This is a genomic window from Streptomyces sp. NPDC021080 (genome assembly GCF_044333225.1).
Classification (GTDB): Bacteria; Actinomycetota; Actinomycetes; order Streptomycetales; family Streptomycetaceae; genus Streptomyces.
Genome location: NZ_JBIRQM010000026.1, coordinates 1 through 55,069, shown reverse-complemented (window position 1 = coordinate 55,069; position 55,069 = coordinate 1). Strand labels below are relative to the sequence as shown.

Annotated in this window: 57 protein-coding genes, 1 tRNA gene and 5 pseudogenes (1 of these 63 cut by a window edge); 38 read left to right on the top strand and 25 right to left on the bottom strand. The window is 68.6% G+C overall.

Annotated elements, in window-relative coordinates:
- The 14 genes from ACH4S8_RS40820 to ACH4S8_RS40755 form a co-directional block, all read left to right on the top strand.
- A protein-coding gene (locus tag ACH4S8_RS40820; RefSeq protein WP_398403620.1) for a zinc-binding alcohol dehydrogenase family protein crosses the window boundary here: on the top strand, positions 1–468 show its end. The gene continues 513 nt to the left of window position 1, outside the view; 468 of the gene's 981 nt are visible here — the last part of the coding sequence; its start codon lies off the left edge, out of view; it ends in the stop codon at positions 466–468.
- A 317-nt stretch (positions 469–785) separates the two neighbouring features.
- Positions 786–2,384, top strand: a complete 1,599-nt coding sequence (locus ACH4S8_RS40815) for an MDR family MFS transporter (protein WP_398403618.1) — start codon at positions 786–788, stop codon at positions 2,382–2,384.
- 69 nt (positions 2,385–2,453) lie between these two features.
- Complete coding sequence (locus ACH4S8_RS40810; RefSeq protein WP_398403616.1) at positions 2,454–3,302, top strand: SDR family oxidoreductase; 849 nt, start codon at positions 2,454–2,456, stop codon at positions 3,300–3,302.
- Between the two features lie 175 nt (positions 3,303–3,477).
- A complete protein-coding gene (locus tag ACH4S8_RS40805) occupies positions 3,478–4,476 on the top strand; it encodes an aldo/keto reductase (protein ID WP_398403614.1) in 999 nt (332 codons plus the stop codon).
- 26 nt (positions 4,477–4,502) lie between these two features.
- Entirely contained in the window at positions 4,503–5,279 is a 777-nt protein-coding gene (locus ACH4S8_RS40800; protein ID WP_398403612.1) for a class I SAM-dependent methyltransferase, read from the top strand.
- 25 nt (positions 5,280–5,304) lie between these two features.
- A complete protein-coding gene (locus ACH4S8_RS40795; RefSeq protein WP_398403610.1) occupies positions 5,305–6,684 on the top strand; it encodes an NDP-hexose 2,3-dehydratase family protein in 1,380 nt (459 codons plus the stop codon).
- Between the two features lie 19 nt (positions 6,685–6,703).
- On the top strand, positions 6,704–7,339 hold the full coding sequence (locus ACH4S8_RS40790) for a dTDP-4-dehydrorhamnose 3,5-epimerase family protein (protein WP_398403608.1): 636 nt from the start codon (positions 6,704–6,706) through the stop codon (positions 7,337–7,339).
- The gene (locus tag ACH4S8_RS40785) at positions 7,336–8,343 is read left to right on the top strand and encodes an NAD-dependent epimerase/dehydratase family protein (protein WP_398403606.1); all 1,008 of its coding nucleotides are present in this window, start codon (positions 7,336–7,338) and stop codon (positions 8,341–8,343) included. Before ACH4S8_RS40790 ends, ACH4S8_RS40785 begins: the two co-directional genes overlap by 4 nt.
- A 12-nt stretch (positions 8,344–8,355) precedes the next feature.
- On the top strand, positions 8,356–8,898 hold the full coding sequence (locus tag ACH4S8_RS40780) for an NUDIX hydrolase (RefSeq protein WP_398403604.1): 543 nt from the start codon (positions 8,356–8,358) through the stop codon (positions 8,896–8,898).
- A 3-nt stretch (positions 8,899–8,901) separates the two neighbouring features.
- The gene (locus ACH4S8_RS40775) at positions 8,902–10,179 is read left to right on the top strand and encodes an activator-dependent family glycosyltransferase (protein ID WP_398403602.1); all 1,278 of its coding nucleotides are present in this window, start codon (positions 8,902–8,904) and stop codon (positions 10,177–10,179) included.
- A gap of 97 nt (positions 10,180–10,276) precedes the next feature.
- Entirely contained in the window at positions 10,277–11,344 is a 1,068-nt protein-coding gene (locus tag ACH4S8_RS40770) for a glucose-1-phosphate thymidylyltransferase (RefSeq protein ID WP_398403600.1), read from the top strand.
- Entirely contained in the window at positions 11,341–12,327 is a 987-nt protein-coding gene (gene rfbB / locus ACH4S8_RS40765) for a dTDP-glucose 4,6-dehydratase (RefSeq protein WP_398403598.1), read from the top strand. The genes ACH4S8_RS40770 and rfbB overlap by 4 nt, the downstream gene beginning before the upstream one ends.
- Before the next feature lie 25 nt (positions 12,328–12,352).
- Positions 12,353–13,918, top strand: a complete 1,566-nt coding sequence (locus tag ACH4S8_RS40760) for a peptide MFS transporter (protein ID WP_398403596.1) — start codon at positions 12,353–12,355, stop codon at positions 13,916–13,918.
- Between the two features lie 552 nt (positions 13,919–14,470).
- A complete protein-coding gene (locus ACH4S8_RS40755) occupies positions 14,471–14,674 on the top strand; it encodes a DUF397 domain-containing protein (protein WP_398403594.1) in 204 nt (67 codons plus the stop codon).
- 67 nt (positions 14,675–14,741) lie between these two features.
- Here the strand turns inward: ACH4S8_RS40755 and ACH4S8_RS40750 are convergent, their stop codons facing one another.
- The 5 genes and pseudogenes from ACH4S8_RS40750 to ACH4S8_RS40730 form a co-directional block, all read right to left on the bottom strand.
- Positions 14,742–15,047 (bottom strand): hypothetical protein, encoded by a 306-nt coding sequence (locus tag ACH4S8_RS40750; protein WP_398403592.1) that lies wholly within the window; start codon positions 15,045–15,047, stop codon positions 14,742–14,744.
- Between the two features lie 506 nt (positions 15,048–15,553).
- A complete protein-coding gene (locus ACH4S8_RS40745) occupies positions 15,554–16,471 on the bottom strand; it encodes a helix-turn-helix domain-containing protein (protein WP_398403590.1) in 918 nt (305 codons plus the stop codon).
- 333 nt (positions 16,472–16,804) lie between these two features.
- A pseudogene (locus ACH4S8_RS40740) lies at positions 16,805–18,300 on the bottom strand (ISL3 family transposase).
- 548 nt (positions 18,301–18,848) lie between these two features.
- Positions 18,849–19,139: a hypothetical protein gene (locus ACH4S8_RS40735; protein ID WP_398403588.1), complete on the bottom strand. Its 291-nt coding sequence runs from the start codon at positions 19,137–19,139 to the stop codon at positions 18,849–18,851.
- Between the two features lie 406 nt (positions 19,140–19,545).
- Positions 19,546–19,619 (bottom strand) — tRNA-Met (locus ACH4S8_RS40730).
- Positions 19,620–20,178: 559 nt separating this feature from the next.
- Between ACH4S8_RS40730 and ACH4S8_RS40725 the strand changes: the two genes are divergently transcribed.
- Positions 20,179–20,364, top strand: coding sequence for a hypothetical protein (locus ACH4S8_RS40725; protein WP_398403586.1), 186 nt, complete (start codon positions 20,179–20,181; stop codon positions 20,362–20,364).
- Positions 20,365–20,620: 256 nt separating this feature from the next.
- On the top strand, positions 20,621–21,967 hold the full coding sequence (locus ACH4S8_RS40720) for an endonuclease domain-containing protein (RefSeq protein WP_398403584.1): 1,347 nt from the start codon (positions 20,621–20,623) through the stop codon (positions 21,965–21,967).
- A 17-nt stretch (positions 21,968–21,984) separates the two neighbouring features.
- Here ACH4S8_RS40720 and ACH4S8_RS40715 read toward each other — a convergent pair whose 3' ends face one another.
- Positions 21,985–23,256, bottom strand: coding sequence for an RNA-guided endonuclease InsQ/TnpB family protein (locus tag ACH4S8_RS40715; RefSeq protein ID WP_398403582.1), 1,272 nt, complete (start codon positions 23,254–23,256; stop codon positions 21,985–21,987).
- Between the two features lie 402 nt (positions 23,257–23,658).
- The gene (locus ACH4S8_RS40710) at positions 23,659–24,150 is read right to left on the bottom strand and encodes a DUF4265 domain-containing protein (protein WP_398403580.1); all 492 of its coding nucleotides are present in this window, start codon (positions 24,148–24,150) and stop codon (positions 23,659–23,661) included.
- Between the two features lie 41 nt (positions 24,151–24,191).
- Between ACH4S8_RS40710 and ACH4S8_RS40705 the strand changes: the two genes are divergently transcribed.
- The 3 genes from ACH4S8_RS40705 to ACH4S8_RS40695 all read left to right on the top strand — a co-directional run bounded on the left by ACH4S8_RS40705 (position 24,192) and on the right by ACH4S8_RS40695 (position 25,992).
- A protein-coding gene (locus ACH4S8_RS40705; RefSeq protein ID WP_398403578.1) for an IS5 family transposase occupies positions 24,192–25,069 on the top strand; the annotation gives its coding sequence in 2 pieces (ribosomal slippage) (positions 24,192–24,570 and positions 24,570–25,069; 879 coding nt in all).
- A 165-nt stretch (positions 25,070–25,234) separates the two neighbouring features.
- Complete coding sequence (locus ACH4S8_RS40700; RefSeq protein WP_398403577.1) at positions 25,235–25,549, top strand: ArsR/SmtB family transcription factor; 315 nt, start codon at positions 25,235–25,237, stop codon at positions 25,547–25,549.
- Positions 25,546–25,992, top strand: a complete 447-nt coding sequence (locus ACH4S8_RS40695) for an SRPBCC domain-containing protein (protein WP_398403575.1) — start codon at positions 25,546–25,548, stop codon at positions 25,990–25,992. The genes ACH4S8_RS40700 and ACH4S8_RS40695 overlap by 4 nt, the downstream gene beginning before the upstream one ends.
- Before the next feature lie 35 nt (positions 25,993–26,027).
- On the opposite strand, the gene ACH4S8_RS40690 is transcribed toward ACH4S8_RS40695, so the two are convergent.
- Positions 26,028–26,690, bottom strand: a complete 663-nt coding sequence (locus ACH4S8_RS40690) for a hypothetical protein (RefSeq protein WP_398403573.1) — start codon at positions 26,688–26,690, stop codon at positions 26,028–26,030.
- Between the two features lie 326 nt (positions 26,691–27,016).
- On the opposite strand from ACH4S8_RS40690, the gene ACH4S8_RS40685 reads away from it, so the two are divergent.
- From ACH4S8_RS40685 to ACH4S8_RS40675, 3 genes are all read left to right on the top strand, one after another.
- Positions 27,017–27,364 carry a PadR family transcriptional regulator gene (locus tag ACH4S8_RS40685; RefSeq protein WP_398403571.1) on the top strand — a complete coding sequence of 116 codons (348 nt, stop codon included), beginning with the start codon at positions 27,017–27,019 and terminating at the stop codon, positions 27,362–27,364.
- Between the two features lie 77 nt (positions 27,365–27,441).
- Complete coding sequence (locus ACH4S8_RS40680; RefSeq protein WP_398403569.1) at positions 27,442–28,185, top strand: HD domain-containing protein; 744 nt, start codon at positions 27,442–27,444, stop codon at positions 28,183–28,185.
- Positions 28,179–28,460 (top strand): hypothetical protein, encoded by a 282-nt coding sequence (locus tag ACH4S8_RS40675; RefSeq protein WP_398403567.1) that lies wholly within the window; start codon positions 28,179–28,181, stop codon positions 28,458–28,460. Before ACH4S8_RS40680 ends, ACH4S8_RS40675 begins: the two co-directional genes overlap by 7 nt.
- A gap of 194 nt (positions 28,461–28,654) precedes the next feature.
- Here the strand turns inward: ACH4S8_RS40675 and ACH4S8_RS40670 are convergent, their stop codons facing one another.
- A complete protein-coding gene (locus tag ACH4S8_RS40670) occupies positions 28,655–29,227 on the bottom strand; it encodes a dihydrofolate reductase family protein (protein ID WP_398403565.1) in 573 nt (190 codons plus the stop codon).
- 884 nt (positions 29,228–30,111) lie between these two features.
- Here ACH4S8_RS40670 and ACH4S8_RS40665 point away from each other — a divergent pair.
- The 3 genes from ACH4S8_RS40665 (at position 30,112) to ACH4S8_RS40655 (ending at position 32,331) form a co-directional block, all read left to right on the top strand.
- Positions 30,112–31,083, top strand: coding sequence for an SMP-30/gluconolactonase/LRE family protein (locus ACH4S8_RS40665; protein ID WP_398403563.1), 972 nt, complete (start codon positions 30,112–30,114; stop codon positions 31,081–31,083).
- 334 nt (positions 31,084–31,417) lie between these two features.
- Positions 31,418–31,669, top strand: a complete 252-nt coding sequence (locus tag ACH4S8_RS40660) for a hypothetical protein (protein WP_398403561.1) — start codon at positions 31,418–31,420, stop codon at positions 31,667–31,669.
- A 161-nt stretch (positions 31,670–31,830) separates the two neighbouring features.
- The gene (locus ACH4S8_RS40655) at positions 31,831–32,331 is read left to right on the top strand and encodes a hypothetical protein (protein WP_398403559.1); all 501 of its coding nucleotides are present in this window, start codon (positions 31,831–31,833) and stop codon (positions 32,329–32,331) included.
- 597 nt (positions 32,332–32,928) lie between these two features.
- On the opposite strand, the gene ACH4S8_RS40650 is transcribed toward ACH4S8_RS40655, so the two are convergent.
- The 4 genes and pseudogenes from ACH4S8_RS40650 to ACH4S8_RS40635 all read right to left on the bottom strand — a co-directional run bounded on the left by ACH4S8_RS40650 (position 32,929) and on the right by ACH4S8_RS40635 (position 36,415).
- Entirely contained in the window at positions 32,929–33,543 is a 615-nt protein-coding gene (locus tag ACH4S8_RS40650; protein WP_398403557.1) for a TetR/AcrR family transcriptional regulator, read from the bottom strand.
- Positions 33,544–33,786: 243 nt separating this feature from the next.
- Positions 33,787–34,107: a hypothetical protein gene (locus ACH4S8_RS40645; RefSeq protein WP_398403555.1), complete on the bottom strand. Its 321-nt coding sequence runs from the start codon at positions 34,105–34,107 to the stop codon at positions 33,787–33,789.
- Positions 34,065–34,376: pseudogene (locus ACH4S8_RS40640) on the bottom strand (DUF1524 domain-containing protein); the annotation flags it as partial. The pseudogene ACH4S8_RS40640 and the gene ACH4S8_RS40645, both read right to left, overlap by 43 nt.
- A gap of 353 nt (positions 34,377–34,729) precedes the next feature.
- A complete protein-coding gene (locus ACH4S8_RS40635) occupies positions 34,730–36,415 on the bottom strand; it encodes a ribonuclease J (RefSeq protein WP_398403553.1) in 1,686 nt (561 codons plus the stop codon).
- A gap of 60 nt (positions 36,416–36,475) precedes the next feature.
- Between ACH4S8_RS40635 and ACH4S8_RS40630 the strand changes: the two are divergent.
- Positions 36,476–36,857, top strand: a pseudogene (locus tag ACH4S8_RS40630) (hypothetical protein).
- Between the two features lie 248 nt (positions 36,858–37,105).
- Here the strand turns inward: ACH4S8_RS40630 and snpA are convergent.
- Positions 37,106–37,801, bottom strand: coding sequence for a snapalysin (snpA, locus tag ACH4S8_RS40625; RefSeq protein ID WP_398403551.1), 696 nt, complete (start codon positions 37,799–37,801; stop codon positions 37,106–37,108).
- 187 nt (positions 37,802–37,988) lie between these two features.
- On the opposite strand from snpA, the gene ACH4S8_RS40620 reads away from it, so the two are divergent.
- The 6 genes and pseudogenes from ACH4S8_RS40620 (at position 37,989) to ACH4S8_RS40595 (ending at position 42,368) form a co-directional block, all read left to right on the top strand.
- Positions 37,989–39,026 carry a LysR family transcriptional regulator gene (locus ACH4S8_RS40620; RefSeq protein ID WP_398403549.1) on the top strand — a complete coding sequence of 346 codons (1,038 nt, stop codon included), beginning with the start codon at positions 37,989–37,991 and terminating at the stop codon, positions 39,024–39,026.
- 102 nt (positions 39,027–39,128) lie between these two features.
- On the top strand, positions 39,129–39,677 hold the full coding sequence (locus ACH4S8_RS40615) for a hypothetical protein (RefSeq protein ID WP_398403547.1): 549 nt from the start codon (positions 39,129–39,131) through the stop codon (positions 39,675–39,677).
- A gap of 315 nt (positions 39,678–39,992) precedes the next feature.
- Positions 39,993–40,247: pseudogene (locus ACH4S8_RS40610) on the top strand (hypothetical protein); the annotation flags it as partial.
- 161 nt (positions 40,248–40,408) lie between these two features.
- Positions 40,409–41,401, top strand: coding sequence for a helix-turn-helix domain-containing protein (locus tag ACH4S8_RS40605; RefSeq protein WP_398403545.1), 993 nt, complete (start codon positions 40,409–40,411; stop codon positions 41,399–41,401).
- Between the two features lie 163 nt (positions 41,402–41,564).
- Positions 41,565–41,813: a hypothetical protein gene (locus tag ACH4S8_RS40600; RefSeq protein ID WP_398403543.1), complete on the top strand. Its 249-nt coding sequence runs from the start codon at positions 41,565–41,567 to the stop codon at positions 41,811–41,813.
- Positions 41,814–41,849: 36 nt separating this feature from the next.
- Positions 41,850–42,368 (top strand): RICIN domain-containing protein, encoded by a 519-nt coding sequence (locus tag ACH4S8_RS40595; RefSeq protein ID WP_398403541.1) that lies wholly within the window; start codon positions 41,850–41,852, stop codon positions 42,366–42,368.
- Positions 42,369–42,615: 247 nt separating this feature from the next.
- On the opposite strand, the gene ACH4S8_RS40590 is transcribed toward ACH4S8_RS40595, so the two are convergent.
- From ACH4S8_RS40590 to ACH4S8_RS40570, 5 genes are all read right to left on the bottom strand, one after another.
- Positions 42,616–43,143: a transposase gene (locus ACH4S8_RS40590; protein WP_398403539.1), complete on the bottom strand. Its 528-nt coding sequence runs from the start codon at positions 43,141–43,143 to the stop codon at positions 42,616–42,618.
- The gene (locus ACH4S8_RS40585) at positions 43,140–43,439 is read right to left on the bottom strand and encodes a winged helix-turn-helix domain-containing protein (RefSeq protein ID WP_398403537.1); all 300 of its coding nucleotides are present in this window, start codon (positions 43,437–43,439) and stop codon (positions 43,140–43,142) included. The genes ACH4S8_RS40590 and ACH4S8_RS40585 overlap by 4 nt, the downstream gene beginning before the upstream one ends.
- Before the next feature lie 299 nt (positions 43,440–43,738).
- Entirely contained in the window at positions 43,739–43,864 is a 126-nt protein-coding gene (locus ACH4S8_RS40580) for a hypothetical protein (protein WP_398403535.1), read from the bottom strand.
- Between the two features lie 33 nt (positions 43,865–43,897).
- Complete coding sequence (locus tag ACH4S8_RS40575) at positions 43,898–44,722, bottom strand: hypothetical protein (protein WP_398403692.1); 825 nt, start codon at positions 44,720–44,722, stop codon at positions 43,898–43,900.
- Positions 44,723–44,799: 77 nt separating this feature from the next.
- Positions 44,800–45,447 (bottom strand): RNA polymerase sigma factor, encoded by a 648-nt coding sequence (locus ACH4S8_RS40570; protein ID WP_398403533.1) that lies wholly within the window; start codon positions 45,445–45,447, stop codon positions 44,800–44,802.
- A 940-nt stretch (positions 45,448–46,387) separates the two neighbouring features.
- On the opposite strand from ACH4S8_RS40570, the gene ACH4S8_RS40565 reads away from it, so the two are divergent.
- Together ACH4S8_RS40565 and ACH4S8_RS40560 are read left to right on the top strand one after the other, a co-directional pair.
- Positions 46,388–47,419 carry an NlpC/P60 family protein gene (locus tag ACH4S8_RS40565; RefSeq protein WP_398403531.1) on the top strand — a complete coding sequence of 344 codons (1,032 nt, stop codon included), beginning with the start codon at positions 46,388–46,390 and terminating at the stop codon, positions 47,417–47,419.
- A 151-nt stretch (positions 47,420–47,570) separates the two neighbouring features.
- Positions 47,571–47,732 carry a transposase domain-containing protein gene (locus ACH4S8_RS40560; protein WP_398403529.1) on the top strand — a complete coding sequence of 54 codons (162 nt, stop codon included), beginning with the start codon at positions 47,571–47,573 and terminating at the stop codon, positions 47,730–47,732.
- Between the two features lie 34 nt (positions 47,733–47,766).
- On the opposite strand, the gene ACH4S8_RS40555 is transcribed toward ACH4S8_RS40560, so the two are convergent.
- Positions 47,767–48,435: a hypothetical protein gene (locus ACH4S8_RS40555; RefSeq protein WP_398403527.1), complete on the bottom strand. Its 669-nt coding sequence runs from the start codon at positions 48,433–48,435 to the stop codon at positions 47,767–47,769.
- Positions 48,436–48,566: 131 nt separating this feature from the next.
- Positions 48,567–48,788 (bottom strand): hypothetical protein, encoded by a 222-nt coding sequence (locus tag ACH4S8_RS40550; RefSeq protein WP_398403525.1) that lies wholly within the window; start codon positions 48,786–48,788, stop codon positions 48,567–48,569.
- 413 nt (positions 48,789–49,201) lie between these two features.
- On the opposite strand from ACH4S8_RS40550, the gene ACH4S8_RS40545 reads away from it, so the two are divergent.
- Positions 49,202–49,732, top strand: coding sequence for an RNA polymerase sigma factor (locus tag ACH4S8_RS40545; RefSeq protein WP_398403523.1), 531 nt, complete (start codon positions 49,202–49,204; stop codon positions 49,730–49,732).
- A gap of 236 nt (positions 49,733–49,968) precedes the next feature.
- On the top strand, positions 49,969–50,163 hold the full coding sequence (locus ACH4S8_RS40540) for a cold shock domain-containing protein (protein WP_398403690.1): 195 nt from the start codon (positions 49,969–49,971) through the stop codon (positions 50,161–50,163).
- Positions 50,164–50,395: 232 nt separating this feature from the next.
- On the opposite strand, the gene ACH4S8_RS40535 is transcribed toward ACH4S8_RS40540, so the two are convergent.
- Positions 50,396–50,734, bottom strand: coding sequence for a transposase (locus ACH4S8_RS40535; RefSeq protein ID WP_398403521.1), 339 nt, complete (start codon positions 50,732–50,734; stop codon positions 50,396–50,398).
- A 31-nt stretch (positions 50,735–50,765) separates the two neighbouring features.
- On the opposite strand from ACH4S8_RS40535, the pseudogene ACH4S8_RS40530 reads away from it, so the two are divergent.
- A pseudogene (locus tag ACH4S8_RS40530) lies at positions 50,766–51,149 on the top strand (transposase family protein); the annotation flags it as partial.
- Here the strand turns inward: ACH4S8_RS40530 and ACH4S8_RS40525 are convergent.
- The gene (locus ACH4S8_RS40525) at positions 51,138–51,872 is read right to left on the bottom strand and encodes a TetR/AcrR family transcriptional regulator C-terminal domain-containing protein (protein WP_398403519.1); all 735 of its coding nucleotides are present in this window, start codon (positions 51,870–51,872) and stop codon (positions 51,138–51,140) included. The pseudogene ACH4S8_RS40530 and the gene ACH4S8_RS40525 sit on opposite strands and share 12 nt — an antisense overlap.
- 172 nt (positions 51,873–52,044) lie before the next feature.
- Here ACH4S8_RS40525 and ACH4S8_RS40520 point away from each other — a divergent pair, with 172 nt between their 5' ends.
- A complete protein-coding gene (locus ACH4S8_RS40520; RefSeq protein WP_398403517.1) occupies positions 52,045–53,673 on the top strand; it encodes a CocE/NonD family hydrolase in 1,629 nt (542 codons plus the stop codon).
- A 23-nt stretch (positions 53,674–53,696) separates the two neighbouring features.
- Here the strand turns inward: ACH4S8_RS40520 and ACH4S8_RS40515 are convergent, their stop codons facing one another.
- Both ACH4S8_RS40515 and ACH4S8_RS40510 read right to left on the bottom strand, forming a co-directional pair.
- Entirely contained in the window at positions 53,697–53,882 is a 186-nt protein-coding gene (locus tag ACH4S8_RS40515) for a hypothetical protein (protein WP_398403515.1), read from the bottom strand.
- 573 nt (positions 53,883–54,455) lie between these two features.
- The gene (locus tag ACH4S8_RS40510) at positions 54,456–54,968 is read right to left on the bottom strand and encodes a hypothetical protein (RefSeq protein WP_398403513.1); all 513 of its coding nucleotides are present in this window, start codon (positions 54,966–54,968) and stop codon (positions 54,456–54,458) included.
- Positions 54,969–55,069: the final 101 nt, after the last annotated feature.

The window sequence follows — 55,069 nt, the reverse complement described above, 5'->3', positions numbered from 1 at the left end:
ACCGTCGGATCCCCGGCCAAGCTCGACTTCATCCGTTCCGTCGGCGCGGACGTCGCGATCTGCTACGGGCACGAGGACTGGGTGGAGGAGGTCCGCGCGGCGACCGGCGACAAGGGTGCCGACCTGGTGCTCGAGACGGTCGGCAACGAGGTCCTGGCGCACAGCATCGAGCTGGCCGCCCGCTTCGGCCGCATCGTCTGCTACGGCGGCGCTTCGGGCGAGCGCCCGCCGGCCATCTCGCCCTGGGACTTCATCGACATGAAGTCGCTGCACGGCTTCAACCTGTACGCCCTCTTCCAGGACCGTCCCGAGGTCATCGCCGCGGGCCGCAAGGAACTCCTGGAATACGTGGCGTCCGGCCAGGTCACGCCCGCCGTGCACAGCCGGATCCCGCTGGAACAGGCAGCCAGGGCACACGAGTTGATGGAGTCCCGGCAGCACACCGGCAAGGTCGTGCTGGTTCCCTGACGGCCCGGCGGTCGGCCGGCGGGCCGACCGCCAGGCCGGTTGCACCGCTCTCTGATCATCGGCTAGGATACCGGGCATCTGTAATCGACACAGAGGACGTGGCCAAGCAGCAACGAACAACGAAGAACCAGGATCAGCAGTCGACTGACGACTGATCAGTGGTTGAGAGGGCCGAAAAGGCCGGAGTCGGACTGGATCCGACCATCCCATCTCCGCTGCGACAACAGCAGCGTTCTTCAGCGAGTTCGTTTTGCGTGCTCCCACTCCGAGTGGCGCTCGTGTATCACAGCACCGCTCCTCGATTACAAGGATTCCTCATGGCTTCCCCCGCAGCCGAGCCGGCTCTCGACGTCTCCGCCGCACCGGCTTCACCGGCCCGCACCAACACGATCGTGTTCACCCTCATGGTGGCGGTCTTCCTCTCCCTGCTGGACACCCAGATCGTCGCCACCGCACTGCCGCACGTGGTCAGCGACCTGGGCGGACTGGACCAGTTCGCCTGGGTCACCACCGGCTACCTCATCGGCGGCAGCGCCGCCGTACCCGTCTACGGCAAACTCGGAGACCTCTTCGGGCGCAAACGCGTCTTCATGAGCTCCATCGCCGTCTTCCTCGCCGGATCCGCCCTGTGCGGCCTCGCCCAGACGATGGGTCAGCTCATCACCTTCCGCGTCCTGCAGGGCATCGGCAGCGGCGGCCTGTTCATCTGCGTCCTCGCCGTCATCGGCGAGATGTTCTCCCCGCGGGAAGGCGCCCGCTACTACGGCTGGTTCGCCATCACCTTCGGCGCCTCCTCCCTCCTGGGCCCTACCCTCGGCGGCATCCTGACCGACCTCGCCAGCTGGCGCTGGGTGTTCTTCGTGAACCTGCCCGTCGGCATCGTCGTCCTCGCCGTCGTCTCCGCACTGCTGCACCTGCCCGCCCGGCCCCGCCAGAAGGCCCACATCGACTACGCCGGCGTCGTCCTGCTCGTCGTCTCGATCGTCGCCCTCAACCTCCTCACCGGCTGGGCCGGCGTGAAGTACTCCTGGACCTCGCCCGTCATCCTCGCCCTGGCCGCCGCAACCGTCCTCGCCGTCACGCTCTTCATCCTCGCCCAGCGCCGCGCCGCCGACCCGGTCATCCCGCTCCGGCTCTTCGCCGACCGGACCTTCACGATCGTCGTCATCCTCAGCTTCATCGCCGGTTTCATCGGACTGGGCGTGCTCAACTACCTGGTCCTGTGGCTGCAGACCGTCCTCGGCCTCGACGTACAGCAGTCCGGCTACGCCCTGACCGCTTTGATGCTCGGTGTCGTGGTGACCTCCTGGCTCAGCACCAAGGCCATCGGGCACAGCGGGTCCTACCGCTGGTTCCCGGTGCTCAGCATGGCCGTGTTCGCCGTCGCGGGCCTGCTGTTCTCCACCGCCGGCCCCGACACCGGCATCCCGCTCACCGTCGTGTACGTCCTGCTCTTCGGCATCGGCGCCGGCCTCAACTCGCAGGCCCTGAGCCTCGCCGCCCGCAACACCGCCGGCATGCAGGACGTCGGCGCCGTACAGGGCACCACCAACCTCATGCGGCAGCTCGGCACCGCTCTTGGCGTCTCGCTCTTCGCCGCCCTGATGAACTCCCGGCTCAACACCGGCCTCCACGAGCGGCTCAGCGGCGAAACCGGCACCCGCCTCAACAAGGACGGCTCGCTCTCGCCCGAGGTGCTCGGCCGCCTCTCCAGCTCCGTGCGCGCCGAAGTCGTCGACATCTACGCCGACTCGCTGCGCGCCACGTTCTACGCGGTGATCCCGATCGCCCTGATCGGCCTGGTGGCCGCGCTCTTCCTCAAGGACGTCAAGCTCGCCGGCGGCCACGGCCACGGCCACGGCGATGCCGCATCCGGGCAGCCCGGCGACGACACCGCCGCCCCCCGCGAATCCTGACCCTCCCACTCCACGAGTGGCCCCCCGCACGGATTTCCGCCGTGCAGCACATCCCAAGGAGACACACGCATGATTCTCGTAACCGGTGCCACCGGCAACGTCGGCTCCGAACTCGTCGCCCAGCTCGCCGCCGACGGCGTGCCTGTACGGGCGATGACCCGCAACCCCGGCAAGGCGAACTTCCCCGACGGCGTGGAGGTCGTCGCCGGCGACTTCGACCAGCCTGACACGCTCCCCGCCGCCCTGGCCGGCGTCGACCGCGTCTTCGTCTGCCCGCCCGGATACGGACCCGAGGGCCCGGTCCAGGAGCGCACCCTGGCCGCCGCCGCCCGCGAGGCCGGCGTCAAGCACCTGGTCAAGCTCTCCACCAGCGGCGTCGGCTACGGCGCCACCGACCCGCTGACCTCCGGCCACCGCGCCGGCGAACAGGTCATCCAGGAATCCGGCCTGGAGTGGACCATCCTGCGTCCCGGCACCTTCATGGTCTACCTCTACGGCTACGCCGACACCATCGGCAAGGAACGCACCATGTACGTCACCGAGGGCGACCCGGTCTCCGCGATGATCCACCCGCGGGACATCGCCTCGGTCGCAGCCAAGGTCCTCACCACCCCCGGCCACCAGGGCCAGGCCTACACCCTCACCGGCGGCGAGGCCCTCAGCCCGCAGCGCCAGGGCGAGATCGTCGGCGAAGCCCTCGGCCAGGAAGTCCAGGTCGTCGAACGCACCCAGGCCCAGACCCAGGCCGAGTTCGACCGCCTCGGCTGGGGCGGCCCCCGCCTCGAGGCCCTGCTCGAACTCAAGCGCCAGTCGGCCGCCTGGGACTGGAAGATCTCCGACTCCGTCGAGAAGATCACCGGCAAGGCCCCGCTGACCCTGCGCGACTGGGTCCAGGAGAACATCCACATCTTCGGCTGAGCCGCAGCACACCGTGTGGGGCCGACGGGGCCGGGAAAACTTCCCGCCCCGCCGGCCCCACACCCTTGATCCCGCTCCGGCGGCGGCCCAGCCGGACACCAGGGCCGTTCGAGACGACCTCTCCATGCTGGGACCCGAAGCGCAAGCTCCGCCGACGCAGTGGGGAGTACGACAGATGACGCACAGCCCGCTCCACACCCGGCTCGGCCGGACAGGGCTGCAGATCAGCAAACTCGCCTTCGGCACCGTCAACTTCGGCGGCCGGCTCGACGAGGCGGGCGCCCACCGCCTGCTCGATCACGCCGTCGCCCAGGGCGTCACCTTCCTCGACACCGCCAACACCTACGGCTGGCGCGTCCACAAGGGCCACGCCGAGGAAGTCATCGGCAGCTGGCTGGCCACCCGCCCCTCCCGGCGCGAGGACATCGTGCTCGCGACCAAGGTGGGCGACCCCATGGACGACAGCCCCTACCGGCAGGGACTGTCGGTGCGCAACATCGTCTCCGCCTGCGAGGCCTCACTGCGCAGGCTGGGCACCGAGTGGATCGACCTCTACCAGATCCACCACGTGGACCGTGCCGTCGGCTGGGACGAGATCTGGCAGGCCATGGAACTCCTCGTCGCCCAGGGAAAGATCCGCTACACCGGATCCTCCAACTTCGCCGGCTGGGACATCGCCCGCGCACAGGAAGCCGCCCGGCAGCGCCACTTCCTGGGTCTCGCCTCCGAGCAGTGCGTGTACAACCTCGTGACCCGGCACGCGGAACTCGAAGTGATCCCGGCCGCACAGGCCTACGGCCTGGGCGTCCTGGTCTGGTCGCCCCTGCACGGCGGCCTGCTCAGCGGCATCCTGCGCAAGCTGCGGGAGAACACCGCCGTCAAATCGGGCCAGGGCCGCGCACTGCAGGCCCTGGAACACCACCGCGAGACCATCGAGGCCTACGAGAAGCTCTGCGCCGACCTCGGACGCGACCCCGCCGAGGTCGGCATGGCCTGGGCCCTGTCCCGCCCCGGGGTGAGCGGACTCGTCATCGGCCCCCGCACCCCGGCACACGTCGACGGCGCCCTCGCCGCCCTGCACGAGCCGCTGCACCAGGACGCACTGGACCGGCTCGACGCGCTCTTCCCCCCGATCGGCCGCGGCGGACCGGCACCCGACGCCTGGCTCTCTTGACCCACCGACGAAAGGACCGGCACCTCATGGCCAAGGACAAATTCACCGACCCGCGGATCGTTCCCCACGAGTCGGACCAGGAACGCGAAGCACGCGAGCGGCTCACCAAACTCTTCGAGGAAAGCCCGATCCCGCCCAAGTACCTGATCGACAACCTGCCCGTGTACCTGCGCCGCCACCAGCTGGCCGACCTGCTGTCCATGGACGCCCTGTACCGCATGCTGCCCGAAGTCCCGGGCACCATCATGGAGTTCGGCGTCCTGCACGGCCGCCACCTGGCGACCCTGACAGCCCTGCGCAGCATCTACGAGCCCTACAACTCGCTGCGCCGCATCATCGGCTTCGACACCTTCACCGGCTTCCCCGAGGACATCGAAGCGGTCGACAAGGTCAGCACCAGCGCCGTCCCCGGCCGGTTCGCGGTACCGGACGGCGAGGTCGAGCACCTGCGCGAGGTCCTCGCGGCCCACGAACTGTCCGAACCGTTCGGGCACACCCAGCGCTCCTTCGTCGTCCAGGGCGACGTCCGCGAGACCGTCCCGCAGTACCTGAAGGAAAACCCGGAGACGGTCATCGCGATGGCCTACTTCGACCTCGACCTGTACCAGCCGACCAAGGAACTGCTCGAGGCGATCCGCCCGCACCTGACCAAGGGCAGCATCCTCGCCTTCGACGAACTCGCCCACCCCAAGTGGCCGGGCGAGACCACGGCCCTGCGCGAGGTCTTCGGCCTCGACCACGCCCCGCTGCGCCAGCTGCCGGGCCGCGAGCCGCCGGTGATCTACATGAAGTGGGGCGAGTGAGCGGACGACGGACGAGGACGAGCCGATGCCGACCACCGCAACGCTCAGCGCACGTGAAGACGTCGGACTGCCGGCCAGGCTGGCCCGGTCCGCCGCCGACGCCGGATCGGGCATGTCCGTCGAGGACTTCACGACCTGGTTCGCCCACCGCGCCCAGGCCAACCGGTTCCGGGTGGAACGGATTTCGTTCGCCGACCTGGAGTCCTGGTCCTTCCACCCGCAGACCGGGAACCTGGTCCACGACACGGGCCGGTTCTTCAGCGTGGAGGGCCTCCACGTCACGGTGGGGGAGGACCCCTTCCCCGAGTGGCAGCAGCCCATCATCAACCAGCCCGAGGTCGGCATCCTCGGCATCCTCGCCAAGGAGTTCGACGGCGTCCTGCACTTTTTGATGCAGGCCAAGATGGAGCCCGGCAACGCCAACCTGATCCAGCTGTCGCCGACCGTCCAGGCGACACGCAGCAACTACACCAAGGTCCACAAGGGCGCCGACGTGAAGTACCTCGAGTACTTCACCGGCACGGCCGGAGCGACCGTACTGGCCGACGTCCTGCAGTCCGAGCACGGCGCCTGGTTCTACCGCAAGTTCAACCGCAACGTCATCGTCGAGACCACCCAGGACGTCGTCCTGCACGACGACTTCTGCTGGCTGACACTCGGCCAGATCGGCGAACTGCTGCGCCGCGACGACGTGGTCAACATGGACTCGCGCACGGTCCTGGCCTGCCTGCCCGTCCCCTTCGAGGAGACCGGCGTCCTGCACACCGACGCGGAACTGCTGTCCTGGTACGCGGCGGAGCGCTCCCGCCACAGCGTCGACGTGCGCAGGACCCCGCTGCACGGCGTCTCGGGCTGGCGGCGCGGCCCCGAATCCATCGACCACGAACGCGACTGGTACTTCCGGGTGGTGGCCGTGCGGGCCCAGGCCTCCAACCGCGAGGTCGGATCCTGGACCCAGCCGCTGTTCGAACCCCGCGGCCAGGGCGTCATCGCCTTCGTCACCCGAAAGATCGGCGGCGTCCCCCACCTGCTCGCGCACGCCCGGGTGGAGGCCGGCTTCATCGACTCCATCGAACTCGCGCCCACCGTCCAGTACACCCCCCGCCACTACGCGCACCTCACCGGGGACGCCCGGCCCCCCTTCCTCGACCTGGTGCTCGGCGCCGATCCCGGCCAGATCCGCTACGAGGCCGTCCACTCCGAGGAAGGCGGCCGGTTCCTCAACGCACAGGCGCGCTACCTGATCGTCGAGGCCGACGAGACCCAGGCCCCCGACGAACCGCCGCCGGGCTACCGCTGGCTCACCGCAGGACAGCTGAACACACTGCTGCGCTACGGCCGTTACGTGAACGTGCAGGCCCGCACGCTCATGGCCTTGCTCACCTCACACGCCGTCGAGCTGTGACGACCCAGGGAACCCACAGATGACGACCCACCACGCCGGCACGACTAGGACCGCGACCGCGGGAGCCCGGGAACTCGCCGTCAAGGGCGCCTTCGCGTTCACGCCCAAGATCTTCCCCGACGACCGCGGCCTGTTCGTGGCCACCTACCAGCAACCCCTCTTCACCGGCGCGACCGGGCACGCCTTTCCCGTCCACCAGGCCAGCCAGAGCCACTCCCGGCGGGGCGTGGTGCGCGGTGTGCACTTCACCTCCACCCCGCCGGGCACGGCCAAGCACGTCTACTGCGCGCGCGGCCGGGCCCTGGACCTGGTGGTCGACCTGCGGGTGGGATCACCCACGTTCGGCACATGGGACTCGGTCCTGCTCGACCAGGAACACTTCCGCTCGACCTACCTGCCCGTCGGCGTCGGCCACGCGTTCGTCGCCCTCGAGGACGACACCGCGATGGTCTACCTGATGTCCGGACCCTTCGTCACCCGAAACGAGCACGCCGTCTCCCCGCTCGATCCGGCACTCGCCCTGCCCGTCACCATCGAGGGCGTCGAGCCGATCCTGTCCGAGCGCGACATCGCGGCCCCCACCCTGGAACAGGCCCTCGAACTGGGCCTCCTGCCGGACTACCGGACCAGCCTCGCGCTCGAGGCGGCACTGTGACCGCCACCCCGCCCCCACCGCTCGTCGCCGTCCTCGGCGCCCGCGGCTACCTGGGCACCGCCATCACCCGCGAACTTGCCGCACAGGACATCCGGCTGCGGCTGGTCTCGCGCCGCCCGGCCACGCCGGCCCAGGGCACCCGCGCCGCGGTCGAGACCGTGGCCGCGGACCTCACCGACCCCGGGCAGCTCGCCGCCGCCGTCAAGGACGCGGACGCCGTCATCCACCTGGCCGCCCGCATCTCCGGCGCGACCTCGTGGCGCGGCGCGGGCGCCGACCCGGCCGTCGAACGGGTCAACGTCGGCCTGGTGCACGACCTCGTACGCGTCCTGCGGGAGAACGCCGTACCGGGCCGCCGCCCGGCCGTGCTGTTCGCCGGAACCGTGGCCTCGGTCGGCGTCCCCGGCACGGTCCGCATCGACGGCTCCGAACCGGACGACCCCCAAAGCGCCTACCCGCGGCAGAAACTGCAGGCCGAACTGGCCCTCAAGGCGGCCGGCGACGAGGGCCTGATCCGGGCCGTCTGCCTGCGGATGCCGACCATCTTCGGACCCGGCCCCCAGCAGAGCGCCGCCGACCGCGGCGTGGTCGCCACCATGATCCGGCGTGCCCTGGAGGGCAGACGCCTGGAGCTGTGGGACAAGACCGTCCGCCGGGAGATGATCCACGTGAGGGACGTCGCCCGCGCCTTTGCCGCCGCCCTCGAGCACACCGACGCCCTCGCGGGCCGGCACTGGCTCATCGGAACCGGCCGCAGCGAACCGCTCGGCGACATGTTCACAGCGATCGCCGCGGCCGTGGCGCACCACACCGGAGCGGACCCCGTCCCGGTCGTCGAGGTCCCGCCGCCGGGCGAGGCCGAAGCCACCGACCTGCAGGGCATGGAGGTCGACGCGTCGGCCTTCACCCGGATCACCGGCTGGCAGCCCGTCACGGACCGCTCCGCCGCCCTGGCCGCGCTCGTCGCCCAGATCGCCGCCCGCACCACCGCGAGCCGGGCCTAAAGGGGGGCTTCGATGCGATGGATCGTGCACGGCGAACGCCCCCTGTACGAAAGCCGGTGGGTGGACCTGCTGCTGTCCGACATCGAGTTCCCGGACGGCTCACGCCAAGACCACCACCTCGTCAGGATCCCGCCGTCCGTGGCCGTGGCCATCACCGACGGCCAGGACCGGGTACTGATGCTGTGGCGGCACCGCTTCACCACCGACACCTGGAGCTGGGAACTTCCCGGCGGCGCGGTGGAACAGGGCGAAACCCCCCTCCAGGCCGCCGTCCGCGAGGCGGTCGAGGAGACCGGCTGGCTCCCCTCCCGCCTGACCCCGCTCGGCTACGTCCAGCCGATCACCGGGATCACCAACGCCGAACAGCACATCTTCATGGCCGCCTCGGCCACCCGGGTGGGCACACCCACCGACCTCCACGAATCCGACGCGATGGCGTGGATTCCGCTGCGGGACATGCCGGAGCTGATAGCGAACCGGCAGCTCGTGGCGGCCGCCACCCTCGTCGGCGTACTGCAGATGCTGGCCGACCGGGCCGTTGAATCGAGAGGCTGACCCATGCGCGTACTCCTGGCCTGTGCCGGTATCAAGACCCACTTCTACAAGACCGTCAACACGGCGTGGGCACTGCAGAACGCCGGACACGAGGTGCTGGTCGCCGGCCACCCGGTCCTGGTCGACGACATCGTCCAGGCCGGCCTGTCCGCCGTCGCGGTGGGCACCGACCACACCATGTTCGCCCCCGCACCCGCCGGCACCACCTCCTACAGCCGCGAGTGGGACTTCACGTTCTCCACCCCCGAAACCCTGACCTGGGACTACCTGCACGAACTGCACGAGGCCCTGGTCGGCCGCTTCCACACCACCCTCAACAACGACACCTTCGTCGACGGGATGGTCGACTTCGCCCGCACCTGGCAGCCCGACCTGGTGCTCTGGGAACTCGGCACCTACGCCGGCGCCATCGCCGCGCGCGCCACCGGCGCCGCCCACGCCCGCATCGTCTGGGGCCAGGACGTCACCATGCGCGCCCGGGAGGAGTTCCTCGCCCTCAACCGCGCCCGCCCGACGCACCAGCAGAGCGACCCGCTCGCCGACTGGCTGGGCAGCGTGGCCGCACGCTTCAACGACACCTTCGACGAGGAACTCGTCACCGGCCAGTGGACGGTCGACCTGCTGCCCGAGAGCGCCCGCCTCACATCCGGCCTCAAGACCGTCCCCAGCCGCTACGTCCCCTACAACGGCCCCTCCGTCGTACCCCAGTGGGCCTACGAACCCCCGCAGCGCCCCCGCGTCTGCCTCACCCTCGGCGTCGCCGGACGCGAACGGGGCCTGGACTACATCTCCCAGGCCGACCTGCTCGACGCCGTGGCAGACCTCGACATCGAGATCATCGCCACGATGGACAGCCTCCAGCGCGAGAACCTGCGCCAGGTGCCGGACAACACCCGGCTCGTCGACTTCATCCCGCTGCAGGCCCTCCTGCCGAGCTGCTCGGCGATCGTCCACCACGGCGGCTCGGGCACCTGGGGCACGGCCATGCTGTGCGGAGTCCCCCAGATCGTGATCGCCGCCACCTGGGACACCCCGGTCAAGGGCCGGCACCTGGAGCGCGTCGGCGCCGGACTCTACATCCCGGCCGGCGAACTCAAGCCGGACCTCCTGCGCGAGAGTCTCGTCAAGGTCCTGGCGGAGCCGTCCTTCAAGGAAGCCGCCGAACGCCTCCGCCAGGAAGCCCTCGTCGAACCCACCCCGAACGACACCGTCCCCATCCTCGAGCGCCTGACCGCCCAGCACCACGCCCGGCGACACCCCACCGGCCCCCAGCACCGGTGACCACCCCCCGCCCGCGCTTCACCCCGACGACGGGGGCCGCCGACAGGCCCCCCGCCCGCCGTGCCGGCGAAGCGCCGCACACCCACGGAGCGAACACGTGAAGGCACTCGTCCTGTCCGGAGGAGCGGGAACCCGGCTGCGCCCGATCACCCACACCTCGGCCAAACAGATGGTCCCCGTCGCGAACAAACCCGTCCTCTTCTACGGCCTGGAGGCCATCGCCGACGCCGGCATCGAAGAGGTCGGCATCATCGTGGGCGAGACCGCCCAGGAGATCATGGACGCGGTGGGGGACGGCTCGAAGATGGGGCTGCGCGTCACCTACATCCCGCAGGAAGAACCGCTGGGCCTGGCCCACGCGGTGCTGATAGCACGGGACTTCCTCGGCGACGACGACTTCGTGATGTACCTCGGGGACAACTTCATCCTCGGCGGCATCACCGGCCTCGTCGAGGAGTTCCGCCAAGAACGCCCGGACGCCCAGATCCTGCTCACCCAGGTCCCCGACCCGCGGGCCTTCGGCGTCGCCGAACTCGACGCGTCCGGCCAGGTGATCGGCCTGGAGGAGAAACCGACCCACCCCAAGAGCGACCTCGCCCTCGTCGGCGTCTACCTCTTCACACCCGCCGTCCACGAGGCAGTACGCGCCATCAAGCCGTCCTGGCGGGACGAACTCGAGATCACCCACGCCATCGAATGGCTGATCAGACAGGGCAAGAGCGTCCGCTCCACCAGGATCACCGGCTACTGGAAGGACACCGGGGGAGTCGAGGACATGCTCGAGGCCAACCGGACCGTCCTGGAGACCCTGACCACCAAGATCGAAGGCGACGTGGACGACGCCAGCGAGATCATCGGACGGGTGAAGATCTCCGAAGGCGCCGTCGTGCGCAGATCACGCATCGTGGGGCCCGCCGTCATCGGAGCGGACACCTCGATCACCGACTCCTACGTCGGCCCCTTCACCGCGATATCCGACAACTGCCGCGTGGAGGACAGCGAGATCGAGTTCTCGATCATCCTCGGCGACTCGTCCATCACCGGCGTGCGCCGGCTGGAGTCCTCCCTCGTGGGACGCAACGTCCAGGTCACCCCCGCACCCCGGACCCGTGCGGCACACCGTCTGATCCTCGGCGACAACAGCAAGGTGCAGATCTCCTCATGACGAACAGGATCCTGGTAACCGGAGGAGCCGGCTTCATCGGCTCGCACTACGTCCGCACACTGCTCGGCGCCCACGGCCCCGGCGACCTCAGCATCACCGTCCTGGACAAACTCACCTACGCAGGCAACCCGGCCAACCTCGACGCCGTACGCGACAGCGCCGGCCTCACCTTCGAACACGGCGACATCTGCGACGCCGCACTCGTGGACCGACTGGCCGCACAGCACGACCAGATCGTCCACTTCGCGGCCGAGACCCACGTGGACCGCTCGATCACCGGCGCCGACCCCTTCGTGCAGACGAACGCCGTGGGCACGCAGGTCCTCCTCGACGCGGCCCTGCGCCACGGCCTTAACACCTTCGTCCACATCTCCACCGACGAGGTGTACGGCTCCGTCGACCACGCCTGCCCCGAGACGGACCCGCTGCACCCCAGCTCCCCGTACGCGGCGTCCAAGGCCGCCGCCGACCTGCTCGTCCTCTCCTACCACCGCACCCACGGCCTGGACACACGCGTCCTGCGCTGCACGAACAACTTCGGACACCACCAGTTCCCGGAGAAGGTCATCCCGCTGTTCATCACCAACCTGCTCCAAGGCCGCAAGGTGCCGCTGTACGGCGACGGCCTGAACGTCCGGGAATGGCTGCACATCGACGACCACGTACGCGGCATCGAACTGGTGCGCACCCAAGGACGGGCCGGCGAGATCTACAACATCGGCGGAGGCACGGAGCTGACGAACCGGGAGCTGACACAGCGCCTCCTCGACGCCTGCGGCACCGGCTGGGAGGCGGTCGACTTCGTACCCGACCGCAAGGGCCACGACCGGCGCTACTCCGTCGACTTCACGAAGATACACACCGAGCTCGGCTACCGGCCCTCGAAGGACTTCGACACGGCCCTGGCCGAGACGGTCGCCTGGTACCGCGACAACCGCGCCTGGTGGGAGCCGCTGCGCGCACACGACCTGGCCGTCGCCTGACTCGAACCGCACGAAGGAGCACACCGTGGACAGCCCGAGCCGGACACGCGACCACAGCGGTGCCGGGATACGCCAGGGGGACACCGGGGACGGGCACGGCCGGTCCGCCGCGCGGACGGACGCCCCCGCCGCGCGGACAAACACCCCCGCCGCGCGGACGGACACACCCGTGGCACGGGACGGCGACGCCACAGGCCCCGGCCCCGGGGCCCGCCGGGGCTTTCTCACCCTGCTCGGCGTCGACCTGTGGGAACGCTTCAGCTTCTTCGGCATGGCGGCGATCCTCGTCCTCTACCTCACCGCCGCCCCCGCCGACGGCGGCCTGGGCATGTCGCAGCAGACGGCCACCGCGCTCTTCGCGACCTACATGTCCCTGAACTTCATGGCCGGCCTGCCCGGAGGCTGGCTCGCGGACCGCGTCCTCGGAGCCCGCCGGGCCGTACTGGCGGGCGGCACGCTCATCGCCTGCGGCCACGCCGTCCTCGCGATCCCGGCCGTCCCCGCCCTGTACACCGGCCTCGCCCTCGTCGTCGCCGGCACCGGCCTGGTCAAGCCGTCCCTGGCCGCCATGGTGTCCGCGGTCAGCGGCACGGCCAAACGGGAGGAGGCCTTCTCCCGCTTCTACATGTGCATCCAGGTCTCCGCCCTGCTCGCCCCCATCGTCACCGGACTCCTCGCCGAAAAGGTCACCTGGCACCTGGGCTTCGCCGCGGCCGCCTTCGGCATGGCGGCGGGCCTCGCCCAGTTCCGCGTCGGCCTGTGCGCCCTCGACGGCATCGGCAGCGCCCCCACCCGCCCCCTGACCCGCACCGAGACCCGTACCGCCGCGCGGCGCGCCACGGCCGTCGCCGCCGCCGGCACCGCCGCCGCGGCCGCCGTCGTCCTCGGCGTGCTGCCGCTGCTCGCGGTGCTGGCCCTGCTCGGCCTGGCCACCGTGTGCCTGCCGTTCCTCTACCTGCGCGCCCTGAGCCGCCGCACCGCCGTCGAACCCCACCGGATGGCCGCCTTCACCGCGGTCATGGCCGCCTCGGCGGCCTTCTGGATGATCTTCGCGCAGAGCGGTTCCGCCCTGGCGCTCTTCGCCGCGCACCACACCGACCGCGATGTTCTCGGCTTCACGGTCCCCGCGAGCTGGCTGCAGTGCGTGCACCCCCTGTTCATCCTGCTCCTGGCCCCCTTCGCCGGCCGGCTGAACGCGACGACGACCACCAAGTTCGCCGGAGCCCTGACCGCGGCGGGGCTGAGCTTCATCGTCATGACGGCGGCCGCGCTCCTGGCCCGTACCGGCGACGTCTCGATGGCCTGGCTGATCGCCGTCTACCTGCTGTACTCCCTGGGCGAGGTCGTGCTCGCCCCGGCCGGCCTGGCCCTGGCCGCCGCGGTCGCCCCGCCCGGCTACCTCAACCGGTTCCTGGCGCTGAACGGCATGTTCGCCGCCGTCGGGGTCGTCCTCGGCGGACAGCTCTTCCGCCTGACCGCCGTCCTGCCCCTGCCCGCCTACTTCCTCGCCCTGGCCGGCATCGCCCTGGCAGCCGGCACGGCCGTGGCCACCACCGCCCCCCGCCTGCGCCTCCACCTTGCTCTCGGGTAGGGCGTCCGGTCCTTCAGGGCCGGGGTGAATGCCCGCTCCCGCGAAGCGGGGCAGGGGAAGCCGAATCGCCTCCAGGGCGGTTCGGCGTCTCGGGCGAGACGGTGGTGAGGCCGGACGGCATGCAGCACCTGAACGGCCGGGCCCGGTGGGATGCCGGCCGTGTGTGTGATGGCGTGCTGGAGCATCTGCGCGACGAGGATGCGATGCGGTGCCTCTGTCACGGTGACGGCCCACGAGTGCGCCACCGCCCTTCGCTCCGCGTTTCCCGGCGAGTTGCCATGGACGGGGACGCGGCGGGGTGGGAATTGCTCGGCAGCGTGATGCGGGGTCTGACGGGGGCGGTCATCGTGTATTCGGGGTGCGGGGGTGGGCGAACCGGTAACCTTCCGGCCCTGTACGGCGTTTGGCGTCTTGGTGCCACGAGGCGCGTGCGCCGAGAGTGGTGCCTGCAACGGGTACAATCAATGGTGCCAAAACCGGCAAATCGGTCTTCTATTGTCAGGTGGCCGATGCGCGGTGCTGCACGGCCGCCGTTGAGAGTTAGGCACGTGCATGGGTCCGTCGTGGTCGTGGCGTAAATCCTCTTTCAGCGACATGCAGGGGGATGAGTGTGTGGAGGTGGCGTGGACGGGGAGCAACGTCCTCGTGCGCGACACCAAGGACACCTTCGGGCGGAGGCTGGCGTTCTCGGACCGGTCGTGGGAACTGTTCTTGATGGCTCGACGTGATGGCCGCCGCCCTTCCACCGAGGGGTGATCGGCCGGTGATGTTGCCGCGGGCGTCAGGTCAGGTGCCGGCACCCGCGGCGGGTGGAGTGTCGCGGTCAGCGAGGTGGGTGGGCGAGTCGTCCGGCAAGGGAGAGGCCTGCGGTGGCGACGGCTCCCGAGGCGGTGATGCCGGTTTCGTCTGGCGCGAGGATCAGTAGGGCGACAGCCAGAACCATGGATGCCATCGCGATCGTGATGGCTGCGACGGTGTGAGGTCGCGGCTTGGGAATGGTGCGGTGCCGGCTCGTTGGCTTCTGCTCCGGTGCGCGGTCGTTGTCGGACAAGGCTGTACTCCAGATGGCCCGGGACTTCGTGAAGTTCAGTTCACCGCTTGCAGACGGTGAACTGTCTGCGAAGCCCATGCCCTCTTCGAATCTTGATCATCCGTGTGCCGACGGCCGCCCGAACAGGAATGAACACGTCCATCCCATCTTCTGACGGGAGTACATGTTTTTCCCGGTGCACTCCTGATGGCCGCATCGCGGGCAGCTGTATAGCAGATTGATGGTTTATGGAGCTGCCGCGCCGAGCACACCTTCTACGGACGGTTCGCCGTCCGGCTAACGATGGCACCGCCCACCAGGGACGATTGCCAACGCGCCGGTGATGCGCAACCGTGGTGCATACGCTGGTCTCCGGTGGCCCGGGCGATCAGCCCGGGGGCGCATTCCGTTGCAGCGGATCCGCTCCCCGCTGTGGCTTCGCTGAAGCGGAGCCACAGTCATGTCCGGCCACGGTCACCGTGAGCCCCCTCGTGCCTGCATGCGCCCCCAACGACTGCTGCGCACCGGGACGTGCACACCTCTGCGCCCCTGCCCCGAGCGGCCCGCGTAGCCGGGCGGTTCATCCACGGCCCGGCCTGATGCCGTCAGCCCTCCTGAGGCGGAGGCGGAGGCGTCGCGGGGGCGGGTGAGCGATGGCGTTCGTTGTCGATGTCCTCGGCCATCTGCAGCAGGACAGCCGGTACCCGCTCTCCCTTGATGGAACGTCCCTCCAACTCCCAAAACACCGCCAGGTGCCTGTCGAAGTCTTCCCGGGCTGTGCTGATGTCCGCGGGGGTGCGCAGGTTCTCCAGGTAGACGAAACACTGCAGGTCGTCCTCGAACTCGAAGAGAGTGAAGGGGCCTTGTGCGGCGGCGGTCCCACTGCTGAACGGGAAGATCATGATCTGTCGGCGAGGATGTGCCGCCAGCTCCGCGAGCCGGCGCAACTGGCGCCGCATCACGCTTGGCCCGCCCACCTGACGACGCAGCACTGCCTCGTCCAGGATGAAGTAGGTCTCGCCATCGTCGCGATCCAGTACTTCCTGACGCTGCAGACGCCCTTCGAGCAGACGCTGCATCTGAGGCGCGGAGAACTTGTTCGAACTGTAGGCACGGATCATCTCCGTGGCGTACTCCTCTGTCTGGAGCAGGCCCGGAACGACCAGCGGCTGGAACGCGCGCGTCACGAACGCGGCCGACTCCATGGCCAGGAAATTCAGGAAATTCTGCCCGTAGATGTCGCGGTACTCCGCGAACGGCATCTTCCTGCTGCCACGCGCCAAGCCGAGGAGCCGCTCGACGACGTCAGGATCACTAATCTCGTAGAGACTCAGCAGCGGTCTGAGGTCATGAACCGAAATTCCCACCTCACCTGCTTCGATGCGCAGCAACTTACTCGGCGACCACTCCATTTGTGCAGCCGCCTGACGCTGCGTCAGCCTGGCCCTGTTGCGAGCCTTACGCAACTCGATGCGCAACTGAAGTCGCTGAAGCGCGGGATTTCCCGGACGGGGTGTCACCATGCCTCGTCCCCCTTCCTGCTGCATCGCTGATTGTGGCATCACCAACGGGGAAATACCCGACTGCCACCGAGCATAAAGCTGGCTGTCTCAGACGAAATCTCACCATCCCCTTTGCTGTCGCGGTGCATCTGACGCCTCATCGGCACACATCTATGGACGACATCAGCGTTACCTGGGACGCCTGCGTGCCCCGATCCGCTTCCTGCGCGATCCGAACCTCCTCGCACACAGGCTCGAACGGAGACTTGGCGCTCCCTGCCGCACCTGCTATCAGCAGCGGGACTGTAAGACGTTCGGCCCTGTCTCACTTTCGGTGGTCGCTCAGGGTGACTGTTATCCGAGGAGGATGCGGTGGCGGAGCAGAGCGAAGCCTGCTCGTCCGTGCATCTGGCGCGCGATGCGCTTGGTCTTGGTGTTGACACCCTCGGTGGGGCCGTTGCTGTACGGAAGCGTGAGAGCTGCGTCCACGGCCTCGCGATCTCGTTCCAGACCTCGGGCGAAGGCATGCAGGTGGGGCAGGTCGGCGTCGCGGACCCGGGCTGCCCAGCGCGTGAGCGCGTCGGCGTTTTCGGTGTGAGGCGACAGGAGCGGGGCGAAGTCCCGCATACCTGTGGCCAGTTGGGTCATCTCGGTGTAGGCGGCAGTGAGTTTGGCCAGAAGCTCGTGGTGCTCGGCCTTGAGGTTGTCGGGCCTGGTCAGCAGCATCCGGGCGAGTCTGCGCGGGGAGATGTGACTGCGGTCGGCGTCTGCGCGGCCCTGGTTGATGTACTTGTGTAGGAGGTTGAGACAGCCGGTGAAGCCGAGAGCCTTGATCTCCTCGAAGAGGTGCTGGACGGGGACGGCGGGGTTCTCGGCCCAGCGTCTGCGCAGGTGCTCGCGGTAGGGGTCGACGAGGCTCGCGCGGTATTTGGGACGCGGAGCATGCGCTCGGGCCGGTCGGCTCGCGCGTAGCGTTTGACGGTGTTCAGGGCGAGTTGCAGGCGGCGGGCACATTCGAGCAGGCCCACACCCTTCTCGAGCAGGCCGTGCACCTGGTGCCAGCGTTCCAGGGTAGTCCGGGCACGGGGCCCGTCGTAGATCGGCGCGTCCAGCACTGCGGCCCAGCAGGTGCTGTGTGCCTTCACCTCGCTGAGGGCGGCTTCACACAGGTTGTGCCACAAGTGCCACCGGTCGGCGACCTGCACCGCGTCGGGCAGCGCGCGGCGGATGGCCTCGGCGTATGTGGTCGAGCCGTCGCGGCACACGGCCTCGATGCCCGGATGCCCGCGCAGCCACGCTTCCAGCGTGCCGGCTGTGCGGTCGGGCAGTACGTCGATCCGCTCATGGGTCTCGGCGCCGATCACCACGGTGGCATAGCGGTGCCGTCGGCGCAGGGCGAAGTCGTCGACACCGATCACACGGGGCACCCGCCCGGCGGGCAACGGAATGCGCACCAGGACGCGCAGGGCCGTGTGACGGGACAGGCCCACCGCGAGTATCGCCAACAAACGCGCAGCTGCCCGGCCCGCTAACTCCTTGACCACGGCCTTGACCTGCCTGGTCAGACGGGCCGTACGTCGCTGGTACCGCTCCAGCACCCCGGGCACCTGCTCGCGGAAGGTGTGCCGACAGCCGCGCGTGGGACACACCAGACGCCGCACCCGCACACGAACCATCACCCGGCGCCCGTCGACCGGAACGTCGGCCACCGTCCGCTAGTGATAGCCGTGCACCCGTCCCGACGAGGCACCACACACCGGACAGACCGCGGTCTCCCACGGCGTCCGGGCCCAGGGTCTGATCAAGTTCCGTAGGTGTCCGGATCCTTGGTGATGGCTCTCTGGCCACACCTCCGTGAAAGATCGTGCCCCGAGCTGCGATCGGTCCGGTCCAAACCAATGTCACGTCAGCCGCAGCAACGAGCCCGATGACCTGCTGACCACCCAGGCCTGCGACCTCGATCTGAAGATCCCCAAGGTGAGGACCGGTTCGTTGTTTTCGTCGGCGACAGCGGCTTCTCCCTCCCCGTTTCCTTCGGCCACCCGTTAATCGGCGGAAGGGGGGTCGGACGCGGGTGGCATCGGGAACTTTCGGTCGGAGGCAGCTTCCAGGGAGGGGCCAACGTGTGCCGCGTGACGGCGTGCCACACGCGTGCGTGCGAGCGGCGCCCGGTGACCCGGCGGTACGGGCCCCGGGCCAGCGGCAGCTGTGACCACTGCGGGCAGCGCGTCCCGGCAGCAAGTTGTGGGTCACTGCCCCCGTGGGTCGCTGCGCTGGGCATCGGGTGCGGACAGAACGGCCACCGCCTCCGCCAAGGCGACGCGCACGGGCTCTTCCATGATCCAAGAGTGTGGCCCGGGTGCTCGCACCGCGGGATGAACCGTTTTGGGATCGGCCGTCAGTGGTCTGCCAGGTCGTTCACCGTTTTTCCTGCGGTCTTTGTGGCATGGTCGATGACGTTTCCGTTCGAGCAGTTGTTGGTGTGGTCGCCGATGTAGTCGCCCAGTACGGGTACGACCGCGACTTCCTGCAGGCATACCGCAGCTGCGGTGAAGTTCCAGTTATTGGCAGCGTTCACACCGCTGCCGAAGTTGCTGTCGTTGTCGGCGAAGGTGGGGGAGGCTCCCGCCGCAGCGGTGGCGGCCACAGCCGCGGCTACCAAGACCCCGTGCGTGATCATCTTTCTCATGTCCGGGCCAACGACTGTCCGCCGGGCAAGGCACGCTCCTGTACTCCGCTCGGCCCACTCCCGCTCGTCCCGGCGGCGCGGTCTTCGCGACCACCGCCCGCACTGATGGTGCAGGCGAACCAGTCCGCTTACTGGACCCCAGCCTCTGACACGAACCGGGCTTCGGCGAGGTTGCAGGACGACCTTGATGACCGTGCCTGCATACCCGCCATGACGGATGAGCCTGGTCCCGCACCATCACGATGGTGATGCGGGCTCGCGCGCATACGTGCCGCTCGGTGCTGTACCCCGCGCGGCGCTTCCTGCCCATGACGTACTTCCGCCTGCCGTGCGCTGCGACGCCGCGTGCCCCGGGGCTGGACACGCTTGAGGGGCCGGCACATCGTGCCGGCCCCTCAAGCATCAGTAGCGGGGACAGGATTTGAACCTGCGACCTCTGGGTTATGAGCCCAGCGAGCTACCGAGCTGCTCCACCCCGCGTCGGTTGCTCCACCCTACGTCAACTGTGCCGATACCAAGACCATGATCGACAGCCTGCTCCGAGGGGCGCCGGCGAACGCGGGTGTGGCTGCACCGGATGACGGGTTCGCTGCGGAGGCCAACCGCTTCGGCCGCTAGACGGCGTTGTGCACAGCCCGGCCCGAACCCCGGACGAGGGCCGCGGTCGGCCAGGAGCACGAGGTTGCGACAAGGGTTGCGCCTATCTGTTGCGCGGCCCGCAGGACCATCCCCGAGTCTGTACAGGTCACCACGCTGTTTTGTCGTGGTCGGCCTGCTGGTATCCCCGTTGCGGCTGCTCTGCCCATGTCCTTTGGCTGGAGTGGAGGAGGAAGGAACGGGCGGGATGGGCGGTACGGCCGCGGCCGCGGATCGGGGCGTGCTCAGCCGGTTGCGCGTCGGCCTGGGCCGCCGCGCCTCGCCGCCGTCGGCCCGGCGGCGGGGCCGGGACGGAAGTCGCCGGTGCCCCCGTGCTGTCCTTCCGGTGCTGAGCCCCACCAAGGGGTGAGGCGGGAGAGTCCTGCCGGATGGAGGTACCGCTGTGATCGTTCGACTCGTGGGTGGCCCGCTCGCCGGTCGCGTGCTGGAGACCACCGACGCCCCGTGGGCCGGAGGCTGGCTCACGGCCGGTGACGCCGACTGGGGCCTGTACGTCCCCGTGCACCGCGATCCGGCGACCGGCATCGTCCTGGCGGAGGCCCGAGTCACCATCTCGCGCTGCCGGTAGCCGGCCCTTGGGCATCCGCTGCAACACCCGAGCTGTTTTGCATTCCTGACCTGCGGTAACGCGGCCGGATACCCATCCGGGACCGCTGTTGCACCACCGTGTTGCAGCGGCCTCAGAAGGCTTCCGGCGCTCGTTCGGCGTGCCCGGTCAACCGGCGATCTCGAGCTCACCGCCTGGCCCCTGCGGCCATCACCGGCGAGGGCTGACGGCCAGCCGCTCCTGTCAGCTTGTCGGTGCGGGCGGTTAGCCTGCTGGTATGTCAGAGCGTGTCATCTCGGATTGCCCGGGCGGCCTGATCTCTTTGGGCGCTGCGGACGCTCTGTGGGCCGGCTTGACGACCGACAGTGCTGTGCCAAGGACTTCTGCGGCGTTCACCTGTTCTCCTGCCCATGCCCAGGCGGGGTACGTCCTGCTCGGTGGCCGTGTGGTGGCGACGGTGAAGGCAGGCGACGGCCAGTGGAGTGTTCCGGAGACTGAGGTGCGCCGGGCGGCACGGGAACTGAACGCGGTCGAGATGGACTGCCAGGACCTGGTCCGCATCGGTCCGTTCCGTGGCGCGCCGAAGAAGGAGTGCATCGAGGGAACCCTGCTGCGGTGGCGTCAGCGCATCACCTGGGACCTGCAGGAGCTGGGCAGCCCCGAGCGGGCAGCACGGCGTGAAGGCGCTGGGCCGTGCCATCTGGCGGGGATCGACTGGCGGCGGATACTCGTGGAGCAGACCCGGGACCGGACGGAGCGGACGTGGTGGCTGCCGCGCGCCGTGGTGAGACTGCTGGACGCGGCCGAGCATGCCGAAACGCGGTGGCTGCAGGCCGCGCGGCCCCGCCAGACAACCACTGCCGTCACCGTGCCGCCCTCCCACGACCAGCAAGTCCGAGCCACCGACGGCCAGACAAGCCCCGACGGCCCAACTGCCCCACTGCGCCCGTACAACGGGGAACTGCAAGGCCAGCTGTACTCGGTACTGAGCAGGAAGCCGGGCACCTCGCGCAAGGTGGCTGGGTGGACTTGCGCCATCTGCCGCACCGCACCCGCCGCCGTACTCGACCACTGCCATGAACACGACTACGTCCGCGCCCCCGTCTGCCACTCCTGCAACGCGCAAGAACGCCCCGACCACCTGTACAGCAACGACATCCGCGTGGCCAACCGCTACACACGCCTCTTTGACACCCACGCCGCCGACTGGCTCCGCCACTGGCACCGCTGCCCCGGCTGCCGCACCCGCACCACCCTGCCCCTGCCGCACCTCGCCGCATGGACCGCCCACGTAGCCTGCCGATCGCTGCGCCCGACCCACCGCGATGCCCGCGGCTCCCGTGCGCGCAAACCCTGCGGTGTACTGCGCGTGTCCTGGACGGGCAGCCAGAACGCGCCCCGTTCCTGCCTGCTCACTGTCACCGTCGACTTCTGCCCTTCCGGCGAGCACCGTGTCCTGGCGCAAGTGCCCTACCGCGAAGCCGCCAAGCAGTTCCACACCTGGCTGGCCGAGACGGCCCCCGCGGTGGCCGCCGCGGCCGGACCCGACCGCCTGGACGACCTCCCCACCCGGTCCCGACCAGTCATCGTGGACACCAGCAGTGAGGGCCTGGCACTGTTCTGATTGACATCCTCCCCGCCCTAAAGGACGGGGATTCCCGTCTGGCTGCCGGTGGTGACCGGCTGGGCCTTTGGGTGGGTTCCCCGTTCAACGGGCCGTGCCTGGCGTGGGATTTCCACCCCAGGACTGACCGGCCCTCCAGGGGCGTTTAGCCTCTCCGCCTGCCCGGCGGCGAGGATCACTCGCGACGCGTTGAGGTCGCGATCATGTTCGGTACCGCAGCCCTCGCACCGCCAGATACGCACGTGCAGCGGCTTCTTCCCGTCCACGACCCAGCAGACCGAGCATGTCCGGGAGGAGGGCAGCCAGCGGGAGACGATGCCGACATGCCGGCCGTAGCGGGCCGCCTTCTCCTCCAGCACGTGGCGGAACATGCCCCATGCGGCGTCGTGCACAGACTTGGCGAGGCGAGTGCGGGCCAGGCCGGAGACCGCCAGGTCTTCGAGGTAGACCGCTTGGTTGTCGCGGACCAGCCTCGAAGCGTTCTGGTGACACCAGTCCCTGCGCGCATCGGCCACCCGGGCGTGCGCACGGGCGACCTTCAGCCGGGCCTTGGCCCGGTTCTTTGACCCCTTCGCCTTGCGGCTCAACGCCTGCTGCGCCTTCCTCAGCCGACGCTCGGCACGCCGCAGGAAGCGGGGGTTGTCGATCACCCGCCCGTCGGACAGAACGGCGATGGGGGTCCCCCCGGACAGAGTCTGGGGGAGCATCAGCCCCAGATCGATACCGACCTCGGCATCCACGGGCGGCAGCGTTTCGGGCTCGACGTCCACCACGAAGCTTGCGAAGTACCGGCCCGAAGCGTCCTTGACCACAGTCACCGACGACGGAGCGGAAGGCAGCTCCCGGGACCAGCGGACCCGGACGTCCCCGATCTTCGCGAGGTTCAACCGCCCATTGTCCCGCAGCCGGAACCCGTTCCTGGAGAAACGGACGGCCTGCCGGCTGTCCTTCTTCGACTTGAACACCGGAAGCCCCATACGGCGCCCCCGCCGCTTCCCCGACACCGACGCGAAGAAGTTCGCGTACGCCGTATCGAGATCACGAAGAGAGGACTGCAAGGCGTCCACCGACACCTCGGCGAGCCAAGCCCGCTCGGGCGTCTTCTTCGCGTCGGTGATCACCCGCTTCGCCAGAGCACCCGTCGCGATCCGCGACCTGTCCGCCTGGTACGCGGCCTTCCTCGCGGCCAGCGCATCGTTGTAGACCACCCGGGCACAGCCGAACGTACGGGCTAGCGCGATGCGCTGACCCGGCGTCGGCTCGAGCCGGAAGGAGTACCGCAGATGCACGGGACCAACCTAACGGCCGCCACTGACAACGCCGGTCCGCCCAGGGGCGAACCGGCTTTCCCTGCCCTGCTCCGCAGGAGCTTCGTTTCCTCCCCGGCCTGAAGGCCGGGGTATCCACGAAGGAGACCTGATGAACAGCACCAGATCCGACACCCACGTCAACCCCCACCCGCCCGAACTCGGTTCGCAGCCCACCCGGACGCCCAGGACGGAGCGGGTGGCAATGTCACCCCTTCGCCGCCCGGGCGCCATCGGCTGCGACCGACTGCGTGGCGACTTTTCGGGCGGCTGCTGCCTGCCGTGCCCGGCTTCGAGCGGCCCCGGCAGGCGAAGGATCCGTAGCTTCCCGACGTCCTGAAGTGGCCCGGGGACTGGCTTGTGCTGGGACCAGACGCGGCGCGGTCAGCTCCGTGTGGTTGAGAACGGCATGGCGTCGGCCCATTCCCAGAAGGCGCCTGCCTCGTCGACTTCCCGTTGCAGCAGGGCGAACAACGGGCTCACGTCAGTGCCGGGAGGGATGTCGAGGGCAACGAACTGCTCCCCGAGCCATTCGCTGAGCAGCCCGGATTCCTTGATCGAGTCCTTGATGAGGCCGATGCTGCGGCCAAGACGTTCGGCGTCCGGGCTCGGCCTGAGCAGCGTGCGCAGGACGCGGTGTCCGCTCGGCTGGGCGACGTCGACCACACGAGCTGCCGGTGACAGACGGACCCGGTCCCCGAGAGCGAGGCCGTAGGTCATGAAGGGGATGCAGGCCACCGCGTATGTGCCGTCCTCCTCGGGCAGGAGACACAGCTGCTCGATCTTTCCGTCGAGGTCGAAGGGCGCCAGATCGGCCTGGGCGATGTAGTTGCTCTCGGCCCGCCCGACCGGGTCTTCGTGCACGATGTACCGCATCTCTGCCCCCTGTGCCTGCTCGTCTCGGCGAAGATCGTCCCATGGTCTCAGCCAGGCCATTTCGTTTAGATCATCGGATCGTTGGTCCGGATGTGCCGTCAACTGACGCGCAGTGGGCGCGGATCGAGCCGTTGCTCCCGGACCGGACGCCGGTGCGGGATCGCCGGACGGTGATCGACGCGATCGCCTTCAAGTTCCAGACCGGACCCCAGTGGGTGCACCTGCCGGAGAAGTACGGCAACTGGCGAGGCGTCTGTAACCGCCTGCGAATATGGGCCATCGACGGCGCCCGGGAGAGTGTCTTCACCGCGCTGATGGCCCAGGCCGACGCCCACGAGGACCTCGACTGGACGGTCTCGGTGGACTCCACGACCGTGCGGGCCCACCAGCATGCGGCCGGGGCCCGCAAGAAGGGGTCCTTGCCGGCGAACCCGACGACCACGCCATCGGCCGCTCCCGCGGCGGACTGACCACCGAGATCCACCTCGCTGCCGATGCCCGCTGCCGGCCCCCGGCGTTCGTCCTCACCGCCGGACAGGCGGGCGACGCACCGGCCTTCACCGATGTCATGGCCTGCCTGCGGGTTCCCCGACGACGCGGTCGGCCGCGTACCAAGCCGGACGTGGTCCTGGCCGACAAGGCCCATTCCTCCCGCGCGATCCGCGAACACCTGCGCCGGCGCGGCATCCGTGCCGTGATCCCCGTCCCCGCCGACCAGCACGGCCACCGGCTGCGGCGCGGCAGCCGAGGCGGCAGACCACCAGCCTTCGACCGCGAGGCCCACAAGCAGCGCAGCACCGTCGAACGGTGCATCAACCGCCTCAAGCAATGGCGAGGCATCGCCACCCGTTGCGAGAAGACAGCCACCATCTGCCTGGCCGGACTCCACATCGCCGGCATCTTCCTCTGGTCCGCATGATGATCCAAACGAAACCGCCCGGTCCTGTCCTCGCCGTCCGTACGGTGACGCCTGGGTCGAGTGCGATCCGCCTGGGCGGTCGGGTGCCTGCTGAGCGGTGAGGCTGCTCGCAGGTTGCGTCGGAATCCTTTGACGCGTCGGAAAGTTCCGACGTATTGTTGGGGCATGCCGACCGACGTATTCGGCGTGCTGGCCAACCCGGTACGCCGCAAACTGCTCGAAACGCTGCGTGACGGCCCTCGCTCCACAGGTGAGCTGGCCGGACTGTTCGAGCTGGGCAGACCCGCGGTCTCCGAGCACCTGGCCGTACTCCGTACCGCCGGACTGGTGAGAGAAGAGCCTCGCGGCCGGCACCGCTTCTACCACCTCGAAGCGGCACGGCTGGCCGAAGTGGGCGAGTGGCTGCACCCGTTCGAGCACTACTGGAACCAGCGCCTGAACGCGCTGGCCGATCTCCTGGACGAGGAAGAGACGACATGACCGACGACAACACCATCACGTGCGAGAAGTTCCTTCCCCACCCGCCTGCGGCAGTCTGGAAGGCCCTGACCGACCCCGACCTGCACGCCCGCTGGTGGGCCAAGGGCGACATCAAACCCATCGTCGGGCACCGCTTCACCCTCGACATGGGCAACTTCGGCCAGCAACCCTGCGAAGTGACCGAAGTCGACGACGAGCGCCTGCTCGCCTACCGCTTCGCCGAGGGCTCGCTGGACACCACCATCACCTGGACCCTCCGGCCTGAGAACGCAGGCACCCGTCTGACCCTCGTCCACGCGGGGTTCGACCTCGACTCCCCAATGGGCCGCCAGGCCCACGAAGGCATGGGCAAGGGCTGGCCTCACGTCCTGGACAACCTCGCCACCCTCCTCGGGAAGGGCGCTGATACTCCAGCCATAGGCCGTGATCTTGTTGGTGAGTGAGCGGTGAGCGCCGCAGTTGGCTTGAGCGGGCGTGGTCACGTATGAGGATGATGTCTGACCTTCCGGCGCCGGAGCCTGAAAGCGATCATGGAGGCGAGAGTGACGGCCAGGCTCGCGCCGACGACCGCGTTGTCCGCCTTCGGCGCCAGGCCCGTGCAGTGCCAGATCAAGGCTCCGATGAGCGTGATGCCTCCCGCGAAGAAGCCGAAGGCCGTGGCCACCAGCAGACGCGCGCCCCGATCCAGTGGGGTCTTGGCCGTGACGATCGGTTCCGACGTCTGCTGCAGGGTGATGTAGTCACCCCTGTTGGCGCTGACGGCATCGAGTGCCTTGGATGCGTCGCCCCCTGGAGAACAGATGAAGCAGACCGTCCTGCCCTCTTCGACCAGGACAGTGAGGGGCCGGCTGGTACACCAGTCGATCTTCAGCCGGAGTCGATGCTCTCCGGGCGGCATCTCGAAGCGGAGCGTCTGCCCTCGCCGGATGCTGCCCACTTGGGCGGCATCGATGAGCACGGCATAGCCGCGTAGCGCGTCGCGATAGCTGCTCTGCGCCCGTGACAGCACGACAGTTCCGTGCCCGAGCGAGGCCGCCGCGGACGGGGTGCCCACGCCGTCGGGCTCGGTGGCCTCGGCCGGCGCGCTGGGTTCATGGGCGGATGCGGATCTTTCCTCGTCGTTCGTCGTCGCCCCCTTCACACGGCTACCGCGTGTTCCGTGAGCCCACTCACGCGTCAACTGCCGCGAAACACCCGGCTGTTCAATCACTGGGCTGATACGGAACGGCTGCAGCCGCCGGTGATCATCGGTGTGTGAAGACTGAAGACCCCGCGGTGGCCGCCGGGAGCAGCGTAGTGCCTGCGCACTGGCAGGCCATGTTCGAGGGTCTGCTGGGCCGGATCGCGGCCCGGTTCGCCCGGGTTGAACCCCGGCGTCGGACACGGCAGTTGGTGCTCGGGCTGCTGGCGGACCTGGAGCGTCCCGTTTCCTGGACATCTTGTATATAGGCTATGTAGAGTACGAGTATGGGTAGTCCGCGTATGACCCTGCAGACCCAACTGGTGCTGCGGGCTTTGCTGGAGGATCCCGCCAAGCAGCGGTACGGCCTGGAGCTGTGCGAGCTGGCGGGACTGCCGTCGGGCACGATCTATCCGATCCTGGCCCGGCTGGAACAGGCTGGCTGGGTGGACAGTACCTGGGAGGACCCGGCCGTCCACGAGGAAGCCGGCCGACCGCGCCGCCGCTTCTACCGGATCACCAAGGACGGCGCCGAACAGGCTCGCCTGGCCCTCGCGCGTGCCTACCGCGCCCGCAAGCAGCCGCTGCCTGGCTGGGCGGCCACGCATCCGGTCGGCGAGGGGGGAGTGTCATGAAGGCGCGGCGCCGGTTAGCCACCCGGCCGGGTGGGCGCCAGGTCAACGGCCCGTCCCTCGAAGGTCTGTTGGGAGTCGTGTGTGCGCACCATCCCGATGCCGACGTCGAACTCATCGAGTTCGCCCATGGCGAGGCCGCCCGCTGGCACGCAGGACAGACCCGCCACAGCGGTGACCCGTACCTGACTCACTGCCTCGCTGTCGCCGCCATCGTCGCCGACGTCGGCATGCCGCCGGCGGCGGTCTGCGCTGCCCTGCTGCACGACGTCGAGGACACATCCTGCCCGCCGGGCCGCGTGGCCGAGCACTTCGGCCCGGACGTCGCCCAGCTGGTGTCCGACGTCCGCACGGTCGAGCTCCGTGCGATCTTGCCGAACAATCTCCACCCCGGCGTCTCGCGGTCGCCGCATGAAGAGGCGGTGCTGGCCATTCGTCTCGCCGACCGGCTTCACAACATGCGCACCATCGAGTTCGTCGCCCCCGGCAAGCAGCACGGCAAAGCCCGCGAGACCATCGACGTCTTCGCCCCCCTGGCCCGCGCGGCAGGCTTGGCCGAGGTCAGCCGTGAACTGCACGACCTCTCCGCAGCCGTGCTCCAACCGACACCCACCGCGTACGCCGTCACCACACGCCTGCTGGCCCTGCTCACGATGCTGCTGCCCGGTACACAACGAGTCCGATGGCGACAGGAATGGCAGGCCGAACTGGCCGTCCTGCCCACCCGCCGCACCCGTACCCGTTTCACCTTCCGGGTGCTTCTCGGCACCCCCCGCCTGTCCCTGACCCTGCGCCGCCCCGCCGGCCAGGAACCACGATGGTGAGCCGGACGGCCCGCATCGGCGGCCTGCTCGGGGCAGCGGCCACCTTCGGGACGGCCATCGTGGGCGCAGGAGCACCTGGCTGGGTGGTCGCGGGACTCACCGCGGGCGCGCTCGTCCTGCTCGTGCTCGTGCTGTTCCTCCCGAGCGAGACACCCGCCCGCCGCCTGGGCCAGCTCATCCAGGCTTGGCGAAACCCCGTCGGAGCCACCACCGGGTCAAGCCCCGGCCCACCCGCCGGCGTGCCGTCCCCGGCTGCCCGAAACGGCAGCGCCTGATCTCGCCGACAGGCGTCCCCAGCCGCCCGGGCCCTGGCCGGGCGGCGCCGTTACACCGGGGCCGGCCATGGCGGGGCTCCACATCACGGGCGTCCTTCCTCTGGCCCGCGCGCTGGTCCAACGCCCGCTGGGCAGGTCTGTCCCACGAGTGCCGCGTCCGGGGACGCGACGGCAGAGCGCATGCGGGAACCCTGTCAGCGGACGACGTCGAAGACGTTCTTCTGCAGACCGTTGGCGTAGACCTCGTGCTCGACGAGCTTGAGCTTCTGGGTCTCCTTGTCCGTGGCGCTGAAGAGCCGCTTGCCCGCTCCGAGCAGGAGCGGGAAGACGAGCAGGTGGTAACGGTCGATCAGGCCGGCGCCCGAAAGGGCCTGGCTCAGGGAGGCGCTGCCGTGGACGATGATCGGGCCGCCCTCGGTGTCCTTCAGCGCGGCGACGTCGTCGAGCGAGCGCAGGATCCTCGTCTCGCCCCAGTTCGACACCAGGTCGTCCTCGGTGAGGGTGCCGGAGACGACATACTTCGGCATCACCTTGTAGTCGGCGAAGTCCTCCATGCCGGGCCACACCGGGCTGAACGCCTCGTAGCTGATCCGGCCCATCAACATCGCGGTGGCTTCCTTCTGCTCCCGGCCCTTGATCTCGTAAGCCTCGGGGAGGAAATCGATGTCCTTGAAGGTCCACCCGGCGTTCCGGTAACCGGGCTCGCCGCCCGGGGCCTCCACGACGCCGTCGAGCGAGACGAAAGCGGTGCTGATCAGGGTACGCATCTCTGGTTCCTCGGTGTCTCGTGTCCGGTTCTCAGCGGATTCGGTCGGTGCCCGCTGCGACCACACTCTCGGCCACAGCACACCAACCATGACCTCTGACTGCGGATCACGCAGAAACTCATCGGCCGTCGCCCGTCCCTCCCGGCGGCCCCTGCCACCCGGATCATCTCGGGGAGCTACACATGTGCCCGAACGATCCGAGCCGAGAACGCCTCGCAGTGATCCCCGCGAACTCACGCGCAGCCAGCCGTGCGGGAGTTGCCGCACTTCGGCGTCGGCCCGCACACCGCTCTCGTGCCGGGCGGGGGAGTTGCGGCACGTCCACAGCCACGGCACGTCGGCGGCCGCCAGACCGTAGCGGGCCGCGGCCCGGCGATCAGCGACGAGGTCAGCTCCCCGGCCGGCGGCACGGTCCGCAACGCACCTGCTTCCACGGCTCTCACCAACACCCCTCGCCTGCCCCTGACCAGAGCAATGTGGCACGCCCCGCGAGGCCGGCACGGCGGTTCGCCGGGAACCTCACCGCACGTCGCGCGCTGTCCCCGCGTGCAGGCCCGCCGGAGCCGCCCGTCGTGTGCCGGTGCGCCGGCCCCGCGGCAGGGAGGTAGCGCGCCCGGTGCCGCGTTCCGCTTCCGTGCGGCCCCAAGCTCCGTCCACGCCTCGTACGACAGGCGGCGACCCGCTGGAGTGGCGGGGCTGGGAGTTGTCGTCGAAGTCGGCTCCGGCACGGACCTTGTGGATGCCCTCCGTTGGTGACTGCCTGGTCCATAAAGCCTCGTCATCTTTATTGACCGAGTGGTCCAGATCTACTTACAGTGGTCCGGCTGGTCAACAAAGCGGCTGATCTGCTGCTGGTTCCCCGTACACGGACGAATGGATCTGTCATGTCCAAGTGGAAGAAGCCCCTGAGCGCGGGCGCCGGCCTGCTGGCAACGCTCACCTTGTCATCGGTCATGGCGGGTCCCGCCTCGGCGGCCACCGAACCGCTCTCCCGGCCGCGGGTGCTGGTCAGTTACGACCTGGCGGCCGGCGAGCAGCCGGAGAACGTTCTGGTGGAGCCCAGCGGCGACCTGATCGTCGCGCTGTCCAGGGCCGGCAAGATCGAACGAGTCACCCCCAAGGGTGCCCGGCAGACCCTCGCCACGCTGCCGAAACCGGCCGACGGCGGGAAGAACGCACCGGTGCTGGGCTTCTCGCTCATCACGGGACTGGCTCGCACCCACGACGGCACCCTGTTCGTGGGCTATGTCACCGGCGACGCCGCGCTGACCGGGATCTGGCGCATCCAGCCGGGGCACAAGCCGCACCGCATCGCCGCGCTGCCCGCCACGAGCTTCCCCAACGGTATGGGGCTGGATGCGCGCACCGGCAAGCTCTACGTCGCCGACTCGGCGCTCGGCATCATCTGGCAGCTCCGGACGAGCGGCGGGCCGATCACCAAGTGGGTCGACAGCACCGAGCTCGACCGTGAGGACCTCCTCGGCGCGAATGGCCTGAAGGTGCACAACGGCGCGGTCTGGGTCTCCAACTCCGACAAGGGGACGCTGCTGCGTTACCCCCTCGGACACACCGGTCGGGCCGGTAAGCCGCAGGTCAAGATCAGCGGCCACGGCTTCATCGACGACTTCACGTTCATCGGCCGGGGTGACACCGTGCTGGCCGCCATGGATCCGCAGAACGAAGTAGCGCTGTTCCGGCCCGACGGGACGGCGACCACGGTGCTGACCGCCGCCGACGGTCTGCAGGGACCGACCTCCATCGCCGTCAGCCGCCACACGGTCTACGTCATGAGCGCCTCATTCGTCACCAACAAGGACCCCAACATCCTCGTCGCCGACCTCGATCGCGCCCGCTGACCGACAGCCCTGGCAATTCGACCGCCACTGTCGGATGACAGAGGCATGGGAGTCCCCTGCCGCATCGGCTCGCCAGCCGCGGCAACGACGCTGGCCCTGGCCGCTACGACCAGTGCCTCCTCGGCGCCCAGCGCGAAGGCCGACCACACCCCGGCGAAGGCACCGAGGCCGACGATCGTGCCGGTACATGGTGAGTTCGAGGACGCGTCCTCGTGGAGTTCCGCCACCGCACGTCTTCGGCGAGCCGGACGATCCGTGGTCGCGCCCGCCACTGCGCCTCGCGGTGTGGCCACCGGTATCAACGGGCCGAAGAGCCTCGTCGGTCATCCGTGCCGTGGCCAGTCAGCCGGCCGGGATCGTCCCTTACACCGAGGCGCTGCTCTCCACCGCGGCGTACATCCCGCAGTCGGGGGAGAGCTTCGGTCGGTCGACCGCGCAATTCCCCGGCCCGTTGCTGGGCCCGGACACCCTCGACATCGTCCCGGACGGCACCGGCGCTGACATGTACGTCAAGCAGGACAGCTTCCGAGCCGTCTTCATCGCTGACCGTGCCCAGGCGGACGCGGCTGCCGGCGCCGGACGGTGACCTCGACTGCCGGCTTCGTGAGCAGCCTCACCCCCCACCGTTTCAGCTGCTCACGAAGCCGGCCCCAGCCCGTCTCACCGCGATGCCAACGCCCTTGGGGCCCGACCCACTTCCGATTCGTACGTCACGCCGGCGGCGTGAGCTCACCCTGAAGGACGATCATGACCAGTTTGCTGAACGAAGCGGTCGAGGCCCACGGCGGCCTGGCGCGCTGGAACGCAATCACCGGCCTCGAGGCCGAACTGTCGATCACAGGAGCGATCTGGCACGTCAAGAGCAAGCCGGACTTCTTCAAGAACGTGACCCTGCACGCGGCGACCCAAAAGCAGCACGTGGTGCTGTCACCAGTGGGCGCCAGCGGACGTCACACCGTCTTCCAGGACGACACCCTGGCTCTGAAGACGGCAGCGGGTGAGGTCCTGGAACGCCGGAAGAACCCGGAGTCATCGTACGTCGGCCAGACCTTGCAGACCCCGTGGGACGACCTCCACGGCGCCTTCTTCGCCACGAGCGCACTCTGGACCTACTTCACCGCACCCTTCCTGTACACCTATCCCGGATTTCAGACGGAAGAGGTGGAGCCACGTCACGAAAACGGTGAAGTCTGGCGAGGGCTGCAGGTCACCTTCCCCGAACATGTGCACAGCCACACCCGTCACTAGACCTCGTACTTCGGCCCGGACGGTCTTCTGCGCCGCCACGACTACACAGTCGACCTGCTGGGCGGCGCCACCGGAGCCAACTACGCACTCGACTTCCAGGACTTCAACGGCATCAAGGTGCCCACCAAGCGGCGCATATGGGCGTATGACGAGAATCGCGACAAGGTGCCCGAGCCGCTCCTGGTGGCTGTCGATGTGCTCTCGCTCCGGTTCACCTGAGCCACCGCAGGCGGCATGCTGATCAACGACCAGGCCCCGGACGTCGCGACAGCGAAGATGAGGAACGCCATGATCCACGGCTATCCGCAGACGCCCGGTGCCCTAGGGCCCGGTCACGTACCACTTGGTGCGGACTGGGGCACGTCGGCCGGTCGCTGCTGCGCCCAATGGGAGCCTTCGGCAAAGTGACCGAACTGGACTGCCAGTATCTGCCTGTCCGGCCGAGATTCGCGGTGCTGCAGGAGTCCGACATCCTCGATGCCGGCAGCATGGTGAGCGGCGACGTGAGGAAGGCGCAACCGTGTGGTGTCCACCGGTTCGCTGCTCCTGAACTCGGCGGCAGGAGATTCTCCGGTCGCCTGAGGACGGGCTGCGCGCTCAGGCCGCAGGCCTGGGCAGAAGATCAAGCGTTGTACGAACAGTCGTGTTCAGCGTGGTCTCGTCCATACCCGCGACAGCGAAGGCGTTTATACCCCTGAGGACGCTGAACAGTACCCAGCCCAGCGCGTCAGGATCCGCCTGAGCATCGATCTCGCCGACCCGTTGGGCGTCTCGGACTGCCTGAGACAGCGCACCGGCGATGTCGGCGAAGGCCGAGCGTGCCACCGCCGCCACTGCCTCCTCGCTGGCGGCCAGATCGGCTGTTCCTTTCGACATGAAACAGCCTCGGCGCTCGGGACTGGTGGCGAAGGTGTGCGCCAGCGACAGCATGTACTGCTCAATCCGGTGCAGCGGGCTCGCCGAGGCGTCGACGACGTCTGCCGGGGGGTTCAGCTCCGCCCGGGCCGCAGAGACGATCTCGGTGCAGTAGTCCGCGAAGATCTGCACGTACAGATTCATCTTGTTGCCGAAGGCTTTGTAGATGCTGCCTTTGCCCAGACCTGTGGCGTCCATCAGATCGTAGGTGGAAGTCCCGTGGAAGCCACTGGACCAGAAGTGCTCGCGCATGGTGCGCAGCGCGGTGGTTTCGTCGAACGTTCGTGGCCTGCCCATACGGCAGATGCTACTCGTTGGGGACCGCCTGGTCCATAAATCTTGAGCGGTGGCTCCCGGCTGTTGACCAGCCGGCGTCTTGACCGCTCACCTTCATCCCCTTGGCCATGGGCTTGCAGGGGTCCAGCCGGCTGGGTCTCGCGGAGGGCGTTGTGCCAGTGCGGGACACAACGCCTGCCGCTCCGGCGGTGACCTCATGAGCCCGCGCCGCAAGGGTGGGGCCCGTCCGGGCGGTGGGAACGGTTACCTGATCGGCTTCATCATCTCGGAGCGGATCCGCAGGGTGGTCCTGGCGGCGGTCTTGAGGTCGATGTTCATCGTGGTGGCGTAGGTCAGGTCCGCCACCCGGGCCCAGGTGTTGCCGTCGGCCCAGGCGCAGACCGGGTAGGCGAGCGTGGCCCGGTTGGCCCAGGTCCGTTTCGCCACCTCGCAGTCGACCCTGATGCGGGAGCCGGAGGGGGTGACCTCCTTCGGCGGCACGAGTACCTTCGCCCGGGTGGTGCTGGCGCTGTTGCCGGCTTCCAGCGGAGTTTGTCCGTCACCCAGTCCGCGGCGTACTTGCACCGGTCCGCCGGTACGGGCAGCCAGTCGGCCGGGTCCTTGTCGGCCTTGGACCAGTTGGAGCTGCCGGACACCGCGATCAGGCTGTTCGGCGCTCCCTGGTCGTTGGCGTACGCCTCACGCCGCGCCGCCGTCCAGAGCGCTGCCCCGGAGTCCCAGGCTTCGGCGAGGGGGACCATGTGGTCGACATCGAGGGAAGACGCCGAGGTGATCCACACCTGGTCGTACTCCGACCACCACCGGCCGCCCGTCAGCGCGCACTGCGCTCCGACTGTGAGGTCTCACCATTGTTGCGGTGACTGCGTTCTGTTGAACTGCGGTGATGCAAGTCGATTGCGACGGATTTCTGACCCTGTGCGAGCCGATTGACCTGCGGTCCTGCAGGTTGGGTGAGACTGCTGCAGATGCAGTGAGAACACCTACGGTGGCGACGCTGGGGGGAGTGTCCGACATGTTGATCATGGCTGCAGCTCGGGAACGCTTCCAATGTCACCCCTTCGCTGCCCGAGCGCCATCGGCTGCGACCGACTGCGTGGCGACTTTTCGGGCGGCTGCTGACTCCCGTGCCCGGCTTCGATACTCGCGAGGCCGGGCACGGGCAGGCAGGGGGCCGTGCTGCCGGGGCTCAGGCGTCGATGATGACGGGGATGATGAGGGGCCTGCGGCGGTAGGTGCGAAACGCCCAGTTCGCCACGGCGCGGGCGATGAGCTGTTCGAGTTGGGTCGCGTCCCCGATGCCTTCGTCGGCGGCGGTGGCCAGGGTCTTCTCGATGACGGGGACGACCGGCTCGAAGGTGGTGTCGTCATGGGCGAAGCCGCGGGCCAGGAAGTCGGGGGCTTCGGCGAGGGCGCCGGTGTCGGCGTCGACGATCGCCACCACCGTGACCACACCCTCTTCCCCGAGCGTGCGGCGGTCCTTGAGGGAGGCTTCGGTGACGCCGCCTACCTCCATTCCGTCCACGTAGACGTAGCCTGCGGGGACCTTCCCGGTGATGGACGCGCGGCCGTCGACGAGGTCGACGACGACGCCGTCCTCGGCGATGACGACCCGGTCCGGGGCGACACCGGTACGGATGGCGAGGTCGCCGTTGGCCTGCAGGTGGCGCCATTCGCCGTGCACCGGCATGACATTGCGGGGTTTGACGATGTTGTAGCAGTAGACGAGTTCGCCGGCGCTGGCGTGCCCGGAGACGTGGACCTTGGCGTTGCCCTTGTGGACCACGTGGGCGCCCCACCGGGTGAGCCCGTTGATGACGCGGTAGATGGCGCTCTCGTTGCCGGGGATGAGGGAGCTGGCGAGCAGGACGGTGTCGCCCTTGCCGATACGGATCTGGTGGTCGCGGTTGGCCATCCGTGACAGCGCGGCCATCGGTTCGCCCTGGGAGCCGGTGCACACCAGAGTGATCTTGTGGTCCGGGAGCTTCTCCAGCTCCTTCGTGTTCACGACCAGACCGGAGGGGACCTTCAGATAGCCCAGGTCACGGGCGATTCCCATGTTGCGGACCATCGACCGGCCGACGAAGGCGACCTTGCGGCCGTGCTGGTGGGCGGCGTCCAGGACCTGTTGGATGCGGTGCACATGGCTGGCGAAGCTGGAGACGATGACCCGGCGCGGCGCGGTGCGCAGCACCTGCTCGATCGCCGGGTTCAGCTCACGCTCGGAGGTGGTGAAGCCGGGTACTTCGGCGTTGGTGGAGTCGGTGAGGAACAGGTCCACGCCCTCCTCGCCGAGGCGGGCGAAGGCACGCAGATCGGTGATGCGGTCGTCGAGAGGGAACTGGTCCATCTTGAAGTCGCCGGTGTGCAGCACCATCCCGGCGCCGGTGCGGATCGCGACCGCGAGGCCGTCCGGGATGGAGTGGTTGACCGCCACGAACTCGCAGTCGAAGGGCCCGAAGCTGCGCCGGTCGCCCTCCCGCACGCGCACCGTGCGCGGCCGGATGCCGTGTTCCTTGAGCTTGGCCTCCAGGAACGCCAGCGTCAGCTTGGAGGCGACGATGGGAATGTCGGACCGCTCGCGCAGCAGGTAGGGCACGCCGCCGATGTGGTCCTCGTGGCCGTGGGTGAGGACCACGGCCACGATGTCGTCCAGCCGGTCCCGGATGGAGGTGAAGTCCGGAAGGATTACGTCTACGCCGGGCTGGGTCTCTTCGGGGAAGAGCACGCCGCAGTCGACGATGAGCAGTTTGCCGACGTGCTCGAAGACGGTCATGTTGCGGCCGATCTCGCCCAGGCCGCCCAGGGCGATGACCCGCAGCCCTCCTTCGGGAAGGGGCGGAGCGGCTTTCAGCTCGGGGTGCGGATGACTCATGCCTGGACGTTACCCGGAGAGTGGAACGAGGTGATCCATTGCCTGGGCGGTCTCTTCCTCCTGCCGAGCGGATCGAGCGGTGCCGGCAGCAGGCCGACGACCGCCTCACCAGCCGCCTGCGGCACCACCCAGGGCTTCCTCCGCGCGATCGGCGACGCCCGCCTGATCACCCCGCTGCGCTCCGCGGGCGGCCACCGCCGCTACTCCAGTTACCAGCTACCAGCTGCGCGTCGCGGCCCGCGCCCGCAAGCTCGTCGACCGGGGTACTCCGATCGAGGCCGCGTGCCGCATCGTCATCCTCGAGGACCAGCTCGAAGAAGCACAGCAGCTGAACGCCGCACACTGCCGCAAGACCGGAACGGCGGACCCGACGATGGCTGTTCAAGGAGCGGTCTGCGGCGAGCTGGAGGCCTCGCCATCTGCTGCTCGTGGTGATGCTTGAGCGCGTCACGGGCCGCGAGTCGAGGTCCCCGAGAGCGCTGACGTACAGACTCGTCTGCCCGCCTTCATCGGACGTCAGCCCTGAGCGACCCGTCCGGCCGGACCACCGCCCGGACGGGCCGTGGTCCGGCCGGGCCACGGCCCGCACCCGGACCAACCCGGTACGGGCCGTGGCGTCACACCACGGCCCGTACCGGCTCGACTCGAGTGTGCGGCGCGCAGCGCTCGACACACGTGCAGGACGCTGGGTCAGCGCGCCTTCTCCAGCTTGGCGAGGGCCTTCGCGAGGCCGTTGGCCCAGAGCTGGTTCACGCGGGAGCGCTCGGCCGTGTTCGGGTAGCGGTTGGTGCAGGACGTGCCCGGGCCGCCGCCCGACATCAGCTCGCTGCACGGACCGCTGTAGTGGTCCGGCAGACCCAGCACGTGACCGGTCTCGTGGGCGGTGACGCGGATCGAGTCGTACTGCCGGTTCTGCGCGTAGTCGAGGAAGATGTAGCCGCTGCCGTGGCCGTCCGTGGAGGCGTACGACCCGCGCGAGTCGTTGCCCTCGTAGTAGGTGAAGTCCGCACCGCTCGAGGTCGCCTGGAGCTTGACGTTCGACACGGAACTGTTCCAGATCGAGGCGGAACTCGATATCTGGGAGCGGAAAGTCGGCGCCTGGGAGGCGTTGTAGTAGACGGTCACCGACTGCACGGAGGGGTTGGCCGCCTGCTTCTTGGCGACCGACTTCAGGACGGCGTCGAAGAACGCCTTGTTACCGGCGGCGTCTTCGGCCGAGCCGGCGTACCGGGCCGTCGCGGCGGAGGCCGAACCGGCCGGGGCGGAGTCCGCCGACTTGGCGCTCGCCGGGACCGCGGTACCCAGCGCTGCGGATGCCAGACCCAGGCCGAGCGTGAGAGCCAGAAGTCTCCTGGAAGCCCTCGACTTCATGCGGGAGGACAGCATGTGGGGTGCTCCTACTCGTTCGTGTGGGGTGGTGAACGATTGGTTCAGCAGGAGTCTCGGGGAGGCCAAGGCAGTCGCGGATGATGGCATTCGGGGATAGCGCGGAGCTATCGGGGAGCCGACTCGTCAGGCTTCGTCGCGTTTTGAACATCTGGTGCGCCGCTCCGCGCCGCCCTACCCTTCCGGCATGGAGCTCGAGGTGAGGCACTTACGTGCCCTGTGCGCCATCGCCGACACGGGCAGCCTGCACAAGGCGGCCCGTGAACTCGGGGTGGCACAGCCCTCGTTGAGCACCCAACTGCGCCGCATCGAGCAGGCACTCGGCGCGCAGCTCTTCGTCCGCGCGGGCACGGGCTGCCGCCCCACACCACTGGGCCACGCGGTACTGAGCCGCGCCAGGCCCCTCGTCGCCGAACTCGCCGCGATCGTCACGGAGACCAGGGCGGCCGTGGCCCGGGCCACGGATGAGTACACGCTGCGGATCGGTGCCACGGCCAGCCGTGCCCTGCCCGGCTGGCTGCGCCGACTGCGCGCCCGTGTTCCCCGCACCGAACCCACACTCCAGATGGACGTCTCCGCGAACTCCCTGCTGCGCATGGTCGCCGGGGGGTGGCTCGAACTGGCCTTCGTGCACGAGGTCGAGGGCAGTCCCCTGTGCATCCCGTCCGGGCTCTGTCTGCGCGTCCTGGTCGAACGCGAACCGCAGTTCGTCACGCTCGCCGCCGACCACCCGGCTGCGGAACGTTCCGAGGTGCGGCTCGCCGACCTGGCCGACGACCACTGGATGGTGGACTCCACGGTCGACGGCGAGTGGGACGCGCTCTGCCGTGTCCTGCGGGACGCGGGGCTCGAGCCCGACATGCTGCACGGCGACTACCTCACGGCGTACTCGCTGGCCGCCATCGGCGAAGTCGTCACGGTCAGCCAGCCCACCGCCCGCCCGCGATCCGATGTCGTCGTCCGGTCCCTGCAGGGCGACCCGATAGGAGTACGACTGCTGCTCGCCGCCCGCTCGGAGGCCGAACTCGACCTCGGATACGACGAGTTGGTGGACGCCTACTGGGAGGCGGCTCGTCAGGCACCGGTCTACCGTGAATGGCTGAAGCGTTCGGGTACGCCGGAGGCCACGCGAGTCCTGGGCGAACGAGGGATCGCCGACACACGGGAGACGCCCGAGCGGGTGCTCACGACGGACGGTACCGGCACGGGCAAAGCCGTGCGATGACCGGGTAGGCCCGGGCTCGTGATCAGTCTTTGCACAGCAGGAGATGGCCCGACAGGTCTGATACGTGGTCGTGCGGTCGGCCCGGCTGCGGACAATGTGCGGATGGCTGACAACACACTGTGGGTCGGAGTGCTCACGGCAGGCACCGCTGTCGTCGCGAGCTGGGTGACGGGCCGGGGAACGACCAGGGCGGCTCGAATACAAGCGGAGTTGGCTGCGCGCAGCCAACAGACGGATCGCACGCGGGCGGCGCGCCGGGCCGCGTACGTGGATGTCATCGAGCAGGCGCAGCAAATGGCGGACCTCTACTGGAAGGTCACCGACGCCCAGGCAGTTCCTGACGAGCGTGAACGGCTTCGCGTTCTGCGTGACCTGCGCCTGAGGCTCCGCGATGAATACGCCGTCCTGCGGCATCGGGTGTGGGTGGTGGAACTGGAGGGGCCGCAGGAGGTGGCCACGGCAGCGGATCGGCTGCGGCGGGCGACATCGGGAAACTACCGGGCCCTTGAGGCCATGATCCGGAGCGAATCCGACGCCGGACAGCAGTTCAACGACTGCTACGACCCGTTCTGGCAGGCCGTTCTGGCGTTTGTGCGTATTGCGCGAGAGACCATGCAGGACACAGATATTGCCGCGGCAAGTGGTCGGTAGCGGGGCCCGGCCGGTCGTCAGTCGCTGTGTGGACTGGCTACGGGAGGCTGAGCACGGGCTACCGGCCTGCAGCAGTCAGCGGGCTCGCTCGTGCCCATGATGCGGTGCGTCTCGTGATTGTCAGCGCGGTGGTCCACGGCCGCCAGGGTCCCACGGGACCGTTGCGCTCTCGCCTGGCCCCTATGGGGGCCAGGCGAGAGCGGCGTGCCCGTTTCCCCCAGTGTTCGACACGGGGACGGGCCCTTCCGGATGGAAGGCCGACACCAACGGCGTCATGTTCTATCGACGTCGCTTAGTACTGCAACGGTGCTTGCCGTGACTGATGGCCAGGTTGGTCATTGGTTCGGTTATGGGTGGGACCTTGCTGATGTCAGGTTGTGGGCGGGTGAACTCGCGGCGGTGCACGAGCGGTTCGTGCACCGGTTCAACAGGTCGGAGCCCCGGGAGCCGGCGCCGGCCCATCTGCGGGGGCCGGTCGCGCCGCTGGAGCGGAAGAACGGCTGGACGCCGGCGGAGGAGGCCGGCCATGCCGGTCCCGATCGCATTCATCGGCTGCTGAACCGGATCGAGACGAGGCAACCGTGCCTCTGCAGTTCGCTCAGGCCAGCACGCCCACGCCGTGTCGCACATGGCGGAAACTCCGACGCGCCGCCGCGCGGGAAACCATGTGCCCGCAGTACCCCGTCGCCGCATCCTGTTATCTGTAAAAGATCAACTGGAGGGGGCACACGATGTGGTCAGTGGCGTCGTCGAGCGGGCTGCCCGCAAAAGAGCGCTTCGACTGGTTCTCCGACATGGTGTCGCGTGAAGTGGTGCCTACCTCGATCAGTAGCGAGCGCCCGGCCGACTTCGAGGCCGAGGCCGCCGTACTGGACCTGGGAGGGCTTCGTATGTCGAGGCTTGCCTACACACCACTGCGCTCGCGGCGCACACCCGCGTTGATCGGGCGCAGTGACCCGGAGCAGTACCAGTTGGCACTGGTGACCAAGAGCTCCATGATGATGTCCCAGAACGGCAACGACTGCATCGCCCCCGTCGGAGACCTGGTGCTGTGGGACACCTCTCGGCCCTCCGATGCCCGGTCCCCCTCCCAGGCAGGCCCGGGCGAACTGGTTGTCCTGCAGCTTCCCCGGGCAAGCGTCCCGCTGCGCCCCCGCCACTTCGACCGCCTGCTTGCCCGCCGCATACCTGGCGGTCATGCCATGGCCGCGGTACTGACCTCCTTCATGAAAGCCCTCCTGGACAACGGCGAACACTGCACTCCGGCACAGCTGAACCACCTCGGCACCGTTGCCGCCGAGCTCGCGGCAGCCTGCCTCGCCCAGCAGCTCGACGCCGAGGAACACCTCCCTGGAGAAATCCGCACACAGGCGTTACTGCGTCAGATCCACGCCTTCATCGAGCACAACCTCAGCGACCCCGAACTGACCCCCTCCGTCATAGCGGCCCACCACAACATGTCGGTTCGCGGCCTCCACCAGTTCTTCCACGGCTCGAACGAGAGCGTCCACGCCCGGATCCGTCGGCGTCGCCTGGAGCGGTGCCGCTCCGACCTGGCCCGCCCCGACCTCCGCGCCCACCCGGTACAAGCCATCGCCGCCCGCTGGGGCTTCAGCGGGCCGGCGGTGTTCAGCCGTTCCTTCCGGGAGGCGTACGGACTGAGCCCCACCGAATTCCGTGCACGGACAGTCAAGGAACTCTGCGCTGACCGCACACCGCGGTGATGCCGCGATTTCCTAGGCTCGGTGGCGACCGATCAACCGCATCGCTGGGGGAGGAACCATCCTTACGAAGCGTCTTGCCGTCTGTCTGACAGCAGGCCTGGGCTTGGCCGCCGGCCTGTTGACCAGTGCCGGAACGGCCGCCGCCGGTACCAACGGCCAGCAAGTGACCGTGTCGACCCGCTGGTCCGACCAGATCCGGATCTGTGGCCGTAACCAGGCTGACGAAGAGTCCTGCACCGGCTGGATCGCCTCCCCCGACACCTGGACTCCGCTGGCCGGCTGGTGGTGGAAGGGCGAGCTGGTGATCCAAGGGTTGCAGAAGGAGAACGGGGAGTACCGCGTCGGCTACTGCGACGTCCCGGCCTCCCAGTCCGGGGACTGGTCGCAGTGCAACCTCTACGGCACGCTCTGACGGGCTTTCTGCCAGGGGAACAGAAGGAGAAAAAGCATGAGTCTGAAGTCCAAGTTCATCAAGGCCGCCATGGTGGCCGCCGCCGTACCGGCGTTGGCGCTCGCCCCCACGGGCAGCGCGTACGCCGACGGGAACGGCATCACCTGGACCCAGAGAGCCACCGACCACTGCCTCATGTGGCACAACAGCGGAACCGGCTATTGGGTCAGCAACGACGCCATCTGCTGGAACGATGGCCTGAAGCAGGGCGTTCTGTGGGACGACGTTCAGGGCGGCCTGGAGAACCAGACCGGCGAGTACTGGGCGGAGAAGGTGCACGGCACCGGCACCTGCCTCACTGCCTACTGGGCTCCCTCCGGTTCCAACAAGGGCTCGGTGTACCTGGAAACATGCAGCGGCCCCGTCAACTACTACGAGCAGTGGAAGGAAGTGTCGGTCGGCAACGGCTTCCAGCTGGTGAACCGTGAAACGGGCTGGTGCCTGGACGGCAACGGCAACGGAGACATGTACACCATGCCCTGCCAGTCGGGTAACAAGTACCAGATCTGGTACTGACAGACGTGGAGATGCTCGCCTTCTCATCCGGGAGGGGGTGGGCATCGTCATCTGGTCCGATCCGAACGCAGCCCCTGCACGGCGTCTTGCTCTCCCCAGTACCTTTCACGCTCTTCGGCGCGCCCTGCTGCACTCGGACGTTGGCATGGCGAGTGTCCGCCCGCGTGTGCCAAGGGTGCCAGGCGGACGGGCCTGTCGGGGCTTCACCCAAGGCCGGGTAGTTACTGACCTTAAACGCGTGATGTCGTCATGGTGGCTGGTGTCGGAGGCCGGTGCCGGTGAGGCAGCCGTCGAGGATGTCGTGGCGGTACTGGAGCGGGCGTAGGCCGCGCCGGACGGCGGTGATCGGGTCTTTGGGGTCGGCGAACGCGCGGTTGGCCGTGGTGGTGCGTCGCAGGACGGACCAGATGCCCTCGACCGGGTTGAGGTCGGTTGTGTAGGGCGGCAGTTGGTAGACGGTGAGCCAGTCGCGGTCGGCGATGTAGCGACGCATGTCGGCGGTGAGGTGGGTGTTGAGGTTGTCCCAGACCAGCACGATCGGGCCGCCGAGCTGCTGGTGGGCGCTCTGGATCAGGTCGCGGTAGTCCTTCCAGGAGAAGCTTTTGCGTCCGTCGGGCCGGGCGTCCGGGCAGGGCCGGTAGATCAGCCGGGAGGATTCGCCGGTCTTGTAGCAGGCCAGGGCAGCTACTGATAAGCGGCGGCGTGAGCGGCCCCGGACGCGGACGATGGGGGTGTGGCCGCGGCGGGACCAGGTGCGGGTGGCCGGCGGCGTCATCGAGAATCCGGCTTCGTCCTCGAAGACGAGCCAGGCATCGGGCGCCGCCGCGGTCCTTCCGCCTGGGGCCAGGTCTCCTTCACCCAGCCGGCCACCAGGGTCTCGTCCCGCTCGATCGCACGCCGGGCAGGGACCTGGCAGGTCCAGCCGTGCCGCTCGAGCAGGGCGGCCACCCCTTGCACGGTGTAGCTCTTGTGGAAGCGGCGCCCGATCAGCGTCTTGATCCGTGACAGGGTCCAGGTCTGGTCCGGCCAGCCGTGCGCCACCGGTCCCTTGGCCAGTTCACGCTCCAGCACGGCGAACAGTCCGTCGCTGAGCTGTGGCAGCGACGCCGGGCCCTTGGAGGCCAGGGCTCTCGTTCCGTCCTGCGACCAGGCCTTGCGCCGGCGCTGTACCGACCGGACGCCGACCCGCAGGCGTGGGCGATGACCGTGTTCTCATCGCCCTGCCTGAACCGCTCGGCCGCCTGCAAGCGCAACTACTCGCGGAAAGCCCGCCGTTCGTCGGTCAGCCCGCCTCCTTGCGGATACCTCATGCTGTCGGCATACCGCAGGGATCACCAGACGTCCGCCTCTACGACACCACGCTTTGAAGGTCAGTAGGGCGTTCTGATGGATTGCCGGCGGCGTTCGTAGTCGTGTGTGTGGTCGAGGATGCCGTCGGTGGTGATGGCCCGGTTGTACTGGGCGGTGATTCCGCGCTGGGCGCAGATCTGAGCCACGGTGTGCGGTGAGGGTCGGCCGAAATGACCGGCCTACTGCTTGTCGGTGAACTGCGGGTCCTTCTTTTGGTTGTAGATCTCCTTGCCGGATGCGTTGTAGGCATGGACGTAGGGGCTCGGGCCCACAAAGTGGGGGCCGGGGTTTTCCGCGGAGAGAGCCGCCGCGTAGACGAATGCACCACCTGCCATGACCGCTGGATACTCTTTCGGGTTGTCGCCGTAGCTGATGGTGATCTTGGCAATGCCGGATGTGTAATGTCCGGCGCCCAGCATGAGGTATCGCCCCTTGCCGGCGGGCTCGAGGGTGGAGTCGAAATACTCGATCGAATGACCGGTGCCCCACAGGCGATTGTTGATAAACGTGGGCGGAGAATCCTGGCTGTTGCCCTTGTCGCCCTTTGACTCGCATTGCACATACTGATCGTCGGAGTTGACGGCGACGACCACGCCGTCCCCGTTCTGCGAGGGGATGGGAGCGCGGACCGCGACCACCGTGTGGTACCGGGATGCATCCGAGCCCAGGCAGGAAGCCAGGATCTTGGCGACGGTCCCGGCGCGGACCGGGGTTGTCGTCCCGCTGGTGATGGTGAACGCGTCCGAGGTGGAAGTTGTGCGCGTCGAAGACGGCGCTGAGCCGGCTCCGGCCGACGTGAAGCCGCGCGTTGTGCTCGGAGTCGGTGACGCGGCGGCGTTCGTAGGGTTTCCGGCAGGATCGGCGAGAAGCGGCTTGGCGTCCCCTACCCCGCTGAAGACGGACATGGCCGCGACACTTACCCCCGCGACGCCGGCGGCAACACCCAGCGGCACCCCCCACCTGCGTCGCAGCGAAGCACCGTTGTCCTCTGGACCGATCTTCATCAGGAGCTCCTCTCGGATCCGCCGGTGGTTCGGCAGATCACGATCGGAAGGAGCCGCGGGAACGCCCGGCATGTCATTCATCGTGCGACCTCTTCCGCGTTGACAGGACTTTTCGAACTGAACGACGCCAAAACCGGGGCTCCGCCGACGAGGTCGGCCCCCAGCCTCCGCCGCGCGCGGTGCAGTCTGGACTTCACGGTTCCGACCGCCACCTTCAGCGTTGCCGCAGCCGCCTGCTGATCCAGGCCCGACCACACGCAGAGCTCGACGACCTCTCGTTCATGGCGCGGCAACCGGGCCAACGCCCGGTGGATCTCCGACATACGACGCTCGTCGTCGACCAGGACGGCGACGCGGTCCGCGTGGTCGCCCACGGGCTCGCCATGCGAGACGAGCCGGTGCAACAACGCCTCGGCCCGCCTCAGCCGCCGCCAGGTGTTCGACAGCAGACGGTCGGCGATGCCGAGCAGCCACGGCAAGGCCGAGTCGCGGTCCAGCACCGTCTCCGATCGCCGACGCCAAGCGTGCAAGAACACGGTCGACGTGAGGTCTTCGGCCTCGGACCAGTCGGCCGTCCGCCGGAACAGGTAGTTGTAGACGGTCTTCGCATGGCGGTCGAAGATCCGGCCGAACGCCTCCCGGTCGCCGTCGACGGCCCTCGCCCACAGCTCCCGATCAGAGACCCCTCCGACCGGTACAGCGGGACCAGCGTGGTTCAGTTCCATGCTCCGTACGTGTCCGGCAACCGGCTGAAGGTTCCCGCTGAGTCGGATCCGCTTCGACGGACTTGGTTCACCCGGTCGGCAACAGCGCTGGTTGAGGGTGGCAACGGGCGAGCGGGAGGAGATCTCGCCCGGGCTGTTCCAGCAGTCATGCCGGGCCGCCGCCGGCCTCCGGGAGCGTACGGTGTCCACGACCGGCCGTGAAGTCACCAACAGCGGTGGACGCGTGTCTGCCGGGAGACTGCCGCGCGGGAACGGGCGTTCGACAGCGCCCGGAGGCCCAAGCGGTGCCCGCTCTCCCGTAAGCCCGCGTGGAGACAGACGGCGCTGACCTGCTGCGCGAGGAGTGGTCGCCCGAGCGAATCGTGGGACACCTGCGTCTGCATCACGGGGACGGCCCGCAGATACAGACCACCCACGAGACGATCTGCACCACGTGCTGGAAGGCGGTCCCCGTGGACCGTGCAAGCACCCTCGAACTGGCCGTGCGATCCGCAAGAACAAGCGCCGCGCGATGAAAGGCCAGTGGCGTTCACGGATCGCCGATGCCCGACGGATCGAGGAACTGCTCCGGCAGAACCTGCCCAAAGGAACAAACCTGCCCGACGTTCAGCCAGGACGAGCTTGACGTCATCGCAACGAATCTCGACATCCGTCGCGTACGTGCCTGGGAATTCTGGCGAGCCGAGAGCGCTGTCTTGACCGGTTGAATCCAAGGTCGGCATCTGCCGCCTACCCGGCAAAAAAACTCCGAAGGAAGCCGCAACTCGTCTCTGTCACCCAATGCCGCTCGTTACAACGCCACTTGCTCTGATGAAGATTGAGTCACTACAGTCCCCATCCGAACCTTTGCTCGGTCGTTCACTCGTTGGGGGTGACAGTGAAGGATCACCGCCCGTCGGCGTTTTCGGCAGGCGGCCGGAGGAAGAAGGAGCTCGCTTTCGTGGCGTCCCACCGTCGACCCAAGCAGCCGAGCCGCGCCCGTGTGACCGTGCTCACCACCGCAGCCGCAGCAGCCGTTGTGCTGAGCGCCAACGCCGCCAACGCGGCCCCGTCCGAGAAGCCCAACAAGGACGAGGTCAAGACCAAGGTCGACAAGCTCTACCAGGAGGCCGAGCAGGCGACCGAGAAGCTCGACGGCGCCAAGGAGAAGCAGCAGAAGCTCCAGAAGGAGATCAGCGCTCTCCAGGACAACGTCGCCCGCGGCCAGGAGGCTCTGAACGAGCTGCGCGACGGCCTGGGTTCGATGGCCAGTGCCCAGTACCGCACCGGCGGCATCGACCCCTCCGTGGCGCTCTTCCTCTCCTCGGACCCGGACGACTTCCTGGACAAGGCCTCGGCCATGGACCAGCTGAGCGCCCAGCAGGTCGAGTCGCTCAAGAAGGTCCAGGAGAAGCAGCGTTCGCTCGCCCAGCAGCGCGCCGAGGCCTCCGCGAAGCTCAAGGACCTCGCCGACACCCGGGCCGAGCTCGCCAGGAAGAAGAAGGAAGTCCAGGGCAAGCTGGGCTCCGCGCAGAAGCTCCTGAACTCGCTGACGGCGCAGGAGAAGGCGGCGCTGGCCACCAAGGAGCAGGAGCGGGCGACCCGCGCCAGCGAGCGCGTCGACCTCGGCAACAGCAAGGGGTCGGGCCGTGCCGGCGCCGCGTTCGCCGCCGCCCAGAGCGTGATCGGGGCCCCGTACGTGTACACCCACGCCGGTCCCAGCTCGTTCGACTGCTCGGGCCTCACCTCCTGGGCGTACGCCCAGGCCGGCGTGAACATACCCCGCACCTCCGAGGCCCAGGCCAGCTACGGCACCCGCATCTACTCGCAGAGCGACCTGCAGGTCGGTGACCTGGTCATCTTCTACGGCGACCAGCACCACGTCGGCCTCTACGCGGGCAACGGCCAGGTGCTGCACGCCCCGCACACCGGCGCGGTCGTCCGCTACGAGTCGATCGCCAACATGCCCTTCCAGTTCGGCGTCCGGATCTGATCCGTGCCTCGGGCCGGTATGTCGTCTCAACTGGATTGCAGGCCAGGGGGCTTGCTGGAGAGCATCTGACCTGCTCCGCTGCAATGGTTGAGAAGGAGGTCGAGTTGATGGATGTGGTCTATAGCGGCATGGACCTGCGAGAATGCAAATATTGAGACGACTGGGCATCCCCCTCGTCGAGGGCCTGCGGGGCTCGGGCCTGCTGGGCGACTGGCACGTGCCGGCGAAGTCCTCGCTGTTCCGGGCCCGGCAGCGGCTGGGCTCCGAACCTTTGCGGGTGCTGGCAGAGGGCTGCAGACATCCGCGCAGATAACCGCCGCCGGCCGCCCAGGGCGGGACTCCCCGGCCTACAGACCCGTCGGCCCGTCCGAGGTGGGACCGGACACGGCCTCCGGCGCCGGCGCCGGGAGCGGTCCCGGCGCCGGCGCCGGAGGCAGGCAGTCGGCTGGATCGGGGTCGGTGCCGTTCAGGGCGGGGGCCAAGCCGAGGTCGGACCGCATCGCGCTGCGCATGCCCACCCAGCGCTGCGTGATCATGACCAGCTCGGCATGGATCTGCTCGAACGAGCCGTCCGGCTCCGGAACTCCGTCCGCAAGCCGCATCGTGCGGGCATGGGCGCCCGCGAGGACCTTCACCATCAGGTCCAGTTCCGCGAGCACGTCAGCGGAGGCGATCATCTGCGCCTCCGCGAAGGCGGTGTGGTGACCGCTCCTGGCCTCCTCGACTGCCGCCCGGTCCGCCGCGGTGGCCTGCGCCCGGTGGACCGCCCACAGGAAGTTCATCAAGGCAATCCGGTAACGGCGGTACGCGGCATTGGCCGCCGTGTAGCAGTCGCGCCGACGGGACAGCTCCGTCAGCTCCTGGTCCCGCAGCCACCGCGCGTGGGCGTCGCGCTGTTCCCGGTCGAACTGCGCCGTCTGCACCCGTGCCAGCATCCGCTGCGACACCACCGTCGCCAGCAGCGTCCCGGCCACACCGACCACGGCCGCGCCTAACGCGATCAGCCCGCTGTCCATGTTCGTCCCCCTGCCGCGGCGCGGCCCCCCGACCGCCCCTCGTCGAAGTCATCCTCCCGTGCGGCGCCCGGCTCCGGAACCTTTTCGGGCGGGTGCGCGGGCGATTCCCTCGTTGAGGCGGTGCACGCCGTCTACGGCAGTCCCACGGCCACCGCCGGCCGCTGCTGGAGGCGATCGGCAATGCCCGCCGGGACGCCTACCTCGCCCGCCGCCAGGCCGCCCGGCAAGAACAGCAGCGCCGTCAGGAGCGGGAAGCAGCGGAGCGCGAGGCGCGGCGACCGGCAGGCGCGCGGAGCACGCGCAGCCGAGCGCGTCTCCAGCTCGCGTGAATGAGTGATCCCGAATGGGCTCATATCGATGAAAGTATGTGAATCTGCCTGTGCGGGATCCTGCCGGCATCGTTTGCCGCCTTGCGTGTCACAGATGGCGGCTCGCGCTGCACTAAGCATCGGAGCGGGTTACCGCCTCGGTGCTGACGCAGTTGCACGCGTGGCGAAGGGGCCCGCACGTGCAAGAGAGGAACGATGCATGGATACCTCGTTGATGGGCGCCGGGCTGTGCCTCACGGCGTATGCCGCGCGATGCTTGATCGTATGGATCCGAACGCGGCGGGACATCCATACCGTTCGTGTCCAACACGGCGCCGGCGCACGAATGGTGGAGTCCCTGCCCAGCGGCAGCCGCGTCGCGTTGCGGTCTGCCGCCGGGGACGAAGTCACCATTGAGGTGGGTGCGCAGCCCTCCAGCCGGACCGCGGAGTTGCACGGTGGATGAGCTGTCACTGCAGTCCCCGACGCCTCCGCCCGGGTTACACCGACGTGCTCAGGAACCGCTGGTCCTCGACTTTGCCACCGTCTACAGGGCCGAGATGCCGACACTGACGAGGTTCGTGATGAAACACGGCGCCGGCCCGCAGGAAGCGGCTGACGCAGCGCAGGAGGCATTCGCCCAGGCATACACATCCTGGGACAGGATCCACCACCCCTCACGCTGGTTGCGCAAGGTCGCCACCCGGCTCTACTTCCGGCACAGGTTCTGCGAGGATCTACCTGGTGATCTTCCGGACAGTCAGATGCTGGTCAACTTCGAGCTGAGCACCGAGGAACGGCTGGTCTACGAGGCACTGTATGAACTGCCCCTGCGCCAGCGTCAGGTGATGGCGTGGCACTACGACGGCTACTCGGCGCAAGAAATTGCCGAGGAACTGGGCATCGGCGAGGCAGCCGTCCGCCAGAACCTCTGCCGGGCCCGGGCCAAACTCCAAGAGATCCGCTGCACACCGCGGGGAGGTGCCTGATGAGCGAGCGCCACATCGATCCGTCTCTTGACGACCACGGGCTGGACGCATGGCTCACTGCCGCGGACCAGCGCGTGCGCACGGCTCTGGAAGACCAGATCGACCTCGACCGGGGCCTTGCACAGATCATGCTGAAGCAGAGTGCCCCTGCGCAGCCGGCCACACCCGAGCCCGCCCTCCCCTCGCTCTCGTGCACCGACGCCGGCACAGGAGATGGCCACGGTGCGACCGGCACGGTGAAGTGGTACAACGCGGACAAGGGCTACGGCTTCCTCGCGGTCGATGGTGGCGGAGACATTTTCTTCCACTACGTGCCTCCGCCGTGGGCACCGGTTCTCCAGGAGGGCCAGCGGATCAGGATGGAGTTCTCGTCGGGTGGCGGAAGCAGCCGGGCCAACCCCGCCATGGTGTCCAGGGTCGACAACGCCTGAGGCACGTACCGGCAGACGCATGGACCACGGCTGCGGGAAGACGCCAGGCTCCGTCCAGGACAACAGCAACCGGCGCCGCCGGTGGGGCGGAGTTCTGAGTCTGTGGGCGCACATCGTCGAACCGTGGCCTGGGGCGGCGCGAGTGCCGCAGATCCCTGCAATGGGTGCCGGACGCGCCTGTCGGGCGGAGGCCGGCACCGTAACGAGTCTTCCCTGAATGCCCGGCCTGAGGTCACCCGTCGACCGCTGGCCGACCGGTGTAGTCAGCGAGTTGCCGCTGCCAGCGGGTATCGGCTTCGGGCAGCACGGTATGGCAGATGCGGGCCAGAGCGCCGTCGGCGTGCCGGCGGCGAAAGCGGATCCGGCAGGTAGCGAAGCCGCCGAGTTCTATAGGGATCTGGGGCCACGAAAGGCCCGTGCGGGCGATGTGGATGATGGCTTCGAGGATCTGCCGGTCACTGCGGTACCGGCGATCGCCCACAGGGCGGGAGGGCAACAATTCCGACAGGATCTGCCAGGCCTGGTTGCTGATCCGTGGCTGCCGTACCGGCCCCCGGTCACCGATGCTCATCAGATCTGCGACGAGCTGCTGCCGGCTGGGCAGCGTGCAGGTCCTCACCGATGCGTTCGGCCGGCTGCTGTGGGCCTCGCCCGCCCTGCCCGGAGCCGTCCACGAGGTCCGCGCGGCCCGCGAACACGGCATCATCGACGCCCTTGCCCAGGCCGACGTCTCGTGCTGGGCCGACAAGGGCCACCGGGTCGCCGGCGGCACGGTCCGCATCCCGTACCGGGGGCGCTGGAAGACACTTTCCCCAGGGCGGAAGGCGGTGACCCGCTTGCACGCGAAGATCCGCGCCCTCGTCGAGCAGGCCATGGCAACCCTCAAGAGTCGGCGGCTCCTGCGCAAGCTCCGGTGCTCCACAACCAGGATCACCGCCCCCGTCCAGGCCGTCCTCGCCCTGCGTCTGGCCGGCTCAGACCGATGACGGAAAGGGCTCGGTGTCGAGGCCGTCGATCAGGCGGTTGAGGAACCGGGTGAAGGTGGCTTCGGGAGTGAGGGGGCGCCCGGGGGCGGAGAGGGCTTCGGCGAGTTCCGGGTGGTGGCCGTCCGCGGCGACAGTGGCGAGGTAGCGGGCTTCGGCTGCGGATCGGTCGGGGGACTGCGCGGCTGCGGCCTGCGCGATTTCGTGGGCGACGTGCCCGGCCACGAATGCTGTGAGTTGGGCGAAGATCTCCAGCTTCGCCGTACCGTCCAGTCCAGCAGGCCGCAGGGCGGCGAGCGCGTGTTCCAGGAAGGCCAGGGTGTTGGGTCCGGGGATGCGTCGAGTGGACAGGGCGGCGGGCAGCCAGGGGTGTCGCAGCATGTGGGTGCGCTGTAGGTGGGCGATGGCCTTCAGGTCGGCGCGCCAGTCGCCGGTGGGAGTGTTCGTGGTCGGCAGTTCGCCGCTGACGTGGTCGACCATCAGGTTCAGCAGCGTCTCTTTGTCGGGGGCGTAGCTGTAGAGCGACATGACGCCGGCTCCGACCTGTGCGGCGACTTTCCGCATGGTGACCGCTTCGAGTCCCTCGGCGTCCGCCAAGGCGACGGCCGCCGCGGTGATCGCCTCCCGGCTGTAGGCAGGCTTGCGACCTCTGCGCGGCTGGTCAGAGGTCAGCCAGAGCTGTTGAGGGTCGACGCCCGGGGCGTCGGTCTCTCCCTCACGGGGCATGGCCATGCTCCTTCCTTGATCGGCGGCCCTTGCGGGCCCCAGTCAAGCATCCTCTATTCTCGTACATCGTACGAAAATCGAGGAGGGAACGATGACGCCACGCACGCACGGTTCTGCGCCGAGGCCGACCTGGGCACCGCCTTCCGGTAAGCCGCCACTGGCCTCACGGATAATGAGGGCGACCTGGCGCGGCCTCCCGGCCAAACAGCACGATGCCGGGTGGGAGCCGGGGCTGCTGGTGCCGGCCGCCGACGGCAGCCCGCTGATCACGGACCACTACTTTCCGCGCACCGAGGGCGACTTTCCCACCCTCCTGGTGCGCTCGCCGTACGGCAGGAGCCTGCCGTGGTCCCCCATGTACGGCCTGCTCTTCGCCGAACAGGGCTTCCACGTGGTCCTGCAGAGTTGCCGCGGCACCGGCGGTTCTGGGGGTGCGTTCGACCTGTGGCGCAATGAGGCCGCCGACAGCCAGGCCACGGTGTCCTGGCTGCGCGAGCAGCCCTGGTTCAACGGCACGCTGGGCACCGTCGGCCCCAGTTATCTGGGCTACGTGCAATGGGCCCTCGCCATGGACCCGCCGCCAGAACTGAAGGCAATGGTCGTGCAGGTGGGCCTGCACGACCCCCACGCCCTGTTCCACACGTACGGTGCGCTACGCCTGGAGACCGCACTCGCCGTCGGCGTAAGCATGACCTACCAGCACCAGGGCATGGCACCGTTCCTTAGGGCGACACTGCGCCTGCAACGACGCCTGCGTGATGTCACCACCGCGCAGCCGCTGCGCGGGGCGTACGCGTCGGCCCTCGGGGGCGAAGTGCCCTGGCTGGACGACGTGATGACACACCCGGACGCCAAGGACGCGTACTGGCGCGGCGCGTCCCTGGCGCAGGCGGCGGAGCAACTCAGCGTGCCCACGAGTCTGATCACCGGATGGCACGATGCGCTGGTCGACCAGACCTTCGAGCAGTACACCCGGCTACGCCAGGCCGGATGCGAGACCGCCCTGCTTGTCGGCCCCTGGACCCACACCTCCGCCCTGCAACAGGGATGGCCCGAGGTGTTCGCCGAGAGCCTCGCCTGGCTGCGCGCCCACCTGGACGCCGACCCCTCCGACCTGCGCCCCACTAGGGTGCGCGTGCACATCGGCGGCGAAACCGCCTGGCTGGACCTCGACGACTGGCCGCCGACCACTGCCGTCGGCTCCTGGTTTCCCACCGTGCAGGGGCATCTCACCCGGCAGGCCCCCACGGACTCCGCACCACTGGCGTCGTTCCGCTACGACCCGGGCGACCCCACCCCGTCCCTCGGCGGCCCTCTGCTCTCCCGTACCGCCGGTCCTCGCGACAACAGCAGCCTGGAGGCTCGGGAAGACGTCCTGACATTCACCGGCCCCCCGCTGACCGAGCCCGTGGACATCCTCGGGCCGGTCTCGGCGCGGTTGAGTATCTCCACGGACACCGGCCATGCCGACGTCTTCACCCGCCTGTGCGACGTGGACCCACAAGGCCGCTCCGTCAACATCTGTGACGGGCTGGGCCGACTGCGGACGGACGGGCAGGAGCCGTCGCAGATCACCGTGCCGATGAGCTCAACCGCCCACAGATTTGCCGTCGGTCACCGCATACGCTGGCAGATCAGCGGAGGCGCCCATCCGCGCTACGCCCGCAATCCCGGCAACGGGGAGTCGCCGGTGGACGCCACCACCTTCATACCGGTACGCATCACGCTCCACACCGACTCGGCGCTGATGCTTGCGATGCACACCCACGGTTCCGGGCTCAGCCCTGCGGTGAACGGCTGACCATCCGGACCCGACGGCCCGGCTCACTCCTCGGCGCCGTCTTCATCGTCCAAGCCGACCGCCTCCGGGTTGCGCGCGCCGGTCGGGGTGGAGGGGCGAAAGGCGTAGCGGCCCAGCACGTCGAGGTTCGCGTGCTTGAGCGGGGAGAGCCGGGCCACGTCCTCGTCCAGGACATCGTGCTCGCGCGCTTCGGCGGACAGTGCCCGCACCCCTGGAAGGCCGCGCCATCGAAGAGGTTGAAGCCTTTGCGGACTTACTCGGCGGTGAACTTGGGCTGATCGAGGCCGCGTCTCATCTCGCGGAAACAGCCCGTACCAGGCAAGCCCGGACACGACTCGACATACTCGGCCCGGTTCCTCCAGATTGTTACCGGGTCAGGGCGGAGAGCCCGAGGCCGGGCAGCACCAATCGGTACCGGGTGGCCCGATACCTCGGGGGAGGGTGTACCGGGCCGCCCGGCTCCCCAGCGTGTCCCCGGTTGGAGGTCGGCGCCACGCCAGTTCGTCACACGGGTGAGAGCCCGAGACCGGTGCATAGGGGTCCGGGCCCTCGGACCGCACGTCTTCGAAGAGTGAAGCCGATCCGGCGCGCGGTGATCTGCCCAACGACCTCACGCACCCGCAGACACGCGTTGACCTACCTCATGCCGCTGTGGTCAGCGCGAGGCGGGCCCGCGGCGTCGAGGTGCCAATCACCGGGGTCGTCGCCGCGGTGATTGAGGGTATGGCGGCTGCGGCGGCCGGGTGCACGGCAGTCCGAAGGCCAGCAGGGGAGCTGCCGAGTCAGCCCGGCCATACCGTGTAGACGGCGCGGACGGCCTTGGCCAGGGCTGGGATGCCGGTCCACTGCTCGCGGTAGCTCATGCCGGCGGGGAGGTTGTCGGGCACATTGTCGGAGGATCCGGTGCCTCCTCCGACAATGTGCCCGCCTGTGTCGTATAGGACGACCTGCTGGGTGACGTATCCGTCGACGGCGTCCTTGCTGCTGTTGGTGACCTTGACGGACAGGTTGTAGGAGTACGGAGCTTCGGGGATGACGTCGTCCCGACTCCCTGTGCTGAGCTTGATTTCGCTGGTGGCGAGCATCGGCTGATCCACGCCTCCGGCTTGACCGAAGGTGTCTTTTGCCTGGGAGAGCTGAATCGAAGACGGGGTACCGGTCAGGTCGCCGCCTAGGCCGCCGCCGAGGTCTCCGAAGTAGTCGAAGGTGCTGTTGGCTGGGATGTTGGGCATCGTGTTCTGGGTGGATCCAACGATCGTGCCGGTCTTGTCGAGTGCGCGGGCGTCGATAGCCACGGAGGCTGACCTGCCCCACGGTTTGGGTTCCAGCTGCGGTGGCTAACTGGCGGCGGGGGGGGTGTCTTGTGCGGAGAGTAGTTCGTACTCGATGGGGGTGC

Coding starts and splice junctions, on each gene's coding strand:
- ACH4S8_RS40815 (WP_398403618.1), top strand. CDS start 786: ATGGCTTCCCCCGCAGCCGAGCCGGCTCTCGACGTCTCCGCCGCACCG.
- ACH4S8_RS40810 (WP_398403616.1), top strand. CDS start 2,454: ATGATTCTCGTAACCGGTGCCACCGGCAACGTCGGCTCCGAACTCGTC.
- ACH4S8_RS40805 (WP_398403614.1), top strand. CDS start 3,478: ATGACGCACAGCCCGCTCCACACCCGGCTCGGCCGGACAGGGCTGCAG.
- ACH4S8_RS40800 (WP_398403612.1), top strand. CDS start 4,503: ATGGCCAAGGACAAATTCACCGACCCGCGGATCGTTCCCCACGAGTCG.
- ACH4S8_RS40795 (WP_398403610.1), top strand. CDS start 5,305: ATGCCGACCACCGCAACGCTCAGCGCACGTGAAGACGTCGGACTGCCG.
- ACH4S8_RS40790 (WP_398403608.1), top strand. CDS start 6,704: ATGACGACCCACCACGCCGGCACGACTAGGACCGCGACCGCGGGAGCC.
- ACH4S8_RS40780 (WP_398403604.1), top strand. CDS start 8,356: ATGCGATGGATCGTGCACGGCGAACGCCCCCTGTACGAAAGCCGGTGG.
- ACH4S8_RS40775 (WP_398403602.1), top strand. CDS start 8,902: ATGCGCGTACTCCTGGCCTGTGCCGGTATCAAGACCCACTTCTACAAG.
- rfbB (WP_398403598.1), top strand. CDS start 11,341: ATGACGAACAGGATCCTGGTAACCGGAGGAGCCGGCTTCATCGGCTCG.
- ACH4S8_RS40755 (WP_398403594.1), top strand. CDS start 14,471: ATGGGTCCGTCGTGGTCGTGGCGTAAATCCTCTTTCAGCGACATGCAG.
- ACH4S8_RS40750 (WP_398403592.1), bottom strand. CDS start 15,047: ATGGGCTTCGCAGACAGTTCACCGTCTGCAAGCGGTGAACTGAACTTC.
- ACH4S8_RS40745 (WP_398403590.1), bottom strand. CDS start 16,471: ATGGTGACACCCCGTCCGGGAAATCCCGCGCTTCAGCGACTTCAGTTG.
- ACH4S8_RS40735 (WP_398403588.1), bottom strand. CDS start 19,139: ATGAGAAAGATGATCACGCACGGGGTCTTGGTAGCCGCGGCTGTGGCC.
- ACH4S8_RS40720 (WP_398403584.1), top strand. CDS start 20,621: ATGTCAGAGCGTGTCATCTCGGATTGCCCGGGCGGCCTGATCTCTTTG.
- ACH4S8_RS40710 (WP_398403580.1), bottom strand. CDS start 24,150: ATGCGGTACATCGTGCACGAAGACCCGGTCGGGCGGGCCGAGAGCAAC.
- ACH4S8_RS40700 (WP_398403577.1), top strand. CDS start 25,235: ATGCCGACCGACGTATTCGGCGTGCTGGCCAACCCGGTACGCCGCAAA.
- ACH4S8_RS40695 (WP_398403575.1), top strand. CDS start 25,546: ATGACCGACGACAACACCATCACGTGCGAGAAGTTCCTTCCCCACCCG.
- ACH4S8_RS40685 (WP_398403571.1), top strand. CDS start 27,017: ATGGGTAGTCCGCGTATGACCCTGCAGACCCAACTGGTGCTGCGGGCT.
- ACH4S8_RS40675 (WP_398403567.1), top strand. CDS start 28,179: ATGGTGAGCCGGACGGCCCGCATCGGCGGCCTGCTCGGGGCAGCGGCC.
- ACH4S8_RS40670 (WP_398403565.1), bottom strand. CDS start 29,227: ATGCGTACCCTGATCAGCACCGCTTTCGTCTCGCTCGACGGCGTCGTG.
- ACH4S8_RS40665 (WP_398403563.1), top strand. CDS start 30,112: ATGTCCAAGTGGAAGAAGCCCCTGAGCGCGGGCGCCGGCCTGCTGGCA.
- ACH4S8_RS40655 (WP_398403559.1), top strand. CDS start 31,831: ATGACCAGTTTGCTGAACGAAGCGGTCGAGGCCCACGGCGGCCTGGCG.
- ACH4S8_RS40650 (WP_398403557.1), bottom strand. CDS start 33,543: ATGGGCAGGCCACGAACGTTCGACGAAACCACCGCGCTGCGCACCATG.
- ACH4S8_RS40635 (WP_398403553.1), bottom strand. CDS start 36,415: ATGAGTCATCCGCACCCCGAGCTGAAAGCCGCTCCGCCCCTTCCCGAA.
- snpA (WP_398403551.1), bottom strand. CDS start 37,801: ATGCTGTCCTCCCGCATGAAGTCGAGGGCTTCCAGGAGACTTCTGGCT.
- ACH4S8_RS40620 (WP_398403549.1), top strand. CDS start 37,989: ATGGAGCTCGAGGTGAGGCACTTACGTGCCCTGTGCGCCATCGCCGAC.
- ACH4S8_RS40615 (WP_398403547.1), top strand. CDS start 39,129: ATGGCTGACAACACACTGTGGGTCGGAGTGCTCACGGCAGGCACCGCT.
- ACH4S8_RS40605 (WP_398403545.1), top strand. CDS start 40,409: ATGTGGTCAGTGGCGTCGTCGAGCGGGCTGCCCGCAAAAGAGCGCTTC.
- ACH4S8_RS40595 (WP_398403541.1), top strand. CDS start 41,850: ATGAGTCTGAAGTCCAAGTTCATCAAGGCCGCCATGGTGGCCGCCGCC.
- ACH4S8_RS40590 (WP_398403539.1), bottom strand. CDS start 43,143: ATGACGCCGCCGGCCACCCGCACCTGGTCCCGCCGCGGCCACACCCCC.
- ACH4S8_RS40575 (WP_398403692.1), bottom strand. CDS start 44,722: ATGAAGATCGGTCCAGAGGACAACGGTGCTTCGCTGCGACGCAGGTGG.
- ACH4S8_RS40570 (WP_398403533.1), bottom strand. CDS start 45,447: ATGGAACTGAACCACGCTGGTCCCGCTGTACCGGTCGGAGGGGTCTCT.
- ACH4S8_RS40555 (WP_398403527.1), bottom strand. CDS start 48,435: ATGGACAGCGGGCTGATCGCGTTAGGCGCGGCCGTGGTCGGTGTGGCC.
- ACH4S8_RS40550 (WP_398403525.1), bottom strand. CDS start 48,788: ATGAGCCCATTCGGGATCACTCATTCACGCGAGCTGGAGACGCGCTCG.
- ACH4S8_RS40535 (WP_398403521.1), bottom strand. CDS start 50,734: ATGAGCATCGGTGACCGGGGGCCGGTACGGCAGCCACGGATCAGCAAC.
- ACH4S8_RS40525 (WP_398403519.1), bottom strand. CDS start 51,872: ATGCCCCGTGAGGGAGAGACCGACGCCCCGGGCGTCGACCCTCAACAG.
- ACH4S8_RS40520 (WP_398403517.1), top strand. CDS start 52,045: ATGAGGGCGACCTGGCGCGGCCTCCCGGCCAAACAGCACGATGCCGGG.